This is a genomic window from Streptomyces sp. NBC_01352 (assembly GCF_036237295.1).
GTDB lineage: Bacteria > Actinomycetota > Actinomycetes > Streptomycetales > Streptomycetaceae > Streptomyces > Streptomyces plumbiresistens.
The window spans coordinates 967,257-1,023,979 of sequence record NZ_CP108354.1 but is presented as its reverse complement, the minus strand read 5'-3'; the positions used below and the strand labels follow the sequence as shown (position 1 = coordinate 1,023,979).

The window sequence follows — 56,723 nt, the reverse complement described above, 5'->3', positions numbered from 1 at the left end:
CGTGTCCCCGAGGCAGGCGAGCCCATGCGCTACATCCTCACCGAGTTCGAGCCGGTCTTCGACGCCGCGGACTTCGTACGCGCGGGACGCGACCTGTTCGTCACGCGGAGCAATGTCACCAACCGCATGGGCATCGACTGGTTGCGCCGCCATCTCGGGCCCGGCTATCGCATCCACGAGATCGAGAGCCGCTGCCGCACGCCGATGCACATCGACACGACGTTCGTCCCGCTCGCGCCCGGCAAGGCGCTGGTCAATCCGGAATACATCGACGTCGACCGCCTGCCCGAGGTGCTGAGCTCGTGGGACATCCTGATCGCCCCCGAACCCGATCCGATCGATGAGCGCCTGCTCAAGATCACCTCGCTGTGCGGCAAGTGGCTCAGCATGAACGTGCTGGTGATCGACGAGAGGCAGGTGATCGCGGAGCGGCACCACACCGGCATGCTGCGCGCGCTCGAAGCGTGGGGGTTCGAGCCGATCCCGTGCGACCTGCTGCACTACGCGCCGTTCGGTGGCTCGTTCCACTGCGCGACACTCGACATCCGCCGGCGCGGCACGCTCGAGTCGTACGGTCCCGATTGATGTCGAGGTGACCTGACGTCACCAGTCGAGATCCCTGTACTCCTCCGCGGGTACGCCGATGTCCGAGAAGATGTCCCATGCCTGCTGCCTGGCAGGGCCGGCGGCAGCGTCCTTGGTCCTGTGGAGGGCGCGGCCGAGGACCATCAGCGTGCGGGCTTCGCCGAGCCGGTGGCCGGTCTGACGGTGTATCGCGAGTGTCTCCTGGCCGAGGGCGATGGCTGTCGCGTACGACGACTCCGCCTCCGCTATCCCGCACAGGACGGTCAGGGCCTGCCCCTCCACCACGCGGAACCCGTGATCGCGTGCCAGGGTCAGTGCCTGCGCGGCATGGCTGCGGGCCTCGTTGTGGTGACCCAGTTGCTGGTGTGTCAGGGAGAGGCCCAGGACGCTGTCCGCCTCGGTACGTCTGTATCTCGCCTCGCGGGCCAGGGTGAGAGCCAGCCTTCCGGTCCGCAGCGAGCGGTCGAAGTCCGCCTGCTTTTGATGAGCAGTGGCGACCGTGTTGAGGATGCTGGCCTGAATCCAGCGTCGCCCTCTCTCCTTGACCATGGCAAAGGCACGTTCGGCCTGTTCCAGCGCCTCTTCGTGGCGGCCGAGCTCGATGTTGATCTTCGCGACGGCGTCGAGCATCATGGCGCGGTCGTTGCGGTACCGGCCCCGCGCGTCAGTGCTCACCTCGGGACCGAGAACGTCAAGGCCGTCGGCCAGACGGCCGAGCTCCCAGTACACCCAGCCCAGGTTCTGCAGAGCCAGGCTGTTGTCGTTCCAGCCGATCTCCGCATTCCGGCTGATGGCCAGTTCGAGCTGATCGGCAGCCTCGCGCAGCTGGCCCAGATCCCGACAGGTCACGCCTAGGACGACCAACCCCAACGCTTCAAGATGACGGTTTCCGGTTTCACGTGTGATCCGCAAGCCGGTGGTGACATGCGCGTGGGCACTGGCGAGTCGCGCCATACTCCATTCCGCTTGGCTCGTGCCCCCGAGGGCCGCTGCCTCGCCCGTCGCCCACCCCAGTTCCCGGCTGATGTCCCCTACGCGCGCGTGATGATCCAACGCCTGCTTGACGTGACCCCGGTCGGACCGGAGCAGTCCGAGACTGCTGTGCATGGCTGCCTGACCGAACAGGTCGCCTTCGGCGATGGCCGCGTCCAGTGCCGTCTGTGCGACGGCCTGCCACGTCGCCCGCGGCAGATGCAGCCAGAAGTAGCCGAACAGTGCGTTGGCCAGGTGCCAGGCGCCGGGGCGGGGACCGTGGCGGCCGACATGGTTGATGAGGGCGAGCAGATTCGCCCGCTCCGCCTCCAGCCATTGGTCAGCTCCGGCGGCGGACGGCATGCCCGGCCGGCCGGTGTGGCCGAGGTCGCGGGGGAGTTCAGGGAAGAGCCACGTTCCGGCGGTGGCACGAGTGGCGTTCAGGTACCAGATCAGGACGCGTTTCAACGCGGCGTCACGATCGGCCGCTGTTTCCTCTGCTTGTGCACGCTCCTGCGCGTACTCGCGAAGGAGATCATGGAAGCGGTACCGGCCCACCGTCTCGGGTTCGATGAGGTGGGCGGTGGCCAGGGCGCCGAGCAGGCGGCGGCCCTGGTGCAGCGGTACGTCCATGAGGGCTGCCGCGATCTCGGCGGTGAGCTCTGGTCCGGGGAAGAGGCCGAGAAGGCGGAACAGCCGGCGCGCGGCCGGAGCCAGAGCTCGGTACGACGCCCAAAAGGCCGTGCGCAAGGGGGAGTTCTCGTCCTCGTACGGCTCCAGGGCCTCCAGCCGTTTGCCTTCGGTCATCTCAGTGACCAGCTCGGCCAGGCGCAGGCCCGGATCGCCCGCCAGTCGCGCGGCGGCCACGCGCAGCGCCAGTGGCAGGCTGCCGCACAGCCGGATCAGTTCGTCGACCGCGAGTGGTTCGGCGCAGAGCCGGTCCGCGCCGAGTGCCTCGCTCAGCAGTGCGCGGGCCTCGGCCGGCTGGAGGAGGTCCAAGGGCAGGGCGTGTGCCCCGTCGCGGGCCACGAGATCGCCGAGCCGGTTGCGGCTGGTGACGACGACGCAGCAGGAGGGGGTGCCCGGAAGCAGCGGGCGTACCTGCTCCGCCGAGGCGGCGTTGTCCAGGAGGACCAGCAGTCGTCGGTCGGCCAGCAGAGTGCGGTACACGCGTGCCTGCGCCTCGGCGTCCGCGGGGATCTCGGACGCCGCGAGCCCCAGGCTCCGCAGCAGTAGCTCAAGGGCTTCGCCGGCCTTGAGTGGCTCGCGGTCGTGATCGAATCCGTGCAGGTTCACGTACAGCTGGCCGTCTGGGAAGCGGTCGCGGACCTGGTGTGCCCAGTGCACGGCCAGCGCGGTCTTGCCGATGCCGGCGGCTCCGCCGATGGCGGAGATGACCACCGTGTTCGTCGGCCCCGTGCCGGGCTCGGCCGGGAGCAGCCCGTGCAGTCTGGCGAGTTCCTCGGTGCGGCCGGCGAACCCCGCGGCATCGTGGGGCAGTTCGGCCGGGGCGGGCGGCGCGCTGTCGCGTGGCGGGTGAGCGGATGGCTCCGGCGGCCCTGGTCGCATCGGCGCGGCTGCTGCCGGGTCGTCGCGGAGATCGAGCTGGGAGGGTGTGTGCGCGGGAGGCGTTGCCGGACCGAGGAGGCAGGTGTCGTCCTGGCGCAGCACCGCCTCGTACACCCGGCGGAGCTCCTCACCGGGATCGACTCCGAGTTCGTCGCGCAGGCGTACGCGCACGTCCTGGTAGGCGTTCAGCGCTTCGGCCTGACGTTCGCAGCCGTACAGCGCCCGCATGCGCAGGGCCAACAGCGACTCGTCGTACGGATCGGACGCGGACAGCGCGGCGAGGTCGTCCAGGGCATCGGTGAACCGGCCGAGCAGGACCAGAGACTCGAGCCGTGCGAGCCGGAGCGTTCGCCGGCGCTCCAGCAGCCGCTCCCGCTCGGCCTGCGCGTACGGTCCGGGCAGGTTGGCCAAGGGCACGCCCTGGAACAGTGCGAGCGCTCCGGACAACTGGTTCGTCGCGGCGGCCAGGTCGCCGAACGCTTTGGTGCGCAGTGCTTCGTCGCCCCGCTCGGTCAGGTCCGCCACATCGAGCCGGACGTCGTCGGCGAGGAAGCGGTACCAGCCCTTGCCGCTGCGGATCAGCGACTCCGTGGGCCGGGTGCCTTCGGCGTCGAGTGCCCTGCGCAGCGGGTTGACGTGACTGGCCAGCACCTTGTGGCCGGACCCGGGCGGCTGTGACCCCCACACCGAGTCGAGCAGTTGGTCGTGGCTCACCACGGCCCCCTGCCGGAGCAGCAACGCGGCCAGCACCGCCTGCCGTTTGACAGGCCCCAGATCCAGGGGTGTTCCGCCCTGCCAGGCCCGTAACGGCCCGAGCACCTCGATCCGAAGCCGCCGAGGAGTTCCCCCGTCCACCGTGAAGCCTCCGCTCCCGTACATCACCGGAATTTCATCAGCATTGCAGCACCCTCGCCCATCGTGACGGACACGACATCGCACAACCCGCACAACTGAAGGAGAGCCCCAGTGACCGAAGTGGAGTGGGTGGCCACCGCGTTGGCCGCAGGGTCGGCCCCCGGGCTCACGGACTCCGGGCGCGGAACCGTCCACGATCTCTACGCCGCGCTGAGAGAGGCGGTCCGCCGACGGTTGGCCGGGAGCGGCGGCAACTGCGGGGGCGGCGGCTACGGCCTACGGGTGCTGGACGCGTACGAGACGGACCCCGACGTGTGGCGGACCCGGCTGCTCCAGGTCCTGACGGCCTCCGGGGTGGAGACGGACGAGGAGATCCTCGGGGCGGCCCGCGCCGTGCTGCGCGCGGAGCGCCGGACGGGGTCCGTCACCGCGGACGCCGTCGGGTTCCGGGAGGTGCTGATCGGGGACGGCAGCACACGGCACACGGCGTTCGGCCGATGACGCAGGGGACGACTCGAGCCGGAACACCGAGACGGTTGCCGCTTCCTACGGCGTGACGTGCGTCGGCTGATGGCTTGCCGCGAAGGCGGCTCGCCGGACCAGGGCGTACGAGCGGGTCGTCTGACGCATGGCCAGGGTCTGCAGGGCGAGTTGGAGGCCTCGCCCGACGTCGGCTCCCACCATGAGCCAGAAGTCGGCGGCGTGGTCTGCGTACGCCTCCGGATGGCGCAGCACCAGTTCGTCGTAGCGCTGCGCCGCACGGTCCCGCCACTGCCGGGCCTCCTGGTGCCGGCCCGCGACGCGGAGGGCGAGCGCGAGATGGGAGGCGTACTCGGGGTCGTCGCTCGTCTCCACCAAGGCGCGCAGGCGGGCGACGGCGGCCTCGGGGTCTTCCAGCAGGAGGTCGACCTCGGCGAGGTGACCGGTCGCCGGGGCGTAGCCCGGCACCCGGCGCCGGGCCGCCTCGAACCACGCCCGGGCGGTGGCCAGGTCGCCCTCGCGGTCCATGCCCGGTCCGCCGGCCCGGACGGTCCCGGCCGGCCCGGCGGCGGGGGCCGACCGGCCCAAGCGGACGCCGGCCGCTACGGGCACGCTGGACATGTGGGGTGTCTTCCCCGCACCCGCGGCCCGACCGGACCCTGCGTCGGTGTCACGCGGCAAAAGCGCCAGACCAAGGGAGAACGATCATGAAGGGCTTCGTCTTCCACGGCTCCGGACGATCCGCCTGGGAGGAGGTTCCCGATCCGGGCATCAAGGAGGCCACGGACGCGATCGTGCGCGTCGACGCCGTCACCATCTGCGGTACGGACCTGCACATCCTCAAGGGCGACGTGCCCGAGGTGCGCCCCGGCACGGTGCTGGGGCACGAGGCGGTCGGCGAGATCGTCGAAGTCGGCGGTGACGTGCGTACCGTGCGGCCCGGGGACCGGGTTCTGGTCTCCTGCATCACCGGCTGTGGCCGGTGCCGGTACTGCCGGGAAGGGATGTATGGCCAGTGCCGCGGTGGTGGGGGCTGGATCCTCGGGCACCTGATCGACGGCACCCAGGCCGAGTACGTGCGTGTGCCTTATGCCGACCTGTCCGTACACCCGCTGCCGGGCTCCCTGGACAGTGAGCAGGCCGTTCTGCTGGCCGACATCTTTCCGACCGCCTACGAGGTGGGCGTCCTCAACGGACGCGTGCGGCCGGGAGACACCGTCGCCGTCGTGGGGGCCGGCCCCGTAGGGCTGGCCGCCATCGCCACGGCCCGCCTGTTCGCCCCCGAGCGGGTCGTCGCCGTGGACCTGGCCGCCGGCCGGCTGGAGGCCGCCAAGGCGCTCGGCGCCGACACCGTGGCCGACGCCCGCGAAGCCCCCGAGGACCTGATCGCCGACCTCACCGACGGGCTGGGAGCCGACGTGGTCATCGAGGCGGTCGGCCTGCCGGAGACCTTCGAGGTGTGCACGCGGATGGTCCGGCCCGGCGGGCACGTGGCCAACGTCGGCGTCCACGGCAAGCCCGCGACACTGCACCTCGAAGACCTGTGGATCAAGAACGTGACCATCACGACCGGCTTGGTCGACACCCACTCCACGCCCACACTCCTGCGGATGGCGGCCGCCGGCCGGCTGCCCACGTCGCAGCTGGTCACCCACACCTTCCCGATGGAGCAGATGGAGGAGGCGTACGACGTGTTCGCCCGCGCCACCGACACGGGCGCGCTCAAGGTGGTGCTCGGCGGACAGCGGCACGACGCGCTGGCTGTTCCCGCCGCGTGAGACAACGGCGTGAGAGGACGAGGAGGCGAGAGCCGTGTTCGACCAGGCCTCACCACAGACGAACGCACGGACCGGACGGGCGCGGGGCGACCTCGGGCGCCGTCTCGTCCGGCGCCGGGCGGAACTCGGCCTGACGCTGCGCGCGGCGGCCGACCGGGCGGGTATGGCTCCCAGCTACCTCCGGTACCTGGAGAACACGCCGACCGCTGCGCCGGGGCAGGGCAGCCTCCTCCGGCTTGCGGGTGCCCTGGAAACCAGTGTCACGGAGCTCACCGGTGGCAACCTTGATCTGCCGCCCGGCCTGGGCCAGGCCGCCCGGCACCCGGAGCTCGTGGCGCTCAGCGCCGAGGAATGCCGCAGGCGGCTGGCACGGCACGGGGTGGGCAGACTCGCGGTGATCACCGACGAAGGGCCGACGGTCCTGCCCGTCAACTACGGCGTCGTCGACGGCACGATCGCTTTCAGGACTGCCCCCGGCTCCGCGCACGCCCAAGTCCTCGGCAGCCGGGTCGCGTTCGAGGTCGACCACATCGACGAGGCGCTCAGCCGGGGCTGGAGCGTGCTGGTTCGCGGCCGGGCCCGTGCCGTGACCGATCCGGACACCGTACGCCGACTGGCGGACCAGGTGCACAGCGCGCCCTGGGCAGGCGGTCGACGCGACCTGTGGGTGTGCGTCGACCCTGTTGAGATCACCGGCCGTGAGATCGGCGAAGGCTCCTCGGGCGGCGGCGGGTGAGCGATGCCGGGCCCCATCGGCCGGGGCCTGTGGTGGACTTGGAGGCATGGAAGCGCGAGTGGTCGGAGTCGACATCGGCTCGGTGGCTCTGGGCAGGTTCGCCTGGGCCGCACTCGACGTACCGGAGCTGTCCCTCGCCGGGCAGGGGTCCGACCCCGAGACGGCGGTGCAAGCGCTGAACACATACCTGACGTCCGGCGGCCGGGCCGCACTCGTGCTGGAGGCGCCCATGTCCGTACCGGTTCCTTCGACGGATCGGGCGGACGGGTGGAAGGCGCTGGGCCGGGCGCGGTCCGGCGAGGGGAACCGCCCCTGGTCCGCGGGTGCGGGCGCGGGTGTCCTGGCCACCGGTGTCGCGCAGGCCGCGTGGATGCTGGGGCGCCTGGCAGAGGTGGCTCCCGGCACGACAGCGACCACCCAGCCGGACCGGTGGACGGCCGCGCACGGACCACGGCTGCTTCTCGCCGAAGCGCTGGTGTCCGGCACCGGCAAGCCCGTGCCGACGGCGAGTGGCCCGCACGCGGCCGACGCGGAGGCGGCCGCCCGCGCCCTGGCCGAGCGGCTTGAAAACCTTCCGGCGCTGGCCTCCGACGTACGCTGCGCCCCACACCGACCGTTCAACCTGCTCGCCGCCGGCGCGATGTGGGCGCGGCTGGACATCCGTCCGGACGAACTCCACATGGACGTGTCGGTCCTGCGCGCCCGTCCTCCGCGTCCCTCTGCGGGTCGGGACGACGCTGTGCGCGCCGCGTCCGCGGACGGGCACGTGCAACAGGAGTAGCCGGCGGCGGCGCCGGGCCGTTCTCGGGCGCACCGCGTGTGCGGCCCGAGCCGATCGTCCGCAGATCCGGGGCCGTTCTCCGGCAGGGGCGGGACTGATGGCCTTTCCCCGGCTGGCGTCGACCGGCCGACGATGGGGTGCAACCGCTGCATCACGTGAAAGACGGTTGGCCATGTATCCCAATGACGGTTTCCGCGAACTCGACCGGCAGGAGTGCCTGCGCCTGCTGGCGAAGGTGCCTCTCGGTCGCATCGTCCACACGCGTCAGGCCCTGCCTGCCGTCCTCCCGGTCAACTTCTGCCTGGACAAAGACGGAGCGGTACTGCTGCGATCGTCGGCGGCCTCGGAACTGGTTCGCGCGGTCGACGGCGCGGTCGTCGCCTTCGAGGCCGACGAGGTGGACGCCGTCACGCACTCCGGCTGGAGCGTCGTCGTCACCGGCCGGGCCGCGGTGGTGACCGACCCGGCCGAGTACGAGCGGTTGTCCCGGATGGGCCCGCGCACCTGGGCACCCTCGCCCGAGGAGGTCTTCCTGCGCATCGAACCCGAGCTGGTCACCGGACGCGAGCTCGTCGGCGGCCGCACGCAGTACGGCGTGCACCTGAATTCATGAGGACGTGAGGACCTGACGAGTACCGGCCGTGTCGGCGCCCCCACCGTCCGGCCCCGATCGAGGCCACCCGCGAGGCCGACACCACGGTCGCGGTGCCGACACATCGCCGACACATCGCCGACGGATCGCCGACGGGTCAGGGGACACCTCGGGACCAGGGGTGGGCCGGTTGGCCCTGTCGGTACCCGGTGGACCGGCCGAGGGTGGAAGGCATGGACCGGCTCGTACCTCCGATCGACACCCCGACCCGGAAGGGATCTCCCATGTCCGTCGACACGCAGCAGGCGTACGCCCGGCTCACCGAGGAGGAGCTGAGGGCGCTCGACGCCCACTGGCGCGCCGCGAACTACCTGGCCGTCGGCCAGATCTATCTGATGGCCAATCCGCTGCTGACCGAGCCGCTGCGCGCGGAGCACGTCAAGCCGCGGCTGCTCGGCCACTGGGGCACCTCCCCGGGCCTCAACCTGGTGCACACGCATCTCAACCGTGTCATCAAGGCCCGTGGACTGGACGCCCTGTGCATCTGGGGCCCGGGACACGGAGGACCCGCCGTGCTGGCCAACTCCTGGCTGGAGGGCTCGTACAGCGAGACCTACCCGGACATCACGCGGGACGCCGACGGCATGGCGCGGCTGTTCCGGCAGTTCTCGTTCCCCGGCGGGGTGCCCAGCCATGTGGCGCCCGAGACGCCCGGTTCCATCCACGAGGGCGGCGAACTCGGTTATGCCCTCTCCCACGCCTACGGTGCCGCCTTCGACAACCCGGACCTGCTGGTCGCCTGCGTGATCGGCGACGGCGAGGCGGAGACCGGGCCGCTGGCCGCCTCCTGGCACTCCGACAAGTTCCTCGACCCGGTCCACGACGGCGCGGTCCTGCCGATCCTGCACCTGAACGGCTACAAGATCGCCAACCCGGCGGTGCTCGCCCGGCTCCCCGAGCCGGAACTCGACGAGCTTCTCAGGGGGTACGGCCACGACCCCATCCATGTCACCGGCGACGACCCGGCCGCCGTCCACCGCGGCATGGCCGAGGCCATGGACACCGCCCTCGACCGGATCGCCGCCCTGCAGCGGGCCGCCCGCGAGGAGGGCGCGACGGAGCGTCCCCACTGGCCGGTCATCGTGCTGCGCACACCGAAGGGCTGGACCGGCCCGGCGCAGGTCGACGGGCTGCCGGTGGAGGGCACCTGGCGCTCCCACCAGGTCCCGCTCTCCGCCGTCCGGGACAACCCCGAGCACCTGCGCCAACTGGAGACGTGGCTGCGCTCCTACCGGCCCGAGGAACTGTTCGACGAGGACGGCCGCCCCCGGCCCGAGGTGCTGGCCTGCGTCCCGGAGGGAGTACGCCGGCTGGGAGCGACTCCGCACGCCAACGGCGGACTGCTGCTGCGCGAGCTGCCCCTGCCGCCCCTGGAGCGGTATGCCGTCGAGGTCGACAAACCGGGCGCCACCCTGCACGAACCGACGCGCGTCCTCGGCGAGTTGCTGCGGGACGTCATGCAGGCCACCGCCGAGCGGCGCGACTTCCGCCTGGTCGGCCCCGACGAGACCGCCTCCAACCGGCTCCAGGCCGTGTACGAGGCCAGCGGCAAGGCCTGGCAGGCGCAGACGCTCCAGGTGGACGAAGACCTCGACCGGCACGGCCGGGTGATGGAGATCCTGTCCGAGCACACCTGCCAGGGCTGGCTGGAGGGCTATCTGCTGACCGGCCGGCACGGGCTGTTCTCCTGCTACGAGGCGTTCGTGCACATCGTCGACTCGATGGTCAACCAGCACATCAAATGGCTGCGCACTACGCGTCGCCTGCCCTGGCGCGCCCCCATCGCCTCCCTCAACTACCTGCTGACCTCCCACGTGTGGCGCCAGGACCACAACGGCTTCTCCCACCAGGACCCCGGCTTCGTCGACCACATCCTCAACAAGAGTCCCGAAGCGGTACGGGTCTATCTGCCGCCGGACGCCAACACCCTGCTGTCCGTGGCCGACCACGCCCTGCGCAGCCGCGACTACGTCAACGTCATCGTGGCAGGCAAACAGCCCTGCTTCGACTGGCTGTCCATGGAACAGGCCAAGGCCCACTGCGCGCGCGGCGCCGGCATCTGGGACTGGGCCGGCAGCGAGGACGGTTCCCGGGAACCCGACGTGGTGCTCGCCTGCGCGGGCGACGTCCCCACCCAGGAGATCCTGGCGGCCGCACAACTGCTGCGCGCGCATCTGCCCGAGCTGTCCGTGCGCGTGGTGAACGTCGTCGACATCGCCCGCCTGCTGCCGAGCGAGGAACACCCGCACGGCATGAGCGACTTCGAGTACGACGGCCTGTTCACCGGCGACAAGCCCGTCATCTTCGCCTACCACGGCTACCCGTGGCTGATCCACCGGCTGGCCTACCGGCGCACCGGCCACGCGCACCTGCACGTGCGCGGCTACAAGGAGATCGGCACCACGACCACGCCGTTCGACATGGTCGTCCGCAACGACCTGGACCGCTACCGGCTGGTGATGGACGTCATCGACCGTGTCCCGGGCCTCGCGGTACGCGCCGCCGCCGTACGCCAGCGGATGGAGGACACCCGGCTGCGCCACCACACCTGGATCCGCGAACACGGCACCGACCTGCCGGAGGTCGCCGACTGGACCTGGGACGGCTGAACGGCTCCAACAGGCCCCGGGGGCAGGGACGTTCGGCCCCGCCCCCGGGGCCTCGCAGCCCTTCGATCCCGGTCGCCGCAGCGGGACATTGAAGACGCGACGAGAGTCATCGAGACCCCGCGTCACCCCTTGGAGGGATGAGCATCATGGCAGTCCACGACCACTCCCACCGGCACCCTGGATTCCACCTCCCGTCCCTGCGCAGGACGGGCACGGCTCCCGCGGACGCCGACGCGAGGACCGCGGCGGCGACAGCGACCCAGGCGCACGTCCTCGCCGGGCTGCGTCTGCTGACGGGGTTCGTCTTCCTTTGGGCGTTCCTGGACAAGACGTTCGGCTTCGGTTACGCGACCGGTTCCGGCCGGGGCTGGATCGACGGCGGGTCGCCGACCGAGGGCTTCCTCGGCGGTGTCGCGGTCGGGCCGATGGAGTCCACGTTCCACGACTGGGCCGGGGCCGGCTGGGCCGACTGGCTGTTCATGCTCGGTCTGCTCGGTATCGGCGTCGCCCTGATCGCGGGCATCGGGCTGCGGCTCGCCGCGGTGGCCGGCACCGTGATGATGGCGCTGATGTGGATCGCGGAGTGGCCGCCGGCCAAGCACCTCTCGGACGGTTCGGCGAGCATGTCGACCAACCCGTTCGCCGACTACCACCTCGTCTACGCCGTGGTGCTCATCGCCCTCGCGGCGGCGGGTGCCGGGGCCACCTGGGGACTGGGCCGGGTGTGGGCGCGGCTGCCGTTCGTCAGCCGCAACCGCTGGCTGCTGTGACCCGACCGGTCCCGGACAGGGGCACCGCCGCGACCACGCGGCGGTGCCCCTGTGTGCGTGAGCGCCCGCTCAGGCCGTCACTCACCTGGCCACTCACCGTCGGCCGACAGCGGACTCGTCCGTCGCGGTGAGCAGCACACCGGTGACCAGGTCGGGGCGGATGCGCACCGCGTAGTCCATGCTCCGATGCAGCCAGGGGCGCAGCATCGCCCGGTAGCGAGCCAGCTCGTCCGGATCGGTCACCAGCCGGGCGTACCCGGTGGCGACCACGCTCCAGCCGAGGTGCGTGACGGGGTCGATGTCATCGGCTTCGTAGGCGACGACGACCCCTCGACCGTCGGCCGGGCGGGTGTGCGAGGTGAGAGCCGCGCCCTCGTGGGTGCGGATGACGATGTCGCCGTCGTCCAGCACGTGGTTGACGGGGCGAATCGTCGGCAACGCGTGGCGGGTGAAGACGACCCTGCCCAAGGACACGCTGCCGAGCAGCCGAAGGGCTTCCGAGCCGTCCAGCTCCATGCTGTGACGCGGTTCGGCAGAGGAGGGGTGGGCGTTCCTGTCGGTCATGGCAGTCTTCCGTGCGGATTCGTGGCTCACTGCGTGCTGCCCGCCGATGCCGCCGGCGCGGAGGGACTGCTGCACGGCTCGTCGAGCCGGTGGCTGGCGGGCCGCAATGGCATCTTCGTCCTCGGCCTTCCTCGGCTTCGGCGGTGACCGGCGACTGTCGAACAGCGAGAGGCGCCGGGCGGGTCGACGGACCACGGACAGGGCCCGACACCTCGATGTAACGCCCGGTGATCGCGGACGGCTAGGGCCGTTCGGCCCCCTGTCTCCGTCCGGTGGCCCCCATCGCTGCGAGGAGGCCGAGCCGCCGGGGAACCAGGGCCGACCGGCCCTGGTCTTTCGGCCCATGAGCGAGAAGGATCCAGTGACGAAGGCCGGTTCCCGCCACGAGCGGACACCGGGACGACAGGCAGGGCGAGGAGCATCCGATGGCGGACAGTGAGCGGCCCGGCACCGACAACCCGATTCGGGTCTTCCTGCTGGACGACCACGAGGTGGTACGGCGAGGTGTCCACGACCTGCTCGACGACGAGCCCGACATCACCGTGGTCGGCGAGGCCGGCACGGTCGAACAGGCCCTCGTACGGATTCCCGCCCTGCGTCCCCAGGTGGCGGTGCTCGACGTCCGGCTGCCCGACGGCGACGGGGTGACCGTGTGCCGGGAGCTGCGTTCCCGCATGCCGGAGCTGGCCTGTCTGATGCTGACCTCGTTCGACGACGAGGAGGCCCTGCTGGACTCGATCATGGCCGGGGCGTCCGGGTACGTGCTGAAGCAGATCCAGGGTTCCGACCTGGTCTCGGCGGTCCGTACGGTGGCCGCGGGCCAGTCCCTGCTCGACCCGAGCGCCACCGCCAAGGTGATGGCACGGCTGCGCGGGGAGGACGCCAAGGAGCCGGAGCCGGACGCGCTGCCCGGTCTGACCGAGCGCGAGCGGGAGATCCTCGCCCTGATCGGTGAGGGCCTGACCAACAGGCAGATCGGCCTGCGGCTCTACCTCGCCGAGAAGACCGTCAAGAACCACATCTCCCGTCTGCTGGCCAAACTCGGTGTGGAACGCCGCATCCAGGCCGCGGTGATAGCCACCCAGGCACAGGACCGGCTCAAGAACGAACGGCGCTGAAGCTCCGCGCCGACGAGCGCGCGCCGGGGTGGGCCGGTTTCCGGGAGGCCGTGACGGGCCGCTGCTACACCAAACCGGCTTCTCGACCTCACCGAGTACGTAACGGCTCGGTTCCCGCGGAACCGGCCATCGGCGCGACCGAGGCTCCGGGCTTCCGGCCCGTTCGGCGCCGTTCACTCCTGTGGACCATTAACGTGGCGGGTGGACGGAACACGGATGGGATCTGGAGGGCCACGGGTGGAAAGCTCGGAGGAGTCTCACGCGGCTCGGATACGACTGCCGCAGCTGAGGCTGGACGAGCTGCTGGAGGAGCTGCAGGCCCGCCTCGACGCGGCCCGTGGTACCCGCGACCACGTGCACAGCCTGCTGGAGGCGGTGCTCTCGGTCGGCCGCGAGCTGGATCTCGAGCAGGCGCTGTACAGCATCGTGCAGGCCGCTGCGGTACTGGTGGACGCCGAGTATGCCGCACTGGGGGTCATCGGGCCGGACGGCAAGCGTTTGTCGGAATTCCTCACGGTCGGGGTCACCGAAGAACAGATCACCCAGATCGGCAACTATCCGGAGGGACACGGCATCCTGGGGGAGCTGATCCGGAATCCGGAGTCCCTGCGGCTGACGAAGCTCTCGGAGCATTCCGCCTCGTACGGCTTCCCGCCCCATCACCCGCCGATGAACACCTTCCTGGGTGTCCCGATCCGGGTCCGGGACCAGGTCTTCGGCAACCTGTACCTGACCGAGAAGCGGGGAGGGCTGCAGTTCGACGAGGACGACGAGTCGGTGCTCTCCACGCTGGCCGTGGCGGCCGGCGTCGCGATCGACAACGCCCGCCTGTACGAGGAGTCCCGGCTCCGCGAGCGCTGGCTGCGGGCCAGCGCCGAGATCACCCACAGCCTGATGTCCGGCAGCGAGCGTGGTGACGTACTGGCGCTGATCGCCGAGCGCGCCAGGGAGATCACCGGGGCGGCCCTGGCGGTGGTCGCCGTGCCCATGGAGAACACCGACGCGCTCACGGTGGAACTGGCCATCGGGCAGGAGGCGGAGGCACACCGCGGACTGGTTCTGCCCGTGGACGGCAGCCTGATCGGTGAGGCGTTCACGCATGGGGTGGCTGTCGCCAGCCCGGACGTCTCCGACGACGAACGGATCACGGCCGGTCCGCCGCGCTTCAGCGGTCTGGGCCCGGCGGTGGCCGTCCCGATCGGCTCCGGTGACGGTGTACGCGGTGTCGTCCTGCTGGTCCGAGAAGCGGGCGGCACGGTTTTCTCCGAGCAGGAGACCGAACCGCTGAAGGCCTTCGCCGCCCAGGCCGCGGTCGCGATGGAACTGGCGGAGCACCGCCGGGACGCCGAACAGATCGCCGTACTCCAGGATCGCGACCGGATCGCCCGAGACCTGCACGACCTGGCGATCCAGCGGCTGTTCGCCACCGGCATGACGCTGCAGAGTGCCGGCCGCTTCATCGAGCACACGGAGGCCTCCGAGCGCGTCCTGCGGGCGGTGGACGATCTCGACGAGACCATCAAGATCATCAGGTCGACGATCTTCGGGCTGCGGGAGCGGGAGGGAGCATCCGGCCCCGGTCTGCGGGCCCGGGCGGTACGCGTGGCCGGTGAGGCGGCGCTCGTACTGGGTTTCGCGCCCAGCGTGCGCATCGAGGGGCTCCTGGACACTCACGTGTCGAAGGAGATCGCCGACCAAGTGGTGGCTGTCCTTTCCGAGGCCCTCACGAACATTGCCCGGCACGCCCGTGCGAGCCGCGCCGACGTGGTGCTGGAAACCGACGGACGCGAAGTGCGGGTCACGGTCTCCGACAACGGCGTGGGCATTCCGGCCGACGGCCGCCGCAGCGGCCTGCGCAACATGGCGGAGCGGGCCGAGCAGCTGAGCGGAGCGCTGGAGCTGAGCAGCCCGGCAGGCGGAGGCACCACACTGGTGTGGCGCGTGCCGGTGCAGGAGTCGTAGGAGCGCGACGGAATGGATCGTCCTCGTCAGCTGGACGCTTTCCCTGCTCGGCGGTCTGCTCGTGGATCAGGCGACGGCGCGGTCACGGTGGCTGACAGGGCCGATCGGGTGGTGCGGCGGGCCGGTCGGCTCATGCGCCGCGCGTGGTGTCGGAGTTGGATGACAGCGAGGGAAGCGGTGTCGATCCGAAGGGGGCGAGGGCAGTGGGTACGAGACTCACGGCGGAGGTCGGGGGGCGGTTCGCGGTCCTGCTGGTCGTGGCCACCGGCGTGACGTTCGCCCTCGCGGCGGCGTTCGACGCGATGGCTCTTCGGTTCCTGCGGCGACGCCTTCGCAGGGCGCCGACGCCCATACGAGCGTCCCGGCCGGAGGCAGCAGCCGGCCCGATCGGCACCCACGAACGGAACCTGCTCGGCGCGAGGTAGCCCGCCATGAGCGGGGAGACCGTGTGGTTCGGGGGCCGCAGGGCCCAGGGGCGCGGGCGCACCTTGACGAGCGGGTGAGGGCCACGAGCGGAAGGCGTCCCAGCTGCTCGACACCTTGCCTCATGACGCGATGGCCACCATCCCGGTGAACGGGTACGCCGCACCATGGTTGAAGGACCGGCCCGCGAGGTACTCCGGAACGGTTCGGCCGCCACGGACCTCCCGGCCGTCGAGGCCCTGGACCGGGCCGAGCACTACGGTCTGCGACCGGGCCATGTGCCCGGCGCTGTCGCACGCGTGCTGTGGGATGTCGGGGCCGCGGTGTTCCACACCTTCCTCGACACCCGTGACGACTGCCTGCGGTGGGCCTGAGTGCGGGGGCGGGCCGTAGCGGTGGTTTCACCCTCGTCGTCGGCGTGGACCGCGCCGACGGCCCGGACACGGGGAGAGACTGCTGCGGCACGGTGCCGACGTCGTCGTAGGAGACCTCGCAGAACTGCTCGCGTGAGGAGCGCCGAAGTGACGGACCGGATTTGGGAGTACGAGGGCTACGATCCCGCTCAGGAGCGTCTGCGCGAGTCGCTGTGCACGCTGGGCAACGGCTACTTCGCCACCCGCGGGGCGCTGCCCGAGTGCGTCGCGGACGACGTGCACTACCCGGGCACCTATGCGGCCGGCTGCTACAACAGGCTCACCTCCGAGGTGGCAGGCCGCGAGGTCGAGAACGAGGACATGGTCAACCTGCCGAACTGGCTGCCGCTGCGCTTCCGTGTCGAAGGGCAGCAGTGGCTCACCCCCGACACGGCAGAGGTGCTGGAGCACAGGCAGGTCCTGCACCTGGCCTCGGGGCTGCTGGAGCGCCGGACGCGTTACGGGCTCGGTGAGGGACGCGCCCTGTCCGTCCGCCAGGAGCGGCTCGTGCACATGGCGGAACCCCACCTGGCCGTTCTGCGCACCGAGTTCACCGCCGACGGATTCTCCGGCGACCTCGACGTCGAGTCCGCCCTGGACGGGAGGGTCACCAACTCCGGCGTGCCGCGCTACCGCGAGCTGGACGGGCGTCATCTGACTCATGTGTACACCGGTACCGCCGCTCCGGACGCGGTCTGGCTGCGCTGCCGTACCCGCACCTCCGACATCCGGATCGGTATGGCGTCCCGGCTGACCGCCGACGCGCCGGTCACGGCACAGCACGAGCTGACGCGGGCTGTCCAGCGGGTGTGCCTGCGCCTGGCTCCCGGCCGGACCGCCACCGTCGACAAGACCGTCGCCCTGCACACTTCCCGCGACCTGGCGATCAGCGATCCGCTGCACGCCGCGATCGAACGGGTGGGCCGCGCGCCCGGCTTCGACAAGCTGCTGGAGTCGCACCTGACGGCCTGGGACCAGCTGTGGCGGCGGGCCGAGCTGGACGTGCCGGGCGAGGCGGGCAGCAGCCTGCGGCTGCACCTGTTCCATGTCCTGCAGACGCTCTCCCCGCACACCGCCGATCTCGACGTGGGTGTGCCTGCCCGGGGGCTGCACGGTGAGGCCTACCGTGGGCACGTGTTCTGGGACGAACTGTTCGTTCTGCCCTACCTGAACCTGCACTTCCCCGAGGTCTCCCGCGCCCTGCTGCAATACCGCCACCGACGCCTGGAGCGCGCCCGCTCCGCCGCCCGCGACCTCGGCCGACGCGGAGCCCGGTATCCCTGGCAGAGCGGCAGCGACGGTCGTGAGGAGTCCCAGCAGCTGCACCTCAACCCGCGCTCCGGGCGTTGGCTTCCCGATCACTCCCGGTTGCAGTACCACGTCGGCTCGGCGATCGCGTACAACGTGTGGGAGTACTGCGAGGCCAGCGGAGACACCGAGTTCCTGCACACCAAGGGTGCCGAGATGCTGCTGCAGATCGCCCGTTTCTGGGCGGACTCGGCGGTGTACGACGAGACACTGGGCCGGCATCGCATCCGCGGGGTCGTCGGTCCCGACGAGTACCACGAGGCCTACCCCTGGGCGGCGGAGCCGGGCCTCGACGACAACGCGTACACCAACGTCACGGCCGCCTGGGTGCTGGCCCGCGCCCTGGAACTCCTCGACACCCTGCCCGAACCGCGCCGTCGGGAACTCGTCGAGCGGACCGGACTCGACGTCGGCGAACTCGAACAGTGGGAGGACGTCTCGCGCACGCTCCACGTGCCCTTCCACGACGGGGTCATCAGCCAGTTCGAGGACTACGGCAAGCTGGAGGAACTGGACTGGGCCGGTTACCGCCGGCGGTACGACGACATCCGGCGGCTCGACCGGATCCTGGAGGCGGAGGGCGACACCGCCAACCGCTACCAGGCGTCCAAGCAGGCCGACGTACTGATGCTCGGCTACCTCTTCTCGCCTGACGAACTCCAGGGCCTGTTCCGTCGGCTGGGGTACCGGCTCGACGAGGACACCTGGCGCCGCACCGTCGACTACTACCTGCACCGCACCAGCCACGGCTCCACCCTCAGCGGACTGGTGCACGGCTGGGTCCTCGCCCGGGCCCGCCGCGCCGATGCCTGGACGTTCTGCCAGGAGGCACTGAGGGGTGACATCGCCGACGTCCAGGACGGCACCACGGGCGAGGGCATCCACCTCGGTGCCATGGCCGGCACCCTGGACCTGGTCCAGCGCGGCCTGACCGGCCTGGAGCCCAGGGGCGGCGCTCTGTGGCTGGACCCGGTGCCCCTCCCCGAGCTCTCCTCCTACGGCTTCGAGCTCCGCTACCAGGGCCACTGGGGCGTGCGCCTGCGTCTGGAGCGCGGGTGGCTGGAGATCGCCGTACCGTCGTCCGGCCGCTCCCCGATCGACGTCCACCTTCCCGATCGCTCGGTCGGCGTGCAGCCGGGGGAGATCTGCCGGCTGGAGCTCCCCGACTGAGGTCGCGGTCGGTTCGGCGAGCGCGGCGAGTTCGGGGGGGCGTCCCTACGACGGTGGTTCCGCCTGCGTCTGGGCAGCCTGCAGATCGGCGAGCAGTTCGGCCTGCCCGGCGAGCACCCCGGACAGGATGGTGCGGGCGACCCCGAGCAGCTCGGCGATGTGCGGGCTGGTCAGCGAGTAGTACACGGTGGAGCCCTCCTTGCGGGTCACCACCAGGTTCGCCCTGCGCAGCACCGCGAGCTGCTGTGACAGGTGCGCCGGCTCGATCCCGACCTCGGGCAGCATCTCCGCCACCGCGTGCTCGCGCTCGCTCAGCAGCTCAAGGACCCGGATGCGCGCCGGGTGGCCGAGTGTCTTGAAGAACTCGGCCTTCAGTTGGTACAGCGGCGTGCTCATCGTGCCGTCCCCTCCCCGGCGGAGCAGCACGGCCCTATGGGCCGGTCCTCGGCGCCTCGCATCCACCCACTCGTCACACACATGCGGCTCATCCTCGCGTGCGACGGCGGCCATGCCGAAATCTCGCACGAGAACCGCGCCGCCCGAATCCCACGGTGGTGACATGAAGGCCGCTGGGCGCGGTTCCGCGCCGACCGCCCAGACGACTGCCGCCAAGGCGGATGTCCCCGCCGGCGGGCCCTGCCCGCGTCGTGTCAAGCCGGCCACCCTGTCGTCCGCCACTCGTGGCGGCCCTCCGGTGGCTCGCCGTGCCGCGTGCTGTGTGCCGCGAGTGCGTCGGCCAGGTCGGCGTGCACGGGGATGATCCGGCACTCCCCGTTGGGCACGAGGGAGCCGTCTGCGGGGATCGCGGCCAGTTCCAGGCCGCGGCCCGCCTCGGCGAGACGGTTCGCGGCCTCGATGATCGCCAACTGCCCCTCGGCCGACCAGCCGCGCAGCCCGCTCAGGTCGACGATGACCGGGCCGGTGCCGCGTCCCACCACCCAGCCGACGGCACCGGTGAAGCGGCGGACGGCCTCCGGGCCCAGGTGTCCGGAGACGGACAGGATGCCGAGGTCCTGCTCGACGGTGTAGCGCCACTCGATGGTCATGATCGTCAACTTCCTTGCGCGGTCGGCCTGTTCGGTCAGAAGGGCAGGGTGATCCAGATGCTCTTCCCCCTGCCGTCGGCGTCCTTGCGGACCACCGCGGTGCCGCCCAGGCCGAGGGTGAGCTCCATGACGGTGGCAAGACCGCCCGCCCTCGTTCGGGTGGCCGGTGCGTACAGCGCGGGCTGGTGGGGGTGACGGTCGTGGACGGCGAAAGCCAGGCAGTCCGGGCCGGCCGCGTAGATGACGGTCATCTGCGGGGAGAGCGCCGCGGCGTGCCGGACGCTGTTGGTGACCAGCTCGCTGAGGATCAGCAGGGCCGGGCCGACGGTGGGATGGCGCGGGTTCACGCCCCACTCGGCCAGCACCTGTTCGGCGGTCTCCCGGGCCATGCGGACCGCGGACGGCATCGCGGGCAGGGTGAGCACATGCCGGTGGGGCAGTGCTTCGAGCCGGGCGTTCATCACGCCTCCGCGGGGGTGAGAGGGAGTGCGGTCACGGTGTTGTGACGTGGGCGCGGCAGGGGGCACTCGAAGTCCCCCGTCTGCCGACCGGGCCGTACGACGGTCAGGTCCCGCCGCGTGGACACCGGCCGCCCCGGTGCGCGGCCTTCCGACGGCAACTCCTCGGCGCCAAAGACCTCGGCCTTGCGCAGGGGAAGGGGCGGAGTGCTCATCCGGCGGTTTCCTCTGTTTCCCTGCTGACGGGCCGGGACGTCTGGGCGGGAACAGTCGGCATGACACCGACGCACTCCAGGTAGGTGTGTGCGCCCCGGATCGCCTCCGGCGTGGTGGCGTACTCACGCCCCTCCCGGCGCAGCAGCTCCAACGCGCCCACGGATTCCAGCGCCTGGCGCTGGCCGGGGCGGATCCCGGAGGTCATGACCACGGTGCCGCGCCGATTGAGCTTTTCCACCACGTCCTTGAGGACCAGGGCGCCGGTGGCGTCGATGGTCGTCACCCGGGACATGCGCAGGATGACGACCCGCACGTCGGCGACCTCGGCCAGCTCCAGGAGGAAGCGGTGGGCGGCGGCGAAGAACAGCGGCCCGTCGATGCGGTAGGCGACGATGTGCTCGGCCAGCAGCGCGTGTTCCTCGGCGCTGTGGTCGCCCCGGTCCAGCGGCACCTGGTCCAGGCGGGCCTGCTGGGCGACCGCGCGCAGCGCCAGGGTGCCCGCGACCACCAGGCCGATGATCACGGCGTAGACGAGGTCGAGGGCGAGCGTGGCCACGGCGGTCAGCACGAGGATCAACGCGTCGGAGCGGGTGGCCCTCGCCATCGCCCGGAGCGAGCTGACCTCGACCATGCGGATCGCGGTGGCCAGCAGCACGCCCGCCAGCGCCGCCAGCGGGATCCTGGAGACGAGGGGTGCGGCCGCGAAGACGATCACTGCGAGGACCGCTGCGTGGGTCAGGGCCGCCAGCCGGGACCCCGCCCCGGTACGGACGTTGACCGCGGTCCTGGCGATCGCGCCGGTCGCCGGTACGCCGCCGAACAGCGGCGCGGCGATATTGGCCAGACCCTGACCGAACAGTTCACGGTCCGGGTCGTGCTTCTGGCCGACCGTCATGCCGTCGGCGACCGAGGCCGACAGCAGCGACTCCAGGGCTGCCAGCGCCGCGACCGCGACTGCCGGGGCGAGCAGCGAGCCGAGCGCGCCCGGGTCGAGGAAGGCGAGTGAGGGGGCGGGCAGGCCGGACGGCAGGTCGCCGATCGGCTGCGCCGCGTCCAGGCCGCCTGCCTGTGCCACGAGGGTGGCCGTGATCACCGCGAGGATGGAGAAGGGGATCGTGGGCCGCCGCCGGGCGCCGATCAGCATGACGGCGGCGACCGCCAGGGCGAAGGCGACGGAGGTCCAGTTCGGGTGGGTCGCGAACTCCTCCAGGGCGCGCCAGGTCACCACGAGGACGCGGTCGCCCTCGGGCTTGGGCACCCCGAGGGCGTTGGGGATCTGCTGCAGCCCGATGACGCAGGCGATGCCGAGCGTGAAGCCCTCCACGACGGGCGCGGGCACGTACTGCATGTACTTCCCGGCCTTCAGCAGAGCGAGTGCGACGAGCATGACGCCCGCCATCAGCCCCACGGTCAGCACCCCGGACGCCCCGTGCTCGGCGACGATCGGTACCAGCACGACCGTCATGGCGCCGGTCGGCCCGGACACCTGCAGATTCGACCCGCCGAACACGGCGGCGACCACGCCCGCGATCACCGCGGTCGCCAACCCCGCCGCCGCGCCGAGCCCGGAGGAGACACCGAAGCCGAGTGCGAGCGGCAGTGCGACGATCGCCACGGTGAGGCCGGCCAGCAGGTCCCGGCGTGGGTCACGGCGCATCTCCGCCAGATCCGTGCGGCCGGGCAGCAGTGCGGTGAGCCGGGCCACGGCCCGGCCGGACGGGCTCCTCATCGCGCGGCGACCTCGGTGTCCCGCAGCTCGGCCAGCAGCTCGTTCCGCCCGGCCAGCATCTCGGTCAGAATCCTGCGCGCGGCCCCCATCAGGTCGGCGACGTCCCCGCCGGCGAGCGCGTACACCACGGCCGAGCCCTCGCGCTTGGATGTGACGATGCCCGAGCGGCGCAGGACCGCCAGCTGTTGCGACAGGTTGGAGGGTTCCACCTCGATCGCGGCCAGCAGCTCCCGTACCGGTCTCGGCCCGTCCTGCAGCAGCTCCAGCACCCGTATCCGTACGGGATGCCCCAGCATCCGGAAGAACTCGGCCTTGGCCTGGTAGAGCGGAACGGACATGACCCTCGGCTTCCCGGACAACGCCCCACCCGGGGCCGGCAGGCTGCGCCCACGGCTACCTGCGGACTCAGCCAACACAGCATCCAACCAATTGCGAAATTATGCAATTAAGCATCCTGCTACTGCCGGGCCGCCCGGCGGGCGGGATCAGGCCCTCTTGACCACGCTCGTGTGCATGGTCTCCAGCGCGCTCGCCAGCACATGGGGATCGTGGTGACCCTTGTAGACCGGAGGTGGCTGCTTGGCGAGGTCGAGGAGTCCGGCCACCGCGGTCCAGGCGGTGCGTACGGAGTACTCGACGGTGAAGGCGACGTCGTCGGGCACTTCGGCGAACTGTCCGATGAAGGCGAGGTTCACCGACCCTTCGGGCACGACCTCGGGCCGGTCGTCGCGGCGGCGGACCAGGAACTGGCTGGTGACGTACGGCATCAGGCAGGGCACGACGGTGGAGGTCTCACGGACACGGGCCGCCACCGCCTCGTCGAACCGCAGATGGTGGAGTACTTCGTCGAGGATCTCCCGGCCGGAGCACATCGTCATCGGCTTGGGCGTGTGGTTGCCGGCGCGGCCGGGACGCAGGCTGTAGCCCCACCAGACGGAGACGTCCTCGGGCTGGTCGCGGTAGACGGGCTGGCGCTGGGCGACGATGGTGAGCAGCCAGTTGGAGTCGGTGAAGGTCATCAGGCCGCCCCGGCCGGTCTCGCGGCCACTGAACTCCTCCAGCGCTTTGAGGAAGGCGGGATCCTTCGCCGTGACGGTGAACGATTCCCAGCGGGATTCCTTGACGTGCTTGTCGAACACGGCCGGATCACCGAAGTCGTCGCGCCCTCTGGCCAGTCGGTGCCACAGCAGCCACGCGTCCGAGCGCCTGGGAGCGGGCGCCGGCGCGGCGGTGTGCGAGCCGAGGCTGGAGGCGTCGGTCATGGAACCGTTGGTGACCAGCACGAGGTCCTCGGGTGCCACCTCGATCTGCTCGTCACGGCCGTCGCGGACCAGGTAGAGGCGCTCGACCGTGGTGGACCGGCGTCCCGATGCCAGGCCGAGGTCGGCGACGTGGCATCCAGTGTGGACGGTGACTCCGCGATCGCTGAGCCAGGCGGTCAGGGGCCGCACGACGGAGTCGAACTGGTTGTAGCGGGTGCGGTGCGTGCCCGACAGGGAGGAGAGCTCGGGGAAGAGGTGAACGAACCGCCTGAGGGAGCGGCGGAACTCGATGGCGCTGTGCCAGGGCTGGAAGGCGAACGTGGTGCACCACATGAACCAGAAGGTCGTGGTGAAGAAGTGCTCGCCGAAGGAGTCGGTGATCCGCTTGCCGTCCAGGTGTCCTTCAGGGGTCGCCAGACAACGGGCCAGGTCCAGCCGGTCCCGCTCGGAGAGTCCCCACGAGCGTGTGTCGACGATCTCTCCCTGTCCGTCGACGAGTCGGGCGATGTCGTCCCAGGCGCGGTTCTCGTGTCCGGCCAGGATCTCCTGCGTCACCGACACCGCGGGGTCGTCGAGGGTGGGAATCCCGGACAGCAGGTCGTATGTGCAGCGGTACTCGGCGTCGAACATGTGCCCGCCGCGCATGGTGTAGCCGGCCTCCGGCGTGCCGCCCGCGTCCAGGCTGCCGCCGATCCGCCGCTGCTCCTCGAAGAGGTGGATGTCCGATCCGTCGAAACCGCCGTCGCGGATCAGGAACGTGGCCGCGGCCAGCGCCGCGACACCGCTCCCCACCAGATATGCCTTCGCCATCACACAACTCCTTGTCGTTCCCGGTCGTACGCTCTGGACGCTCAGGCCGAGCGTGGGTCCGCTGCCGCGTCGTTCGCCTCGGCAGGGCGGCCGCCGCGCCACGGCGGTGGGGTCGTCCGGCGACCGTGATCCCGGATGTGGGCGGCCTTGCCCGCCTGGCGGTGCAGCCGGTCCTGGAGTTGGTCGACGACTTCCCGTCCGGTGGCCGCCTCGGCGAGGACGACCACCTCGCGGTCGCCGACGTGCAGAGCGGCCGTCGCCGACCACGGGCGGTCGGCGTGGTGGGTGGCCGCCCTGGTGACCCGTACCTCACCGGTGACGGGAGGCAGTCCCGCCCGGCCGAGGGCGGCGTCGATCTTCGTGCGGGCGTAGACCAGGGTCTCCTCGTCCACCTCGCCGTCGCAGCGCAGTCGCACCGCGGGGGCGGGCTGGGCCTGGGTGTTGTCGCCGGTCATTTCGGACCCCTCTCGCAGGTACAGGAAGTCGGCGTCGTTCAGGCCACAGGTCCGGGCAGCCACAGGTCGGGGCCGAAGACCTCGTAGCGGATGTTCCGTGCCGGAATGCCGGCGGCCAGCAGCTGTCCGCGCACCGCGCGCATGAACGGCAGTGGGCCGCACAGGAACACCATGGCGCCGTCCGGCAGTTCGATCCCGTGGAGGTCCATCAGGCCGACGCGGGCGGCGGGTTCCTCCTCGCCGAGCTGCTCGTACCAGAAGTGGGTGCGGGCGTCCGGCAGTTGCTCCACGAGTTCCCGTGTCTCGGTGCGCAGGGCGTGGTCGGCGGGGGAGTGGTCGGCGTGCAGGACCCGTACGGGACGAGTGGAGCCGACGGTGGCGAGATGGGCCAGCATGCCCGTCATGGGGGTGCAGCCGATGCCCGCCGAGACCAGCACGACCGGGGCCGCGGCGTCGGCCGGGTCGTCGAGGACGACATCGCCGAAGGGGGCGGAGAGCGTCAGCTCGTCTCCGGTCCGGCACTGGCCGTACAGCAGGTTCGAGACCTCGCCGTCCGGCGCGCCGGCATCGCCGCGGACGCGTTTCACGGTGATCCGCCGCACGTTACCGCCGGGGTCCGAGGACAGGCTGTACTGGCGCAACTGGTGGCCCCCGTCGGGCATTTGGGCGCGCGCACTCACGTACTGTCCCGCCCGCGCGGGCGGCACCGGTTCGCCGTCGGCCGGGCGCAGCAGGAACGACACCACATCCCGGGTTTCGGTGCGGCGGTCGACGACCGTCCACCGCCGCCAGATCCGGCCGGGCCCGACGCCCGCGTCCTGGTAGAGGCGGGCCTCCTGGGCGATCAGGGCGCCGGCCATCAGCCAGTACACCTCGTCCCAGGCCGCGGCCACCTCCGGGGTGACCGCGTCGCCGAGGACCTCGGCTATCGCGCCGAAGAGATACTTGTGCACGATCGTGTACTGGTCGTCGGTGACCCCGACGGCGGCGTGCTTGTGCGCGATCCGCGTGAGCAGGGTGTCAGGGCGCGTGTCCGGATCGTCGAGCAGGGCGGTCGCGAAGGCGGCGATCGAGCCGGCCAGGGCGCGGCGCTGGGCGCCGCTGGCCTGGTTTCCGCGGTTGAACATTCCGTCGAGCAGCTCCGGGCGGTCGCGGAACATCGCGCCGTAGAAGCGCGTGGTGATCTCGTCGAGCGCTCCGGCCACCGCGGGCAGGGTGCCACGAACCACGGCGGCGGATTCTGCGGACAGCATGGAGCCTCCCGGACAGGGGGTGGGGTGGGAACGGCGCCGCATCGCGACGGGCGGCGGTTCCCTGTGTAGCAGGCAACGGCCCCTGTTTCGGCGCCGTTTCGTGGCGCTGGGCGAAGAGGGGCCGAACGGCCCCACGGATTCGGGCACATCGGCCCGACTGGCCCGCTCGGGTGAGGGCCCAAGAGGCCCGCACTGTTCGGCCCTCGGCCCTGTACGCCTCCGTCGGACGGGTGCCTACTGCTCGCGGCACCATGTCCGGTACGCGGCCACGGCCGTCGGCAGGGTGGGGAAGATCCGCCCGGTGCCGACGGTCACCACCAGCCCGTAGGCCTCCAGGTCGTCCCGCAGGTCCTGCTTGACCCGGGCGAGGGCGAAGACGACGCCGCGGTCGGTGAGTTCGCGGCGCAGTTCGTCGACCGCGTCCAGGGCGGTGATGTCGACCTCCACGTTGGCCTCGGTGTTGAGGACGAACCAGCGCACGGGATCTTCCTGTTCGTCGACCGCGGCCAGGGCCCGGCGTCGGAAGTTCTCCGCGTTGGCGAAGAACAGGGGGGAGTCGTAGCGGTAGACCAGCAGGCCGGGGATCGTACGGGCCTCGGGGTAGTCGTCGACGTCGTGCATGCCGGCCACGCCGGGCACCAGTCCCTCGACGGCGTCGTGCGGGCGCGCGACCCGGGTCAGCAGCTCCGCCACCGACAGGCCGACGGCGACCAGCACCCCGTACAGGATGTCCAGGACCAGGACCCCGGCCAGGCAGCCGAGTGCCAGCAGGAGTTCCCGGCGGCGGAAGGACGCCAGCTTGCGGAAGCCCGTCAGGTCGATCATGCGGAGGGCGGCGTAGACGACGAGCACGCCCAGCACCGCCGTGGGAGTGCGGGACAGCAGCGGGCTCAGGAACAGCAGGACCGACAGGACTGCCGCCCCGGCGACCAGCGAGTACGCCTGGCTGCGGCCACCCGCCGAGGAGGCCAGCGCGGTACGGCTGGCGCTGCTGCTCACCGGGAAGCCGTGCAGTGCGCCCGCGCCGAGGTTGGCGGCGCCCAGGGCGAGGAACTCCTGATTGGCGTCCAGCGCGTTCGCGTCACGGTCGGCGAAGGCCCGTGCGGTGAGGATGAAGTCCGTGTAGCCGACGAGGAGGACGCCCAGGGCGGGCAGCAGGAGATGCGGCAGGTCGGTCAGGTCAGGCAGGGCGAGTCCGGGCAGGCCCGCCGGGACGTCGCCGATGACCTTGATGCCGTGCCCGTCGTCGAGCCCGAAGACCGCCACAGCAGTCGTACCGAGGACCACGGCCAGCAGCGGGCCGGGCACGGCGCGGACGTACCGGGCGGCGATGAGGAGGAAGGCCAGCACGACGGCGGAGAAGACGACGGTGGCCGGGTGGGCGTTCGGCAGGTTCCGGACGAAGGACCAGAGCTGCGGGAAGAACGCGGAGCCCGTGGTGTCGACGCCGGTGAGCTTGGGCAGCTGGTCGACCATCATGATCAGCGCCACGCCCGTCAGATAGCCGATGAGAACCGGCCGTGACAGCAGATCCGCGACGAAGCCGAGCCGCGCCGCCCACGCCACCACGCACAGCAGGCCGACCACGATCGCGAGCGCGGCCGCCAGTGTGGCGTACCGGGCCGGATCCCCGGCCGCGAGCGGACCGACCACCGTGGCCGTCATCAGCGCGGTCGTCGACTCCGGGCCGACCGACAGCAGGCGGGAGGAGCCGAGCAGGGCGTACAGGGCGAGCGCGGGCAGGATCGCCCACAGCCCGGCGACCGGCGGCAGACCGGCGACGCCCGCGTACGCCATCACCTGGGGCACGAGATAGGCGGCCACCGTCACTCCGGCCAGTACGTCACCCTTCAGCCACGAGCCCCGGTAGCCGAGGAGCGTGGCGAGCCCGGGTGTCAGACGGCGCCACACCGGAACACTGCCGTCCGAGCTCGGGGACATGGTCCTCCTTCTGACGAGGGATCTCAGCATCCACTGGCGAACGGACGCCCGCGAGAGGCCGAACGGTCCGCCACGCCCTGCAGGGCCGGCGGTCGGGAGCACAACAGGCCGTGCGGAAGGGATGGTCCAGTTCCCGTCCTGTCCCTCGCGGTGGTGCGCGGCCGGTCGGCGTCCGTGTCGGCCGGCGGGCCCATGGTGCCACCGCGCCTGCCGCCCGCAGGGCCGATCGGCCCCAGTCGGGGACCTGCGGCCCCTGCACCACGGGCCTCGGCAGCGCGACGCTGGAATCACATCCCCGTTCAGGAGGCAGAACGATGGTCCACAACGTTGTCGCAGGTCTCGATGGCTCGGCCGAGAGCCGGGCCGCAGCCGAATGGGCGGCCCGCGAGGCGAAGCTGCGCGGCCTGCCGCTGAAGCTCGTGCACGTCTGGGAGCCCGTCCCCGAGCCCATGGCCCAGGCACCGCTCCTCGGCGCGGAGACCCAGCAGCACTGGAGCGAGCGGATCCCCCGCGAGGCGGCGGAAGGCCTCAGGCTGCGCCATGCCGGGCTGGACGTGACCGTGGAACAGCTCAGCGGCCGGCCCGGCGACGTACTGACGGGCGCGGCACAGGACGCCGAACTGCTGGTCCTCGGCTCCCGTGGCCTCGGCGGGCTCGGAGGCTTCCTGGTGGGCTCCGTCGGTCAGGCCGTCGTCGCCCACGTCGAAGTGCCCGTGGTCCTGGTTCGCGCCGGGGAGCAGGCCGCGGACGAGCACGCGATGGACCCGGCCGGAATCCCGTCCGCCGCGGCCCCGTTCCGGCCTGTCGTCCTGGGCCTCGACACCGACAGTCCGCACGACACCGTGATCGAGTTCGCCTTCGACGCCGCGGCCCGGCGGGACACGGCCCTGCGGGTCGTCCACGGCTGGAACCTGCCGCCGTACTTCGCCTACGGCCTGCCCGCGGACCTCGAGCTCAACGCCGAGCTGGGCAGGCAGGACACCGCCGTACTGACCGAGATGCTGCGTCCCTGGCGGGAGAAGTTCCCGACGGTCGAGGTCGTCGAGCAGTCCCGTGCCGGCAGCCCGGCCAACCACCTGGTCGACGCTTCCCGTAAGGCTTCCCTGGTCGTCGTGGGCAGGAAGATCCGCCGTAGCCCGATCGGCGCCCACATCGGACCGGTCACGCACGCCGTCCTGCACCACTCCACCGCCCCCGTCGCCGTCGTCGCGCACGGCTGACGCACCATCCCCCCGAGGAGCAGGAACCATGAAGGCAGCGGTCGTACGAGCTCTCGGTGAACCCCTGGTCATCGAGGAGCGCCCCGATCCCGAGCCCGGCCCGGGCCAGGTCCGCGTCCGTGTCGAGGCGTCCGGGTTGTGCCACACCGACATCCATGCCGCCCGCGGCGACTGGCCGGTCAGGCCCAACCCGCCGTTCGTGCCCGGTCACGAGGGCGTCGGCCTGGTCGAGAAGCTCGGTGACGGCGTCACCCACCTGTCCGTCGGGCAGCGGGTCGCCGTGCCGTGGCTGGGCAAGGCCTGCGGGCGGTGCGAGCACTGCCTGTCCGGTTGGGAGACGCTCTGCGAGCAGCAGGTCAACACCGGCTACGGGTGCGACGGCGGGTACGCGGAGAAGATGCTGGCCTGGGCCGACTTCGCGCAGCCCGTGCCCCAGGGCGTCACGGCGTTCGACGCCGCCCCGCTGACCTGCGCCGGCGTCACCACGTACAAGGCGCTGAAGGTGGCCGGTGTCGGGCCCACCCAGCTCGTGGCGATTTCCGGTGTCGGCGGTCTCGGTCATCTGGCGGTGCAGTACGCGAAGATCGCCGGGGCTCGGGTGGTGGCGATCGATGTCACCGACGAGAAGCTCGACCTGGCTGCGGAACTCGGCGCCGACCTCGTCATCGACGCCCGCAAGGACAACGTGGGCGAGGTGCTCCAAAGGTATGGGGGTGCGCACGCGGCGATCGCTCTCGCGGTGAACGAGGATGCCTTCGCGGCGGTCAACTCCGGGCTGCGGCGCGGGGGGAAGCTGGTCATGGTGGCGCTGCCCGCGCACGGCACGGTCCAGGTTCCGATCTTCGACACCGTCCTGAAGGGCACCAGCGTGATCGGTTCGATCGTCGGTACCCGGCAGGACCTCGCCGAGGTCTTCCAGCTGCACGCGGCGGGCCGCACCAGGGTGATCTACGAGACCCGCCCGCTCGCCGCCGTCAACGAGTCCATCAGCGAGGTGCTGAGCGGCCAGGTCAAGGCCCGGATCGTCTTCGACCTCGGTGCGGGAAGGTGAGAACGGTGGACCTTCCGGTGGTCGTGGGCGTCGACGGCTCCGAACCCGGTCTGCGCGCCGTGGACTGGGCGGCGGACGAGGCCGCACTGCGCGGGGTGCCGCTGCGGCTGGTGTACGCCTCGCTGTGGGAGCGCTACGAAGGCGCGGCGCTCGCCCAGGACCTCGGCAGGACGTCCGAGCAGATACTGGCCGACAAGATCGTCGATGCCGCCGTGCGGCGCGCCCACCGCCGTCGACCGGACCTGAAGATCGAGGCCGAGGTGGTGCCCGACGGGCCGGTGCCCGCCCTGGTGACCGAGGCGCGGCGCGCCTCCGTGCTGGTCCTGGGGGCGCGGGGCCGCGGCGGCATCGCCGAGCTGCTGCTCGGCTCGGTCAGCCTCGCGGTCGCCGCCCACGCCCACTGCCCGGTGATCGTGCTGCGCGGCAGCCATGACCTCCGGGCGCAGCCCGGAGCGCAGGGGCGCGTCCTGCTCGGCGTCGGCGAGGAGGCGCGGAGTTCGGCTGCTGTGCGTTTCGCCTTCCAGGAAGCGGAGCGGCGGAGCGCCGTCCTGGAAGCCGTACGGGCCTGGCGATGCCCCCGGCACGAGACCGCCGAACACCCCCTGCTGGCCGGCGGGCCGGCCCGGACGCACGAACAGCGAGCCGCCGAGACGCTGGAGGCCGCGCTGAACGAAGTGGCCGCGGAGCACCCGTCCGTGCAACTCCACCGGCGCACAGCCGAGGGCACCGCCCGCAAGGTACTGCTCGACGCGTCGGCCACCGCCGATCTGCTGGTGGTCGGAGCCCGGCGCCAGAGCGGGTTCTTCGGCCTTCAGCTGGGACGGGTCGCCCACACGGCGCTGCACCACTCCGCCTGCCCGGTCGCCGTCGTACCCCAGCCGGCCTGATGCGCCGACCGGTTCCTTCGAAAGCGACGCAGCCGCATGCCGTGTCGTCTTGAGACGCAGCGGCATCGGGAGTGGCGGGATGGGCCGGGGGCCACGCGCGCCCGCGGCTTCGATGGTGGGCAGGCCGTAGCGTGGACCCGTACATCCGTTCCGCGCAGGTAGGAGGTACCGGTGGCAGGCAAGAAGCGTCCGACGGACAGCGCGCCGCCGCATCGGCTGCCGCGCGCGATGTACGAGCGTGAACTCCTGCGCCTTCAGGTGGAACTGGTGAAGCTCCAGGAGTGGGTGCGCGCCGAGGGAGCGCGGCTCGTGGTGGTCTTCGAGGGGCGCGACGCGGCAGGCAAGGGCAGCACGATCAAGCGCGTCACCGAACATCTCAACCCCCGCGTGGCGCGGATCGTGGCGCTCCCCACGCCGACCGAGCGCGAGCGCACCCAGTGGTACTTCCAGCGGTACGTGGAGCACCTGCCGGCCGCCGGGGAGATCGTGGCGTTCGACCGGAGCTGGTACAACCGGGCCGGCGTCGAGCACGTCATGGGCTTCTGCACCAAGGAGGAGTACTGGCGGTTCCTGCACCAGTGCCCGGTCTTCGAGAGGCTGCTCGTGGAGGACGGCATTCTGCTGCGCAAGTACTGGTTCTCGGTGAGCGACGCCGTGCAGGAACAGCGCTTCCGCACCCGGCTCGACGACCCCACCCGCCGCTGGAAGCTGTCGCCGATGGACCTGGAGTCCATCACGCGCTGGGAGGCGTACTCCCGCGCCAAGGACGAGATGTTCGCGCACACCGACACCCCCGAGGCGCCCTGGTACGTCGTGGAGAGCGACGACAAGCGCAGCGCACGGATCAACATGATCGCCCACCTGCTGTCCACCGTCCCCTACCACGAGGTACAGCCGCCGGCCCTGACGCTGCCCGAACGTCCGCCGTCCACCGGCTACCAGCGACCGCCGCGCACGCTCCAGACGTACGTTCCCGAACATGCCGCGTCATTGGTGGAGGACGGCGGGGGAACCGTGTGACCTGCGGCGGGCGCAGTGAGTTCTCCGGCGACGACGTAGAGGAGGACGACGTACCAGGCGAGCGCCAGCGACGCGGCCCTGGCCGGGGCGCCAGCGACGCGGGCCGCTGGACGATCCGGCCCAGGGGCGCCTTGGCCGGCAGCTGAAGGCACTCCTTGCGGGTGAGTTCGCGGAAACGTCGTTCGCGTACATCGGTGGCTCCGCGCCCTCGTACCGCTTCGGGGGCGTACTCCATGCTCGGGATGCACTCCATGCTCCGTGGCGGAAAGGGCGGGGCGTGGGCCGACCGGTCCAGGTCCGCCAGGAATGCGCCCCGTGTGGGGCGGCAGGTTCGCGGAAAGGACGGGCCGCTCGGCGTCGGCATGGGGCCGAGCGGCCCTTCTGCGCGCTCGGGCCGTACCGGTTCGCTGTGGTCATGAACGAGACCCGGATCCCTGCGCCGCACTGTCTGCGCGAACGCGTGGTCGGCCGGACCACTGTCGTCGAGCTGTACGGCGAGATCGACATCCTGACCGCGCCGGTCGTCTCGGCCCGCCTCGACGCGCTGACCTGCGCCCCGTACCCCCAACTGGTGGTGGATCTCCGCCGCGTGACCTTCATCGACTGCAGGGGACTGTCCGCCCTGTGCAGGGCCCGCAACCGCGCCCTGCGGTGCGGCGGCCGCGTACGGCTCGTGATCGGCAGTCCGCGCGTTCTGCGCATGCTGCGCGCCGTCGGGCTGACCGACGTGTTCGAGGTGCTCCCCGTACTCCCCGACGTCACGTCTCCCGTCGGCCCCGCCTGACCGGCACGCCTCGGAATCGGGGCCGAACGGCCCTGCTCCCGGCCCCGGACAGGCCCTGTGGCGCTGGCCCGGGGTCCTGGACCGTGGAAGGAGAACCCAGGACCAGGGAGAGGAAGGCGTCATGACGCAGACCGCACGCCGCGCGCGGGAGACCCACGCGCTTCTGGCCGACGGCAGCACGGTCGCGATCCGGTCCGCGCGACCGGAGGACCACGACCAGGTGCTGCGGCTGTACGACGCCATGTCGGCGGAGAACCTGCGGCTGCGGTTCTTCGGCGCCAGTCGGCTCGCCGGACGACAGGCCGCCGACCGGCTCTGCGCCGATCCGGAACCCGGATACCAGGGACTCGTGGCGCTGCTCGAAGGGCAGGTCGTCGGAGCCGCCGAGTACCACGTCAACGCCGACCGGGTCGCCGCCGAGATCGCCGTGGCGGTGGCCGACGGTCTCCACCACCGCGGCGTGGGCACCCTGCTCCTCGAACACCTGGTGACCGCCGCCCGCATGGCGGGCCTCACCGCGTTCACCGCCGCCACACTCGCCGACAACCACGAGATGATGCGGGTCTTCACCGACCTCGGACTGCGGACCGAGCGCCGCCGGGACCGCGACGAGGTCTACAGCCTCGTACGGCTGGACCAGGACGAGACCTACCTGGCGGCCCTCGACGAACGGGGCCGCGTCGCCGACACCGCGAGTCTGCGGCCGCTGCTGCGCCCCCGCTCCATCGCGGTCGTCGGGGCGGGCACCAGGCCGGGCTCGGTGGGGCGGGCCGTGCTCAGGAACATTCGGCGGGCGGGATTCACCGGCCGCCTGATGGCGGTCAACCCGCACGCCGACACCGTCGAGGACACCCCCTGTCACCCGTCGGTCGCCTCGCTGCCCCAGCCTCCCGAACTCGCCGTTCTCGCGGTGCCCGCGGGCGCGGTCGCCGAGGTGGCCGAACAGTGCGGCAAGACCGGAGTGGCGGCCCTGGTGGTACTGACCGCCGGGCTCGACGTCGAACAGGCCGCGGCGCTGCTCGCGACCGTACGCCGCTACGGGATGCGGCTGGTCGGCCCGAACTGCCTGGGCATCGCCACCACCGAGGAGGCGGTACGCCTCGACGCCACCTTCGCCGCGCACCGGCCGTTGCCCGGCACCGCAGGTGTCGCCGTGCAGTCCGGCGGTGTCGGCATCGCGCTCCTCGGAGGTCTGACCCGGCTGGGTATCGGCGTGTCGAGCTTCGTATCGCTGGGCGACAAGTACGACGTCAGCGGCAACGACCTGCTCCAGTGGTGGGAGAGCGACGGCACGACCGACCTGGCCCTGCTGCACCTGGAGTCCTTCGGCAGCCCGCGCGCCTTCTCCCGTACCGCCCGCCGGGTCGCCCGGCGGATGCCGGTGCTGACGGTGGACGCGGGCCGTTCCGACGCCGGGCGCCGGGCAGCGGCCTCCCACACCGCCGCGGCCGCGACGCCCACCGTGACCAGGCAGGCCCTGTTCACGCAGGCCGGCGTCATCGCCACCCGAAGTATCGGCGAACTCCTCGACACCGCAGCCCTGTTGCACTCCCAGCCGCTGCCGACCGGCTCGCGGGTGGCCGTGGTCTCGAACGCGGGCGGGGCCGGTGTACTGGCCGCGGACGCGTGCACCGAGGCCGGGCTGACCGTGCCCGAACTGCCCGCGGACCTCCTGCGTGAACTCCTCGGACTGCTGCCGGCCGGGGCGAGCGCCGGCAATCCGATCGACACGACCGCCGCGGCCGACGGCCGGGCGCTGCGCGCCTGTGTGGACCGCCTGGCCGCCCACGACGCCGTCGACGCGGTCCTGGTGGTGCTCGTGCCGACCGCCCTGATGGCGGCGACCGGGGACGATCCGGTCCGCGCGCTCGTCGGGCCGGTCCCCGCGCACTGGACGCGCCCGGTCGCGGTGGCCCTGCTCGACCAGGCCGAGTCCGTCCTGCTGCTGCACACCGGACAGGGCGCCCTGCCCGCGTACGCCGATCCGCAGGCCGCCGCACGCGCCCTGGCACACGCCGCCGCCCGGTCCCGCTGGCTCGCCCGGCCGCCCGGTAAGGTCCCGGAACTGCCCGGCGTCGACACCACGGGCGCCCGCGCCCAGGCGGACGCCTTCCTCGCCGAGAACCCCGCGGGCGGCTGGCTCGACCCGCGAGGCTGCGCCGAACTCCTCGACCGCTACGGCATCCCGCAGCTGCCCTGGGCCTGGGCCGAGGACGAACAGGCCGTCGTGGACGCCGCCGCCCGGCTCGCGGGGCCCGAGGGACGGGTCGTGCTCAAGGCGTACTGGCCGGGCCTGGTGCACAAGACCGACCAGGGCGCGGTGCTCCTCGACCTGGAAGGGGAGGAGCAGCTGCGGGCCGCGTACCGCGGTCTCGTCGCGCGCTTCGGCGAGGTGATGACCGGGGTTCTCGTGCAGCCGATGGCCGGACGCGGCACCGAACTGGTCGCGGGAATGGTGCAGGACGAGGTGTTCGGGCCGCTGGTGCTGTTCGGCCTCGGCGGTACGGCGACCGAGGTGCTCGCGGACCACGCGGCCCGGCTCGCCCCGCTCACCGACCGCGATGTGCACGACCTGATCACCGCGCCGCGCTGCGCCCCGCTGCTGCTCGGTCACCGGGGCAGCGGCCCCGTCGATCTGGCCGGCCTGGAGCAGCTGCTGCTCCGCCTGTCGCGGCTGGCCTGCGACCTGCCGCAGCTCGCCGAGGCCGACCTGAACCCGGTCGTGGCCCGCCCGGACGGGGTCACCGCCCTCGACGTACGGATCCGCCTGCTGCCGCGCACCCCGCACGACCCGTATCTGCGCCGACTGCGCTGAGCCGCGGGTTCCGGAGAAGGAGACGACGATGAAGCACCGCAAGGTCAGCAAAGTGATGACGAGCGAAGTCGTACGGGTGCCCGCGACGACCCCGTTCAAGGAGGTCGCGGCACTGCTGGCGGAGCACCGCATCAGCGGACTGCCCGTGGTGGACAAGGACGAGAAGGTCATCGGGGTCATCTCCGAGACCGATCTGATGCTCCGGCAGGCGCAACAGGAGGAGCCCGGACACCAGCGCCCCAAGTGGCGCCCGCGGCTGACCCCCGCCGCCCGCAGGACCGACGCCAAGGCCCGGGCCCGCCTGGCGGAACAGCTGATGAGCAGCCCGGCGATCGCCGTCCGCGCCGACGACACCATCGCCTGGGCCGCCCGCACCATGGCCGGACACCGCGTCGAGCGGCTGCCGGTACTGGACGAGGAGGACCGGCTGGCAGGCATCGTCACCCGGCGCGATCTGCTCCAGGTGTTCCTGCGTCCGGACGAGGACATCCGCGCCGAGATCGTCGACGAGGTGCTGGTACGCGCCCTGTGGCTGGCGCCGCAGACGATCGGTGTGACGGTCACCGAGGGGGTGGTCACGCTGGACGGCCAACTCGAGCGTGCCAGCGAGGTTCCGATCGCCGTGAGCATGAGCGGCCAGGTGGACGGCGTGGTGGCCGTCGTCGACCACCTCACCCACCGGTACGACGACACGCACCTGCGGCCGGACGAGCCGGCCGTGCACGGGATCGGCGAGAGCTGGCTGCGCAGGCCGTGACAAGAAGGAGGTGAGGACATGAACTGGTACGACCACCATACGAGCGGCTGGGACTACACCCTCATGACACTCATGATGCTCGCCCTCGGCGCGGTGCTGATCGCCGCCCTGGTGCTGCTGCTGCGCCACCCGTCGACAGGTACCCGCGGTGCGGACGCGTCGCCCGAGCGACTGCTCGGCGAGCGGTTCGCGCGCGGCGAGATCGACGACGACGAGTACTTCCGGCGGCTCTCCGTGCTCGAGCACGGACACGGAAAGCCGCCATCGAAGAAAGCGAGGTGAACCCCGATGACCACCACCCCACGCGTGCTGATCGCCTACGGCACGAAGAACGGCTCCACCGCCGAGATCGCCGAGTGGATCGCCGAGGCCCTGCGTGACCGGCAGGTCGACGCGGACGTCCGGTCCGCGGCCGAGGTGCAGGACCTCACCGCCTACGACGCCGTACTCATCGGCGGCGGGCTGTACGCCGGACGCTGGCAGCGCGACGCGACCCGTTTCGCCCGCCGGCACCGCAAGGCGCTCGGCCGGCTTCCGGTCTGGCTGTTCAGCAGCGGACCGCTCGACCCGTCGGCGAGCGAGCGGGACATCCCGCCGGTCCCCGGCGTGGCCCGTCTCGTCACCCGGCTGGACGCACGCGGCCACGCCACCTTCGGCGGCCGGCTCACCGAGGGCGCCCGGGGCTTCATCGCCCGTCAGATCATCCAGCAGGGCAAGGGAGGTGACTTCCGCGACCGCGCACAGATCGAGGCGTGGGGTCACGGGATCGCCGCAGAGCTCGCCGGTTCCACGATGGAACACCACTGACCGCGGTCGGCCGGCCGCTCGGCGGACAGACCCAGCCGAGCGGCCGTGTCCTCGGGTGGACATGGACGCCGGTCGGGGCGTGTCGCTGTGCCGACGTGCCCACCGGTCACGGGTGGTAGCTGGGCCACGGGCCCGACGTGGCGGGAGGGACCGCCGTGGGCTGCCGCTCCACGGCGCACTGGTCCGGATCCGAGGGCGGGAGCAGCTTGTACGCACTGATCCGGTCGGTGCTGAACTCCACGTCCGCCGTCGGCGCGGACGTCGGCTGGGCGATGTCCGCGGGCAGTTCGGCCTCGGCCAGGCGCGCGCCCGGGTACGCCGCCATGAGAACGCCGGTGCAGGCGCCGCGTTCTGTGGCGGAAAGGCCCGGTGGGAAGCCGATGGCCCGTTTCTCGGTTCCGTCGGTGGCCAGCTGGTAGCGCTGCACGGACGTCAGGTCCGTGCCCGTTGGGGTGGCGGTGAGCTCCCAGAACTCGACCTGCACGGTGACCGGTTCGCACAGCGGCCCCCCGTCCTCGCTGTCGCGCGGGCGGATCACGACGGCCGCGGCCTCGTCCGACGCGCTCTCGTCACGGCCCTCGTCGGCCGTGGGCTCGGGGAACGACACACTGGGGCGCAGCCACTGCGCTCGCTCCTTCGCCGACCAGCGGTCGCTCTCGCGGCAGCCGGCGGCTTCCGCGCCGTCGGCCGTCCCCGAGCAGCCGGCCGTCAGCAGTGCGAGAGCTGCCACCAGTGACGTCAGCGACCCGTGTGCGAGTGGGGTCCTGGACATGGTCTCCCTCGATCGGAGCGGGCGAGGCGCGGACACCTCGCGAACTGTGCCGGTGCAGTCTTCGCGGGCGGTGCCGACAGCCGGTGTGCGGGAAAGGGCCATGTCGCCGACTTGTGATCAGCGAGGGCAGCCGTTGTCCGGTAACTGGCGAGCAGTCCGTCTCGTGGCGGGAACCTGCGGACGCGGACGATGAGACGGATTGCTGCGCCGGGGGCAGGGATTCCGCGATCAGTCGCCGAATTCTGCAAACAGTTGAGCATTTGTCATTCGCTGCTCACGATTTCCCTGTCAAGAGCCCGGAGACACGGCCTCGGGCCCAGCGCTTCAGAAGTGAGTCGAGCATGGTGCGTGTCCGTTCGTCTTCGACGCAGTTGCCCGCCTACGTCCCGGGCCGCAAGCTGCCCGGGGTCGCCGACAGGCTCACGGAGCTGGCCGGCGGCGTGTCGCGGTATCCCGACATGGGCGCCGGCTCCTCCGAGGTCTGCGGCCGGCTGCTGCACTCGGTCGTCGGTCCCGGCGACGAGGTCGTCGTCGGCCGGCGGTCCTTCGAGGCGTATCCGATCCTCACGGCGGTCGCGGGCGGTACGGCGGTACGCGTCCCGCTGCGTGACCACGCGCTGAACCTCGACGCCATGGCCGCGGCCATCACCGGCCGGACTCGCCTCGTCTTCGTCCGCAACCCCAACGACCCCACCTCCACCGCGGTCGGCGAGCGCGCACTCGGCGAGTTCGCGGACCGCGTTCCGGACGACTTGGCGGGGCTGCGGGTCGGCTACTGCGTGGCGCCGCCCGAGCTCGCCGCCCAGGTGCGCAAGACCCAGGTGCCGTTCAGCGTCAGCGCCCTCGCCCAGGAGGTCGCCGTCGTCGCCCTCGGGGAGCGCGCGGAGGTCGTCCGACGCTCGGCGCTCACGGTCGCCGAACGGGAGCGCGTGACCCTGCGGTTGCGTGCGCTCGGCTTCGAAGTCCCTGACTCCCAGGCCGACTTCGTCTGGCTCCCGCTCGCCGAGGAGAGCGCGGACTTCGCCGTGCACTGCCTCGACGGGAAGGTGGTGGTCCGCCCGTTCCCCGGCGAGGGCGTCCGGGTGACGATCGGTCTGCCGGAGGAGAACGACGCCCTGCTCGCGCTCGCCGCTGCCTGGAGAGGCTGAAAGCCGTGCGCCCCAGTGCCTATGAGCGGCATCGCGCGCTGCTCCAGGAGGTCGTCCGGGCCCTCGCGGCCGGTGAATGCCGTCGGCCCTTCACGGAGGCGACCGGACAGGACGCCGCCGACGCGGGCATGAGATCCACGCGAACGGCGGCGAAGGTCTTCGGCTCCCTGCTGGGACGGCCCTTCGACCTCGACCAGCCCGGAGAAACCGGCCGGGTGGCCACCGAGTCCTCCCCGTACGGCATCGGCATGGGAATCGGCTACCCGAGCTGCGACCCGGCGGCGCTGGTCGCGGCGGCCGAACGGGCCACGGCAGGATGGCGCGCCGCCGGGCCGTACCAGCGCGCCGGGCTGGCCGTGGAGATCCTGCGCCGGCTCAACACCCGCAGCCATGAGCTGGCCCTCGCGGTGCACCACACCACCGGCCAGCCTCTCGAGGCGGCGCTCCGGGCCGCCGGGCCGCCCGCCCAGGACCGCGCGCTGGAGGCCGTGGCCCAGGCCTTCGCCGAGTCGGAACGCGTTCCCGCGGACCTGCTCTGGGGAGGCACCCGGGGGAGCGGGGAGCCGGTGGAGATGCGCGGCACCTGCACCCTGGTGCCGCGCGGGGTGTCGCTGCTCATCGGCTGCCCCGACTTTCCGCTGTGGAACGGCTACCCGGGACTCTTCGCCAGCCTGGTGACCGGCAACCCCGTGATCGTGGCCCCGCACCCGAGGGTCGTGCTGCCGCTGGCGATCACCGTGCGCGTCGCCCGCCAGGTGCTCGCGGAGGCCGGTCACTCGCCCGACATCGTGGCCCTGGCGGTGGCGGAACCGGAGCAACGGCTGCACCGGCGGCTGGCCACGGACCCGGCCGTGCGCATCGTCGACTTCACCGGCTCGGCGCGGTTCGCCGACTGGCTGGAGCAGAACGCCCGCCAGGCCGTCGTGTTCGCCCACCGCACCGGCCTGAACGCCGTGATCGTCGACTCCACCGACGACTACCGGGGTCTCGTACGCGGCCTCGCGCACGCCCTGTGCCGGTGCAGCGGCATGGTCCGCACCACGCCGCAGAACATCCTGGTGCCGACCGGGGGCATCGCGACCGACGAGGGGCCAAGGAGCCTGAGGGACTTCGGAGCCGACCTCGGCGAGGCCATGGACCGGCTGCTCGGACACCCGGCACGGGTGGCGAGGCTGTTGGGCGCGATCGTCGGCGACGAGGTGCGGGCGGGTCTCGCCCAGGCCGCACGGCAGGGCACCGTGGTGCACGCCTCCGGGGCGCTGCGCCATCCGGACCATCCGGGCGCCGATGTGCGCAGCCCGCTGCTCGTCCGGCTGGGGGCGCGGGACGAGCGGATCTACGCCCGGGAGTGGCCGGGACCGGTTTCCTTCCTGGTGGGCACGGACTCGACCGCGCACAGTCTGGCGCTGTTCCGCGGCACGGTGGGCCGCCACGGCGCGCTGTACGCCGCGGTGCACTCGACCGACCCGCTGGTCCTGGCGGTCGCCGAGGCGGCCGCGTTGGACGCCGGAGTGCATCTCGTGCAGAACCTCGCGGAGGACTTCCCGGCCGACCCCTCCTCGGCCGGCGCGGATCTTCCCACCGCGGGCGCCCACTTCGTCACGGGGCGGTTCCGGGTGGTGCGGTCCCGGCGGCAGGTCGCGGCGGTCGCTACTCCGGCCGCGGGGTCGGAACAGGTGCTGGTGCCGGACGTGGGCTCCGCCGTCGCGCTGGTCGACGTCTGAGCAGGGCGGGCCACAGCGCCGGTGCCCGTGGCCGAACCGCGTCCCCGGGCACCGGCCGGGCGGTCACGCGGTCCAGTCGGCGCCGCGTCCCCGCACCTCGTCGAAGACCAGCCAGGTGCGGGTCGAGCGCACCCCCGGCACGGCCTGGATGTTCTCCAGCACGACCCGGCGCAGCGCCAGGTTGTCCGGTGCGCGGACGAGCACCAGGACGTCGAAGTCGCCCGTGACGAGGACGACATGCTCGACGTACGGCATGTCGCGCAGTTCACGCGAGATGTCGCGCCAGGCGTTCTGCTCGATGGTCAGCGTCACATAGGCGCTCGTGCCGAGGCCGGCCCGCTGCGGATTGAGCTGCGCGGTGAAGCCCGTGATGACCTCCTCGGCCACCAGCCTGCCGATGCGCGTGTACGCGTTGGCCCGCGAGATGTGCACGTCCTCCGCGAGCGCCCGGACCGACACCCTGCCGTCCTTGAGGAGCCGGCTCAGGATCTGGCGGTCGATGTCGTCGAGCGGAACGGCAGTTCGTCCGGGCACCGACCCCGGGGTGGAGGTTTCCTCGGACACATTGCCCTCCCTGGGCGCTCAGCTCGGCAGTTCATCGCCGGTTCAGCCGAAACATTGAACACATATTCCGTAGTGGCGACCATTCTCCTGTCAAGTGTCCAGAGAAAGTGAGTGCCCTCCATATCCGTGAAGAGCCTCCGACAGACGGTCCACGGCCTCCCCCGGTCGAGGCCAGGGGCGGCTCGCGGTCTACCCGTCCAGCCGGGGCCCAGGAAGCCTGCCAAGTCGGTGCCGTGCTCGCGCTGCGCCCGGACGACTGGCTCGAGGTGTCACGGCGGCCCAATGGGCCCCGAGGAGAGGGCCGTTGGACCTCGCCGCGCCTGCCTGCACCCAGGGCCCATCGGCCCCGTTCCAGGACCTGCGGCCCCTGCCCCACCGGCCCCCGCACCACCACGCTGGAGTCACATCCCCGTTGAGGAGGCAGAAGCCATGCTTCGCAGTGTTGTCGTAGGTTTCGACGGCTCGGCCGAGAGCCGTGCCGCCGCGGAGTGGGCGGCCCGCGAGGCGGAGCGTCGCTTCCTCCCGCTCAAGCTGGTCCACGCCTGGGAGGCGGTGCCCGAGCCCATCGCTCTGGCGTCGCTCCTTGGTGGCGAGACACAGCAGCAGTGGGGAGAGCGGATCCCGCGCGAGGCGGCGGAGGGACTTCGGCTGCGGCACTCGGGACTGAACGTGACCGTGGAGCAGGTCCCCGGCCGGCCCGCCGAGGTGCTGACGCAGGCAGCGAAGGACGCCGAACTGCTGGTCCTCGGATCCCGGGGGATGAGCGGCATCGGAGGATTCCTCGTCGGATCGGTGGGCCAGGCCGTCGTGGCGCGTGCCGAGCAGCCGGTGATCCTGGTGCGGGCGGGGGAGCGGGCCGCGGATGGGCATGCGACGGATCCGTCCGCAATCCCGGCCGCCGCGGCCCTGTCCGGGCCCGTCGTCCTCGGGCTGGACACCGACAGCCCCGACGACACGCTGCTCGCCTTCGCCTTCGAGGCGGCTGCCCGCCATGTCACACCCCTGCGGGTCGTCCACGTCTGGAACCTGCCGCCCTACTTCGCCTACGGCATGCCCGCCGACCCCGAACTCGACGCCGTGCTGGGCAAGCAGGACGCTGCCACGCTGGCCGAGGTGCTGCACCGCTGGAAGGAGAAGTACCCGGCCGTCGAGGTCGTCGCGGAGTCTCGCTCCGGCAGTCCCGCCATCGAGTTGGCCGACGCCTCCCGCGAGGCCTCCCTCGTGGTCGTGGGCCGGCGCGTCCGTCGCAGCCCGCTCGGCGCGCACATCGGCCCCGTCACGCACGCCGTGCTGCACCACGCCGCCGCCCCCGTCGCCGTCATCTCGCACGACTGACGCAACACCCTGAAGGAGCAGTAATCATGAAGGCAGCGATCGTGCAAGCCTTTGACGAGCCGCTGGTGGTGGGCGTCGACGGTTCCGAGCCGAGTCTGCGGGCCGTGGACTGGGCGGCCGACGAGGCCGCGCTGCGCGGGGTCCCGCTCCGAGTGGTGTACGCCTCCCTGTGGGAGCGCTACGAGGGCGCCGCGCTCGCGCAGGGCCTTGGCAAGCCGTCCGAGCGGGTGCGGGCCGAGGACATCACCGAGGGCGCGGCGCGCCGTGCGCAGGCCCGTCACCCCGACCTCAAGGTGTCCGCCGACGTGCTGCCCGAGGAGCCGGAGTACGCACTGGTACGGGAGGGCCGGCACGCCGGCGCCCTGGTCCTGGGCACCCGCGGCCGCAGCGGAATCACCGAACTGCTGCTCGGCTCGGTGAGTCTGACCGTGGCCGCCCACGCACCCTGCCCGGTGATCGTGCTGCGCGGCAGCCACGACAACCAGGTGACGCCCGCGGTCCGCGGACGCGTCGTCGTGGGCGTCGGCGGGCACCCGGAGCCGTCGGCGGCCGTGCGCTTCGCCTTCGAGGAGGCGCGGCGCCGTGGGGTGCCCCTGGAGGTGATACGGGCCTGGCGGTGCCCCGCGCACGAGACCACCGACCCCCCTCCCCCAGACTTCGTCCGGGGGTGCCCCCAGTCGGCCGGCGATCCCGCCCGCCTGCACGAGGAACAGGCCGCCGAGACGCTGGAAACCGCGTTGCGCGACGCCCCCGAGGATGTGGCCGTGCGTCGGCGCACCGTCGAAGGCCACGCCCGCAAGGTGCTCCTGGACGCCTCGCACGAGGCCGACCTGCTCGTCGTCGGCGCCCGCCGCCGCGAGGGGCATCTCGGGCTCCAGCTCGGCCGGGTCGCGCACACGGCCCTGCACCATTCCGCCTGCCCGGTCGCCGTAGTGCCGGAACCGATGTGAGTCGCGTACCAGCGCCGGGCTTGAATGATGTGAGCAGCTGTCGTCGCCCCGCGCACGCTGGTGGCCGCGGGAAGGGCGTCGCCGGATCACCTGACCCGGGCTGTTCGGAGGAGATGGCGAGGACGACGATCACCGCCCGTCGCCATCGCCGCACCAGGGCCGACCGGCCCTTCCGGCGCCCCGGAACGCGCCCTGACCGGCCCTCCCATCAGGGACTGGTGGGTACCTCCCGTCGCGATCGCGTCGGTGAGACCTTCTTCGCAGTTCTCGACTGGGCTGAACTCCATTGTTCCGGTGAGGGGGTGTGACCGATGCGGAAAACCACACGCAGGAAGGTCCTGGGGTGGCGGTGGCGGCACAACGCATTGCGGCGCCGCAGCGATGTGCGGGAGGCGAGGGTCATCCTGGCGGCCTGGGCGCTGGCAGCGGCCGGCGGAGCCGTCGCCGGTGCCGTCTCCGCGCACGCCATGGAGACCGGGATGGCACGGGACCAAGCGGAACGCCGGCAGGTCTCCGCGGTGTTCCTCGAAACGGCGCCGGCCGGTGCGCGCGACCTGAGCACCGGCGCGACATACGACCGCGTGTGGGCGAAGGTGCGCTGGACCGACGACGACGGAACCGTTCGCATCGACAACGCGAGTGTGAAGGCCGGCTCCAAGGCCGGGACCACGGTGTCGGTGTGGACGGACGGACAGGGAGAACTGGTGTCCGCCCCGATGGGCTCGGCGGCGGTGGCGGCGCGCGTGGTACTGACCGGCACGGGTGCCGCCATGGCGGGCGGTCTGGTGATCCTCGCGGGCGGACGCGTGATCCGTCTGCGGATCGAGCGCGGGGCCACCGAACTGTGGGACGAGGAGTGGGACCGGGTCGGGCCGCAGTGGGCGCGCGAGACCAGCTGAGGGTTCGGCCGCAGGTGTGCATCACGCGTGCCTGCGGCCCTGCCTCGCGTGGCCGCCTCGGGTTCGGCTGTTCTCCTGCCGTGATTCTGGTCGTCGCTCGTCGTGACTCTGGTTGTCTCTGGAGGCGATCTCCTGCGGCTCGTTCACTCGCGGTGGGTCATGACGGCGACGCGTTCTCGCTCTCGCTGTGACCTGAGGGGGCAGGGATCGACTCGGCGGAACCGCTGTGCTCGGAGAGGTCGAACTCCACGTTCACGACGCCCTCGACGGCCCGGACCAGACGTGCGGCCACGGGCACGAGGGAGGTGTCCCGGATGCGGCCGCTGAGCTGCACGACTCCGTCCCGGACGGCGACGCGTACGGCCGACGCCGGGGTGGGGAAGAGGTACGACACCACCTCCCGGCGCACCTCCTCGGCGATCTCCTCGTCGTCGCGCAGGAACACCTTGAGCAGGTCGGCGCGGCTGACGATGCCCTGCAGCATGCCGTGCTCGTCCACGACCGGGAGTCGCTTCACCCGGGCGTGGGCCATGGTGCGCGCGGCCTGGGCCAGTGTCGCGTCGGCCTGGACGGTGAGTGCCGGAGAGGTCATCAGCTCCCCGGCGGTCCCCGCGCCGGCCTTGGCCAGGTCGGCCAGCCGTCGCAACTGGGTGTACCGGTCGGGGTCGCTGTCGCGGAACTCCTCCTTCGGCAGCAGGTCGGCCTCGGAGACGACCCCGACGACACGGCCCTCGCCCTCCAGGACGGGCAGGGCACTGACCTTCCAGTCGTGCATCGTCCGCACGATCTCCTTGAAGGCGGCCTCGCGGCCGATGGCGGCGACGGTCTGACTCATGACGTCGCTGACGATGTGCGGCCTGCCGTGCATCATGTCTCCTTGGTCGCTGTCGCTGTGACTCGTGGGTGGGTCACAGGAGGCTGCCGCTGCCGTAAGGGGCGTACAGGTCCAGCAGCCGGGTGCGGGCCGAGCGCAGGCGGTGGGCGAGGATGTCACCCACCCACTGGGCGACGGTCTGGCCGAGCGCCGGGTCGTCCTTGCACATCGAGCGGACCGCGGTGGCGTCGAACTCGTACGCCCGCACGGGGCTGGTCGCCTCGGCCCCCAGGTGCCAGGCGTGCGGGGCGAACAGCCAGGACCAGCCGATGAGTTCGTTGTGTCCGAGGGTCTCGATGACGGCCGCGCGGCGGCCGGGCACGTGCATGTCGAGGGCGACGGTGCCGGTGCGGATGATCCAGAACCGGTCGGCGCGGGCCCCTTCCTCGAACAGGCGGGCGCCCTGGGGGAACGACACCTCGCGGGCGAAACGCATCAGACGCTGCCGGTGCTCGGCGGGCAGCGCCCGCAGCATGCTGGCGGTGGCGGGAGTGTTCATGATGTGCCTCCGATCCGGGCGTACGTACTTGCCACGTCCAGCGTGCGCCCGTGCCCAGCGCCAGGCCATGGGCCACCCGGCCCTCTGACCGGGCCGCCCGGCACCCCGCGAGAGCCCTTCGGCCCCGGGGGAGGCTGTTCGTGATTCTCCTGGGGATCGCCATGTCGGTCACTGAGCCGTCGCGGGGCTGGAGTGGGGCCGAAAGGTTCCGCGAAAGGGCTGTACGGCCCCTTCGTACGAAGCCCTTCCATGACCACGCTCGAACCGGACGGGCACACAGGCTCGGACGGAGGAGGTAAGCAGCATGCTTCGGCACGTCACCACAGGGGTCGACAGTTCCACCGAGAGTCTCGCGGCCGCGCACTGGGCGGCCCGGGAGGCTCTGCGGCGCGGAGCCTCGTTGAGGCTGGTACACGCGTGGAAGCGGCACCCTCGCCCGGCCTCCTCCGTACCGGCGGACGCGAGAGAGCGGGAGTGGGCCCGGCAGACCCTGGATCGAGCGGTCGGCAGCGTCCGTGCCGCGCACCCCGGGCTGCGGATCGTCGACCAACCGGTGGCCGACTCCGCGGTCGACGCCCTCCTCGCGGCGGCCGAGAAGTCGGAACTGCTGGTGCTCGGCTCCCGCGGGCTCAGCGGTGTCGCGGGGTTCATGGTCGGTTCGGTGTCCCAGCGGGTCGTCGCCAGGTCTCCGCGCCCCGTGGTGCTCGTCCGCGCGGGCGAGACCTTCGCCGACGAGCACCTTCCGGCAACCGACGGTGTCTCGCCGGAGGAGATCGCCGAGATCCCGTACCGCGATGTCGTCCTCGGGCTGGACACCCGACGACCCTGTGACGAACTGATCGAGTTCGCCTTCGAGGCCGCCCGCCGCTACGGCGCCGCACTCCACGTGATCCACGCTTTCAGCGTTCCGTCGGGCGACGGCGCCGACCTCCACGCGATCACCGGGTCCGGGCCGGAGCTTCTCGCGGCACGGGAACGCGTGGTCGTCGCGACGCTGCGTCCGTGGTGCGAGAAGTACCCCGGGATCTCCGTGACCGAGACGGTCCAGGAGGGCAGGGCGGCCACCGCACTGGTGCGCGCGTCGTCCGGAGCGTCCCTCGTCGTGGTGGGGCGCCGAACGCGGGACGGCCACCTCGGCACGCACATCGGCCCCGTGACGCACGCGGCGCTGCACCATGCCGGCTGCCCCGTCGCAGTCGTACCGCATGCCTGAACCGGCTCCCGCCCACCGACACCGTCGTCGACCAGGCGGAGACACGGTGGCACACCATCACGTCCGAGCTGGTCGGCACCCTGGAGGACCGAACCGTGCGTATCGTCATAGCCCTCGGCGGCAACGCCCTGCTGCGTCGGGGTGATCGCCCCGACGCGGGCGTGCAGCAGACGAACATCGACCGGGTGGCCACCGCCGTCGCCGGCCTCGCCCTGGAACACGAGGTCGTCATCACGCATGGCAACGAGCCGCAGATCGGACTGCTCGCCATGGAGAGCGCGGCCGCCCCGGTGCTGACCGCCCCCTGTCCGCTGGACCTGCTCGGCGCCCAGACCGAGGGCCTGATCGGCTCGCTGCTGGTCCGGGCCCTGTACGACACGCTGCCCGGCCGCAAGATCGCCGCATTGGTCACCCACACCCTGGTCCGGGCCGATGATCCGGCTTTCGCGCGGCCCACGAAGCGCGTCGGCCCGGTGTACCCCCGGGACGTCGCCCGCACCCTCGCGCGAAGGCGCGGCTGGCACATCGCCAAGGACGCCACCGGATGGCGCCAGGTCGTCGCCTCACCCGCGCCCCAGGGGATCGTCGAGACCGAGACCATCCACGACCTGCTCACCTGCGGTGCCCTGGTCATCTGCGCCGGCGGCGGAGGCGTTCCCGTCACCGCGGACACCGACACCGGCGCGTTGACCGGCGTCGAGGCGGTCGTCGACAAGGACCTCACCGCGGCCCTGCTCGCCGAGGAACTCAAGGCCGACTTCCTGCTCATCCTCACCGACGTGCCGAACGTCTACACCGACTACGGCACCCCTCACCAGCACCCCGTCCTGGACGCCACCCCGGACGCCCTGCGCCGCGGCGACTTCCCCGACGGCTCGATGGGACCCAAGACGGAGGCCGCGGCCCGGTTCGTGGAACGCACCGGCGGCCTGGCCGCGATCGGTTGCCTGGACGCGGCGCACGAGATCGTCCACGGCAGGTCGGGGACGCTGGTCCGCCCCGAGATCTCCATCGGCTGAGGTCCGTCAGGACGGGGCGGGTGGGCCGAACGGCCCTGGGGCCCGGGACGGACGGCACAGTTCACGGGTCTGTCCGGCACTGCCCGTAAGTACGCCGCAAGACGAGCATCGGCAGTGAGAGACGCACGAACGCGCTCAGGGAGAGGACATCCGGCGATGACCACCACGGTGACAGCGGGCAGCCGAAGGGCCGAGGCATGGCGAGGCTTCGCCGGGACGAGCTGGCGCGACCGCATCGACGTACGCGACTTCATCCAGGCCAACTACACGCCGTACGAGGGCGACTCGGCGTTCCTGGCCGGCCCGACCGAGCGCACCCTCACGGTCTGGCGCAAGGTCAGCGCGCACTTCCCCGACGAGCGGCGCAAGGGGATCTTCGACGTCGACCCGGGCACTCCGTCCACCATCACCTCGCACCGGCCGGGCTTCATCGACCGCGACCGGGAGCTGATCGTGGGCCTGCAGACCGATGCCCCGCTGCGGCGGGCCATCATGCCCAACGGCGGGCTGCGGATGGTCGAGAACAGTCTGAAGGCGTACGGCTACAAGGCCGACCCCTTCGTGACACGCGTCTTCGGCACCTACCGCAAGACCCACAACGACGGCGTGTTCGACGCGTACACACCCGAGATGCGCGCCGCCCGCAAGGCGGGCATCATCACCGGCCTGCCGGACGCGTACGGCCGTGGCCGGATCATCGGCGACTACCGGCGGGTCGCCCTGTACGGCACCGACCGGCTCACCGAGTCCAAGCGGGCCGAGCGCGCGCTGCTGGACGCGCGGCCCTCGAGCCCGGATGTCATCCGTGACCGTGAGGAACTGGCCGAGCAGATACGGGCGCTGGGTGAACTGGCGCAGATGGCGGCCTCGTACGGCTGTGACGTCTCCCGCCCCGCTGCCACCGCCCACGAGGCCGTGCAGTGGCTCTACCTCGGCTTCCTGGCTGCCGTGAAGGAGCAGAACGGCGCGGCGATGTCGCTGGGCCGGACCTCTACGTTCCTGGACGTCTACGTGCAGCGGGACCTGGAGGAGGGCCTGATCGACGAGACCCGGGCCCAGGAGCTGATCGACGACTTCGTGATCAAGCTGCGGATCGTACGGTTCCTGCGCACCCCGGAGTACGACGCGCTGTTCTCCGGCGACCCGACGTGGGTGACGGAGTCCATCGGCGGTATCGGCGGCGACGGACGCACGCTGGTCACCCGCACCTCCTTCCGCTTCCTGCAAACGCTGTACAACCTCGGCCCGGCCCCGGAGCCCAACCTGACCGTGCTGTGGTCACCTGAACTGCCGCCCGGGTTCAAGGAGTTCTGCGCCCGCGTGTCCATCGACACCAGCGCCGTGCAGTACGAGTCCGACGACCTGATGCGCCCGCGCACCGGCGACGACACCGCGATCGCCTGCTGCGTGTCGGCGATGGCGGTGGGCCGGCAGATGCAGTTCTTCGGCGCACGCGTCAACCTCGCCAAGGCGCTGCTGTACGCGATCAACGGCGGCCGGGACGAGATGACCGGCGAGCAGATCGCGCCCGAGGCGCCCGCGCTGACCAGCGAGTACCTGGAGTACGGGGAGCTGTCGGCCGCGTACGACCGCATGCTGGACTGGCTGGCGGCCACGTACGTCAACACGCTCAACGTCATCCACTACATGCACGACAAGTACGCCTACGAGCGCATCGAGATGGCCCTGCACAACCACCCGGTGTACCGCTACATGGCCTGCGGGATCGCCGGCCTGTCGGTGGCCGCCGACAGCCTCTCCGCGGTCAGGTTCGCCCGGGTGAAGGTGATCCGGGACGACACCGGACTGGCCGTCGACTACGAGATCCAGGGCGAGTTCCCGGCGTACGGCAACAACGACGACCGGGTCGACTCCATCGCCGTCGGCCTCGTGAAGTCCTTCATGGCCAAGGTCAGCCGCCACCCCACCTACCGGGACGCCGAGCACACCCAGTCGGTGCTGACCATCACCTCGAACGTGGTCTACGGCAAGCACACCGGCAACACCCCCGACGGCCGCCGTGCCGGAGAGCCCTTCGCCCCGGGTGCCAACCCGATGAACGGACGGGACCGGCACGGTGTGGCCGCCTCTGCCCTCTCGGTGGCCAAGCTCCCCTACGAGGAGGCCCGTGACGGCATCTCACTGACCACGACGATCACCCCCGAGGGCCTCGGTCACGCCCCGGACGAGCGGCCGGGACACCTGGTCGGCATCCTCGACGCGTACATGGCCTCCGGCGGCTTCCACATGAACGTGAACGTCCTGGACCGGGCGACGCTGGAGGACGCCATGGAACACCCTCAGAAGTACCCGGAGCTGACGATCCGGGTCTCCGGGTACGCCGTCAACTTCGTCCGCCTGACGCGCGAGCAGCAGCTCGACGTGATCAGCCGCACCTTCCACGGATCGCTGTGAGCGTCATGGCCGAGCCGCTCACGGGCCGGATCCACTCCTGGGACCTGTCCACGGGAGTGGACGGCCCCGGGACCCGGTTCGTGCTCTTCGTCAGCGGCTGCCCGCTGCGCTGCCTGTACTGCGCCAACCCCGACACCTGGCACATGCGCGACGGCAAGGAGACCACGGTCGACGAGGTGATGGCCGAGGTCGACAAGTACCGGGCCTTCCTCACCACGGCTGGCGGCGGGGTGACCATCACAGGTGGCGAGCCGCTGCTCCAGTCCGCCTTCACCGGCGAGGTGCTGCGGCGCTGCAAGGAGGCCGGCCTGCACACCGCGCTCGACACGTCCGGCTTCCTCGGCGCCCGCGCCACCGACGACCTCCTCGCCGACACCGACCTGGTGCTGCTGGACATCAAGTCCTTCGACGTCACGACCTACCGCGAACTGACGGGCGGCGAACTCACACCCACCCTGAACTTCGCCACCCGCCTGGACCGTCTCGGCAGGCCGATGTGGATCCGCTACGTCCTGGTTCCCGGCTGGACCGACGCCCCGGAAGCCGTCGACGGCCTCGCCCGCTTCCTGGCCGGCCTCGGCTACGTCGACCGGGTGGACGTCCTGCCGTTCCACAAACTCGGCGCCCAGAAGTACGAGGCGCTGGGGGTCCCCTTCGCCCTGCGGGACACACCCACGCCGGACCGGGACCTCACGGAGCGGGTGCGCCGGCAGTTCCAGGAGCACGGCCTGCGGGCGCTCTGACCGACCCAGGTCGCGGAGCGGGTCTGCCAGTCGTCCCAGCAGCCCGGCGCGGTCGGCTGACGCCGTGCGGGACGAGCTGTCCTCACCTGCGCTGGGACGAGTGACAGCAGGTGGCCCTGAAGAGCCGACGGCGAGGCCCGGTGACCATCGCCACCGGGCCGTCCGCAACTGGTCCGCGACAAGTGCGGGAGGAGGTTCAGGACTTCTCCGCCGCCGCGGCCATCTCCTTCTCGTCCTCCGCCGCGGCGGCGACGGGCTCCGCCGCCTCCGCGCTCCCGGCGTCGGCGTCTTCCGGGGCTTCGGCGTCCATGGTGGTGAGCGCCTCCTCGAACTCGTCGTTCTCCGCCTTCACCTGCCAGACGTGGAAGCCGATCCAGGTCAGCAAGGCGACGACCACGAGGACGTACTCCGAGCCCGGGAAGGGGTGGAGCGTGTCGATGGAGTCGAGGTCCTTCCAGGAATCGATTCCTGTGCTCATGTCATGCCTTCCTGTCTTCGCGTGCGATGGATCCGACCAGCTGCTCGAACTCCTCGTCGGTGGTGTCCTCGGGCTCGCCGTCCGCGGGCGCCGCGTACTCGGGGTAGGCGTCGCCGTAGCTGTGGGTGTCCAGACCGGCCAGCTCGACCTTGCGCGGCACGCGCAGCAGGCCGAACTTGTCGAGGAGCTTGCCGAGTCCGTAGGCGGGCAGGAAGCCCAGCACCCAGAACATGATCACGGCGCCGATCAGCTGGCCGAGCGGGTTGATCTCCGCCCACCCGTCGGAGTTGGTGCCGAACCAGGCGGTCACGCCGTCGACCGGTGCGGCGGCCGGATAACCCCAGAGCATGAAGCCGGCGATCACCAGGGCGAGGAAGCCGCAGTAGCCGTGGACCGCGACCGCGCCCACCGCGTCGTCGATCTTGAAGCGGCGCTCGACCCAGCGGTGCAACCTGTAGGCGACGACTACGCCCACCGCTCCGATCACCAGGGCCTGCAGCGGGTGGTAGAAGTCGTTGCCGGAGGACGCGGTGATGATGCCGCCGAGGCCTCCGGAGAAGGTCCAGAGAATGTCGCCCTTGCTGACCACGAATCCCGCGATCATTCCGCCGACGAGCGCCATCAGCAGGTTGAAGGTGCTCGCGGACAGGGTGGTCGGGGTGCCGTAGATGGTGGTCGCCGTGAAGAACGGCTTGTCCTCGTCGCCCAGGTTGATGATCGGGATGTTGCAGGCGGCGTAGAAGCCCCAGAAGCCGACGAGGACGATGAACAGTCCGATCGCCGTCATCCAGATGTTGTGCGGCTTGATCTCGCGGGGCTCGCCCTTCGGGCCGAACTTCCCGATCCTGGGGCCGAGCACGATGATCATCCCGAGTGCGGCTCCGCCGGCGACCGCGTGGATCACGCCGGAGCCGTACGAGTCGTGGTAGCCCATCTTCTGGACCATCCAGCCGGTCGCGCTCCATCCCCACGCGCCACCGATGGTCCAGGTGACCGTTCCCACCAGGACGGCGGCCATGAGGAACGCCCCGGTGCGGGTCCGTTCGATGATGGCGCCGGAGACGATGGAGGCGGCGGTCCAGGAGAACAGCAGGAACGCCGCCCAGAAGACGCCCGTGATGTTGTCGTCGAGGTTGGGGGCCATCAGGTTGGACCACGGATAGGCGTTCTTGGCGGCCTCCGGGATTCCTCCCGTGATGCCGGGGCCGTTGCCCAGTCCGAAGTACAGCCACCAGCCGAAGAGGAAGAACGTCAGGGTGACGACCGGGATCAGCATCACGTTCTTCATCAGCGTGTGCTGGAGGTTCTTGCGCCGGGTCATGCCCACCTCGTAAAGGGTGAACCCGACGTGGATCAAGAACATGAAGACGATGGTCAACCAGTAGTAGAACTCCGTGAACATCGTGCTGAGGGCAGTGAGTTCATTGTCCACAGGCCCCGTCTCCTTGCTTGAGCGGAAGTCGCGGCGGGGTGTTTCCTGATGAGATACTTATGCGAACGACAGTAGACTCGCGCGATGTTACGGAGGGACGTGCGTCACGTAAGAGCTGCATTGCCGCGCGTTCGTGCGGTGATCGCCGATACCCGCCTGGCCCTTCGAACTTTGGATGGCGATCTATGAGCGACGCACAGCGGCAGCCGGCCGAGGATGGTGTGCCCGGGCATGGTCCCGCGGCGCGGGAGATCGACCAACCGGCTCCCGCCGAGGGTGTGCTGGAGCGGGCGATCGCGGTGCAGGTGCGCCGGTACCGGCAGGCGACCGGACTCACCGTGGGGGAGATGGCGGTCCGGGCGGGCATCTCGAAGGCCATGCTGTCGAAGATCGAGAACGCCCAGACGTCGTGCAGCCTCACCACGCTGGCCCGCCTGGCTGCCGCGCTGGACGTGCCGGTGACCGCTCTCTTCCGCGGTGCCGACACCACGCGGGAGGCGGTGTTCACCCCGGCGGGGGCGGGAGCGCGCATCGTGCAGCGCGGGACGCGCGTGGGGCACGACTACGTCCTGCTCGGCGCGCTGCGAGGGCCGCACAAGCGGATGGAAGCCCATCTGGTCACCCTGACCGAGCAGAGCGAGGTGTTCCCGCTGTTCCAGCACCCGGGCACCGAGTTGCTCTACATGCTCGAAGGGGAGATGGTCTACGGCCACGGAGAGGCCGGCTACCGGATGGCGCCGGGCGATGCTCTGCAGCTCGACGGTGAGGGCGTGCACGGTCCGCAGGAGCTGGTGAAGCTTCCCATCCGGTTCCTCTCCGTCGTCGCCTACGGCGACCTGGACACCTGACCTGCCGTCAAGACGGGCAGGCACGCGCCTTTCGTAACAGGCCTTAACGGCCGGGAAACCCACCGTGACGTTTCCTCTGGTGATACTGAATTTCACTAGAGGACACATGGTGCGCCGCCCGGAAGGTTGGCCGTTATGACGCTGTCGCCGCCGTCCCCCGAGACGTTCAGGGTCCGCCCCGGTGCCGTGACCGGGGTACGGCTGAGTGCCGGCGACCGGATCGACGTAGTGGACCGGCACGGTCGCCAACCCGCCGAGCTGACCGTCCTCGACGGAGGCGGAGAGGGAAACGGAGCGCGACGCCGCACCGGTGAGGCTCTCGGCACGCGAGCGGACGGCCCGGCCACCGTGTTGCGCGGCCTCGCCACGGTCGCCGCCGCCCGTGACCCGCACGGCCAACTCGACGACGTGGCCTCCGCGTTGGCGGTTCTGGCCGCGCACGGCGTCGACCCGGTGCGCGCCACCGCGGCGCGGCTGTTCGGAGTGTGGTCGCCGGCCGGGGCGAGGGAGGGGTTCATGGCCGTCCGTGAGGCCGTCGTGCTGGTCGCGGCTCCCGCCGTGCCGATGGGCATCGAGGACGAGTGGGCCAACCCGCCCTCCGATCTGCTCGTCGAGGTCCGCCGGGCCACTCCCCGGCCGGCGTTCGAGCCCCAGTTGCCGGAGCCGTTGGCGGAACCGGTTCTCGACCTGCGGATAGACGCGGCCACCGCCCTCGACTACGAGGTGCGCGCGGGCCAGTACATCCAGGTGATCGACATCGAGGGCCGGCAGTGCTCGGACTTCCTCGCCTTCGGCGCCCGCCAGTTGCAGGACGGTCTGGAGCGCGGCCTCGACTCGACGACGACCCGGTATCTCACCGGCCGGGCGTTTCCGCAGCCCGGACTGCACGGCAAGTTCTACGACCAGAGCGCCCAGCCGCTCGTGGAGATCGTCCGCGACACCGTCGGCCGGCACGACACCTTCGGTCCCGCGTGCAACGCCAAGTACTACGAGGACATGGGCTATCCGGGCCACCCCAACTGCACGGACAACTTCAACGCGCGGCTCGCCCGTTACGGCGTCGCCGCCCGGTCGGCCTGGCCCGCGCTGAACCTCTTCTACAACACGGTGTTCGACGACGACAACCTGCTGGTCTTCGACGAACCGTGGTCGCGTCCCGGCGACTACGTCCTCATGCGGGCGATGACGGACCTCGTCTGCGCCTCCTCGGCCTGCCCCGACGACATCGACCCGTCGAACGCCTGGATGCCCACGGACATCCACGTGCGCGTCTACGACTCGAAGAGGACCTTCTCCATGGCCGTCGCCCACCGGGTCACTCCGGACTCCGAGCCGACTCTCACCCGGCAGACCGCCTTCGCGCCGCGTACCGAGGCGCTGACCGGGCAGTTCACCGAGTACCGCGGCTTCTGGCTCCCGGAACGCTTCGACAACCACGGCCCGCAGGAGGAGTACTGGGCCTGCCGGGAGCGCGCCGCCGTGATGGACCTGTCCGCGCTGCGCAAGTTCGAGGTGCTGGGGCCGGACGCGGAGGCTCTCCTCCAGGCCACCCTCACCCGCAACATCCGCAAGCTCTCGCAGGGCCAGGTCGTGTACTCGGCCCTGTGCAACGAGACCGGCGGGATGATCGACGACTGCACCCTCTTCCGGCTCGGCGACACCAACTTCCGACTCGTCGGCGGGGACGACTACGACGGCGTCTGGCTGCGCGAGCAGGCCGAACGGCTCGGCCTCGAACGGGTCTGGGTCAAGCCCTCCACCGACGAACTGCACAACATCGCCGTACAGGGCCCCGCCAGCCGCGACCTGCTCGCCGGGATCATCTGGACCCCGCCCACCCAGCCGGAGTTCACCGACCTCGGCTGGTTCCGCTTCGCCATCGGCCGGCTCGGCGATCACAACGGCATCCCGCTGCTGGTCTCCCGTACCGGCTACTCGGGCGAACTCGGCTACGAGATATGGGTCCACCCGCGGCACTCCCCGGCTCTGTGGGACGCGGTGTGGGAGGCCGGCCGGCCGCACGGTCTGACCCCGCTGGGCCTCGAGGCCCTGGACATGCTGCGCATCGAGGCCGGTCTCGCCTTCGCCGGATACGAGTTCTGCGACCAGACCGACCCCTTCGAGGCGGGCATCGGGTTCACGGTGCCGCTGAAGACGAAGGAGGACGACTTCGTCGGCCGCGAGGCGCTGCTCGCCCGCAAGGCCGCCCCTCAGCGGACCCTCGTCGGCCTGGAGCTGGAGGGCAACGAGCCCGCCCGGCACGGCGACTGCGTCCACGTCGGACGCTCGCAGGTCGGCGTGGTCACCAGCGCCACGCGCTCGCCCCTGCTGCGCAAGAACATCGCGCTGTGCCGGATCGCCGTGCAGTACGCCGAACCCGGTACGGCCGTGGAGATCGGCAAGCTCGACGGCCACAGCAAGCGCATCCCGGCCCAGGTCGTGCGCTTCCCGTTCTACGACCCCGACAAGACCCGGCCCCGCTCGTAAGGGTCCCCCCCCCCACGCAAATCGCCCCTGCTCTACGGAGGTTCAGCATGCCCCGCGTTGCCATCAT

Annotated in this window: 52 protein-coding genes and 2 pseudogenes (2 of these 54 cut by a window edge); 35 read left to right on the top strand and 19 right to left on the bottom strand. The window is 71.4% G+C overall.

Annotation, left to right across the window (positions count from 1 at the left end):
* Positions 1-585 (top strand): annotated as a pseudogene (locus OG252_RS05020) (amidinotransferase) (it extends 550 nt beyond the left edge of the window).
* An 18-nt stretch (positions 586-603) separates the two neighbouring features.
* Here the strand turns inward: OG252_RS05020 and OG252_RS05015 are convergent.
* Positions 604-4,005 carry an AfsR/SARP family transcriptional regulator gene (locus OG252_RS05015; protein ID WP_329334024.1) on the bottom strand — a complete coding sequence of 1,134 codons (3,402 nt, stop codon included), beginning with the start codon at positions 4,003-4,005 and terminating at the stop codon, positions 604-606.
* Positions 4,006-4,092: 87 nt separating this feature from the next.
* On the opposite strand from OG252_RS05015, the gene OG252_RS05010 reads away from it, so the two are divergent.
* Complete coding sequence (locus OG252_RS05010) at positions 4,093-4,482, top strand: hypothetical protein (RefSeq protein ID WP_266451682.1); 390 nt, start codon at positions 4,093-4,095, stop codon at positions 4,480-4,482.
* A gap of 45 nt (positions 4,483-4,527) precedes the next feature.
* Here the strand turns inward: OG252_RS05010 and OG252_RS05005 are convergent, their stop codons facing one another.
* The gene (locus OG252_RS05005; RefSeq protein WP_329334022.1) at positions 4,528-5,082 is read right to left on the bottom strand and encodes a tetratricopeptide repeat protein; all 555 of its coding nucleotides are present in this window, start codon (positions 5,080-5,082) and stop codon (positions 4,528-4,530) included.
* Positions 5,083-5,168: 86 nt separating this feature from the next.
* Between OG252_RS05005 and OG252_RS05000 the strand changes: the two genes are divergently transcribed.
* The 6 genes from OG252_RS05000 to OG252_RS04975 all read left to right on the top strand — a co-directional run bounded on the left by OG252_RS05000 (position 5,169) and on the right by OG252_RS04975 (position 11,787).
* Complete coding sequence (locus OG252_RS05000; RefSeq protein WP_329334020.1) at positions 5,169-6,239, top strand: zinc-dependent alcohol dehydrogenase family protein; 1,071 nt, start codon at positions 5,169-5,171, stop codon at positions 6,237-6,239.
* A gap of 34 nt (positions 6,240-6,273) precedes the next feature.
* Positions 6,274-6,975, top strand: a complete 702-nt coding sequence (locus OG252_RS04995; protein ID WP_266451685.1) for a helix-turn-helix domain-containing protein — start codon at positions 6,274-6,276, stop codon at positions 6,973-6,975.
* A gap of 46 nt (positions 6,976-7,021) precedes the next feature.
* Complete coding sequence (locus OG252_RS04990) at positions 7,022-7,756, top strand: hypothetical protein (protein ID WP_329334018.1); 735 nt, start codon at positions 7,022-7,024, stop codon at positions 7,754-7,756.
* 172 nt (positions 7,757-7,928) lie between these two features.
* Positions 7,929-8,369, top strand: a complete 441-nt coding sequence (locus tag OG252_RS04985; protein WP_329334016.1) for a pyridoxamine 5'-phosphate oxidase family protein — start codon at positions 7,929-7,931, stop codon at positions 8,367-8,369.
* Between the two features lie 263 nt (positions 8,370-8,632).
* Entirely contained in the window at positions 8,633-11,017 is a 2,385-nt protein-coding gene (locus tag OG252_RS04980) for a phosphoketolase family protein (protein ID WP_266451688.1), read from the top strand.
* 146 nt (positions 11,018-11,163) lie between these two features.
* On the top strand, positions 11,164-11,787 hold the full coding sequence (locus tag OG252_RS04975; protein WP_266453160.1) for a DoxX family membrane protein: 624 nt from the start codon (positions 11,164-11,166) through the stop codon (positions 11,785-11,787).
* A gap of 93 nt (positions 11,788-11,880) precedes the next feature.
* Here OG252_RS04975 and OG252_RS04970 read toward each other — a convergent pair whose 3' ends face one another.
* Positions 11,881-12,351, bottom strand: a complete 471-nt coding sequence (locus tag OG252_RS04970; protein WP_329334012.1) for a pyridoxamine 5'-phosphate oxidase family protein — start codon at positions 12,349-12,351, stop codon at positions 11,881-11,883.
* Between the two features lie 425 nt (positions 12,352-12,776).
* Between OG252_RS04970 and OG252_RS04965 the strand changes: the two genes are divergently transcribed.
* From OG252_RS04965 to OG252_RS04940, 6 genes and pseudogenes are all read left to right on the top strand, one after another.
* Positions 12,777-13,469, top strand: coding sequence for a response regulator (locus OG252_RS04965; protein ID WP_266451690.1), 693 nt, complete (start codon positions 12,777-12,779; stop codon positions 13,467-13,469).
* Between the two features lie 216 nt (positions 13,470-13,685).
* On the top strand, positions 13,686-15,431 hold the full coding sequence (locus tag OG252_RS04960; protein ID WP_443068383.1) for a GAF domain-containing protein: 1,746 nt from the start codon (positions 13,686-13,688) through the stop codon (positions 15,429-15,431).
* Between the two features lie 203 nt (positions 15,432-15,634).
* Positions 15,635-15,856 (top strand): hypothetical protein, encoded by a 222-nt coding sequence (locus OG252_RS04955; RefSeq protein WP_329334009.1) that lies wholly within the window; start codon positions 15,635-15,637, stop codon positions 15,854-15,856.
* Between the two features lie 165 nt (positions 15,857-16,021).
* Positions 16,022-16,228 (top strand): hypothetical protein, encoded by a 207-nt coding sequence (locus OG252_RS04950; RefSeq protein WP_266451692.1) that lies wholly within the window; start codon positions 16,022-16,024, stop codon positions 16,226-16,228.
* An 8-nt stretch (positions 16,229-16,236) separates the two neighbouring features.
* Positions 16,237-16,364, top strand: a pseudogene (locus OG252_RS04945) (hydrolase); the annotation flags it as partial.
* Between the two features lie 11 nt (positions 16,365-16,375).
* Positions 16,376-18,745: a glycoside hydrolase family 65 protein gene (locus OG252_RS04940; RefSeq protein WP_329334007.1), complete on the top strand. Its 2,370-nt coding sequence runs from the start codon at positions 16,376-16,378 to the stop codon at positions 18,743-18,745.
* Positions 18,746-18,790: 45 nt separating this feature from the next.
* Here OG252_RS04940 and OG252_RS04935 read toward each other — a convergent pair whose 3' ends face one another.
* The 10 genes from OG252_RS04935 to OG252_RS04890 all read right to left on the bottom strand — a co-directional run bounded on the left by OG252_RS04935 (position 18,791) and on the right by OG252_RS04890 (position 27,915).
* Complete coding sequence (locus OG252_RS04935) at positions 18,791-19,141, bottom strand: ArsR/SmtB family transcription factor (RefSeq protein WP_307679313.1); 351 nt, start codon at positions 19,139-19,141, stop codon at positions 18,791-18,793.
* Positions 19,142-19,395: 254 nt separating this feature from the next.
* Complete coding sequence (locus OG252_RS04930) at positions 19,396-19,791, bottom strand: anti-sigma factor antagonist (RefSeq protein ID WP_266451695.1); 396 nt, start codon at positions 19,789-19,791, stop codon at positions 19,396-19,398.
* A gap of 35 nt (positions 19,792-19,826) precedes the next feature.
* Entirely contained in the window at positions 19,827-20,252 is a 426-nt protein-coding gene (locus tag OG252_RS04925) for an ATP-binding protein (protein ID WP_329334002.1), read from the bottom strand.
* Positions 20,252-20,464: a hypothetical protein gene (locus OG252_RS04920; RefSeq protein ID WP_329334000.1), complete on the bottom strand. Its 213-nt coding sequence runs from the start codon at positions 20,462-20,464 to the stop codon at positions 20,252-20,254. Before OG252_RS04920 ends, OG252_RS04925 begins: the two co-directional genes overlap by 1 nt.
* Positions 20,461-22,194 carry a SulP family inorganic anion transporter gene (locus OG252_RS04915; protein ID WP_266451698.1) on the bottom strand — a complete coding sequence of 578 codons (1,734 nt, stop codon included), beginning with the start codon at positions 22,192-22,194 and terminating at the stop codon, positions 20,461-20,463. Before OG252_RS04915 ends, OG252_RS04920 begins: the two co-directional genes overlap by 4 nt.
* A complete protein-coding gene (locus tag OG252_RS04910; protein ID WP_266451699.1) occupies positions 22,191-22,532 on the bottom strand; it encodes an ArsR/SmtB family transcription factor in 342 nt (113 codons plus the stop codon). The genes OG252_RS04915 and OG252_RS04910 overlap by 4 nt, the downstream gene beginning before the upstream one ends.
* 147 nt (positions 22,533-22,679) lie before the next feature.
* Positions 22,680-24,311 carry an oleate hydratase gene (locus OG252_RS04905; RefSeq protein WP_329345076.1) on the bottom strand — a complete coding sequence of 544 codons (1,632 nt, stop codon included), beginning with the start codon at positions 24,309-24,311 and terminating at the stop codon, positions 22,680-22,682.
* Entirely contained in the window at positions 24,308-24,721 is a 414-nt protein-coding gene (locus tag OG252_RS04900) for a hypothetical protein (RefSeq protein ID WP_329333997.1), read from the bottom strand. The genes OG252_RS04905 and OG252_RS04900 overlap by 4 nt, the downstream gene beginning before the upstream one ends.
* A gap of 38 nt (positions 24,722-24,759) precedes the next feature.
* Complete coding sequence (locus OG252_RS04895) at positions 24,760-25,974, bottom strand: globin domain-containing protein (protein WP_329333995.1); 1,215 nt, start codon at positions 25,972-25,974, stop codon at positions 24,760-24,762.
* 234 nt (positions 25,975-26,208) lie between these two features.
* Positions 26,209-27,915: a SulP family inorganic anion transporter gene (locus tag OG252_RS04890; protein WP_329333992.1), complete on the bottom strand. Its 1,707-nt coding sequence runs from the start codon at positions 27,913-27,915 to the stop codon at positions 26,209-26,211.
* 314 nt (positions 27,916-28,229) lie between these two features.
* On the opposite strand from OG252_RS04890, the gene OG252_RS04885 reads away from it, so the two are divergent.
* From OG252_RS04885 to OG252_RS04845, 9 genes are all read left to right on the top strand, one after another.
* Positions 28,230-29,135: a universal stress protein gene (locus tag OG252_RS04885; protein WP_329333990.1), complete on the top strand. Its 906-nt coding sequence runs from the start codon at positions 28,230-28,232 to the stop codon at positions 29,133-29,135.
* A 28-nt stretch (positions 29,136-29,163) separates the two neighbouring features.
* Positions 29,164-30,186 carry a zinc-dependent alcohol dehydrogenase gene (locus OG252_RS04880; protein WP_329333988.1) on the top strand — a complete coding sequence of 341 codons (1,023 nt, stop codon included), beginning with the start codon at positions 29,164-29,166 and terminating at the stop codon, positions 30,184-30,186.
* Between the two features lie 5 nt (positions 30,187-30,191).
* A complete protein-coding gene (locus OG252_RS04875) occupies positions 30,192-31,073 on the top strand; it encodes a universal stress protein (RefSeq protein ID WP_329333986.1) in 882 nt (293 codons plus the stop codon).
* A 228-nt stretch (positions 31,074-31,301) separates the two neighbouring features.
* On the top strand, positions 31,302-32,093 hold the full coding sequence (gene ppk2 / locus OG252_RS04870; RefSeq protein ID WP_266453161.1) for a polyphosphate kinase 2: 792 nt from the start codon (positions 31,302-31,304) through the stop codon (positions 32,091-32,093).
* Between the two features lie 415 nt (positions 32,094-32,508).
* Positions 32,509-32,877, top strand: coding sequence for an STAS domain-containing protein (locus OG252_RS04865; protein WP_329333984.1), 369 nt, complete (start codon positions 32,509-32,511; stop codon positions 32,875-32,877).
* A gap of 121 nt (positions 32,878-32,998) precedes the next feature.
* Entirely contained in the window at positions 32,999-35,692 is a 2,694-nt protein-coding gene (locus OG252_RS04860) for a bifunctional acetate--CoA ligase family protein/GNAT family N-acetyltransferase (protein WP_329333982.1), read from the top strand.
* A gap of 28 nt (positions 35,693-35,720) precedes the next feature.
* Positions 35,721-36,449 (top strand): CBS domain-containing protein, encoded by a 729-nt coding sequence (locus OG252_RS04855; protein ID WP_329333979.1) that lies wholly within the window; start codon positions 35,721-35,723, stop codon positions 36,447-36,449.
* A gap of 18 nt (positions 36,450-36,467) precedes the next feature.
* Positions 36,468-36,731: an SHOCT domain-containing protein gene (locus tag OG252_RS04850; protein ID WP_266451710.1), complete on the top strand. Its 264-nt coding sequence runs from the start codon at positions 36,468-36,470 to the stop codon at positions 36,729-36,731.
* A gap of 6 nt (positions 36,732-36,737) precedes the next feature.
* On the top strand, positions 36,738-37,256 hold the full coding sequence (locus OG252_RS04845; protein WP_266451711.1) for a flavodoxin domain-containing protein: 519 nt from the start codon (positions 36,738-36,740) through the stop codon (positions 37,254-37,256).
* A 106-nt stretch (positions 37,257-37,362) separates the two neighbouring features.
* On the opposite strand, the gene OG252_RS04840 is transcribed toward OG252_RS04845, so the two are convergent.
* Complete coding sequence (locus OG252_RS04840) at positions 37,363-38,028, bottom strand: hypothetical protein (RefSeq protein WP_329333977.1); 666 nt, start codon at positions 38,026-38,028, stop codon at positions 37,363-37,365.
* 341 nt (positions 38,029-38,369) lie between these two features.
* On the opposite strand from OG252_RS04840, the gene OG252_RS04835 reads away from it, so the two are divergent.
* On the top strand, positions 38,370-39,176 hold the full coding sequence (locus OG252_RS04835) for an aminotransferase class I/II-fold pyridoxal phosphate-dependent enzyme (protein WP_329333975.1): 807 nt from the start codon (positions 38,370-38,372) through the stop codon (positions 39,174-39,176).
* On the top strand, positions 39,164-40,900 hold the full coding sequence (locus tag OG252_RS04830; protein ID WP_443068481.1) for an aldehyde dehydrogenase family protein: 1,737 nt from the start codon (positions 39,164-39,166) through the stop codon (positions 40,898-40,900). Before OG252_RS04835 ends, OG252_RS04830 begins: the two co-directional genes overlap by 13 nt.
* Positions 40,901-40,963: 63 nt before the next feature.
* Here the strand turns inward: OG252_RS04830 and OG252_RS04825 are convergent, their stop codons facing one another.
* A complete protein-coding gene (locus OG252_RS04825) occupies positions 40,964-41,464 on the bottom strand; it encodes an Lrp/AsnC family transcriptional regulator (RefSeq protein WP_266451715.1) in 501 nt (166 codons plus the stop codon).
* Positions 41,465-41,893: 429 nt separating this feature from the next.
* Between OG252_RS04825 and OG252_RS04820 the strand changes: the two genes are divergently transcribed.
* From OG252_RS04820 to OG252_RS04810, 3 genes are all read left to right on the top strand, one after another.
* Entirely contained in the window at positions 41,894-42,799 is a 906-nt protein-coding gene (locus OG252_RS04820) for a universal stress protein (protein ID WP_329333971.1), read from the top strand.
* Positions 42,800-42,825: 26 nt separating this feature from the next.
* The gene (locus tag OG252_RS04815; protein WP_329333969.1) at positions 42,826-43,749 is read left to right on the top strand and encodes a universal stress protein; all 924 of its coding nucleotides are present in this window, start codon (positions 42,826-42,828) and stop codon (positions 43,747-43,749) included.
* Between the two features lie 311 nt (positions 43,750-44,060).
* Positions 44,061-44,648 (top strand): Rv1733c family protein, encoded by a 588-nt coding sequence (locus OG252_RS04810; protein WP_329333967.1) that lies wholly within the window; start codon positions 44,061-44,063, stop codon positions 44,646-44,648.
* Between the two features lie 157 nt (positions 44,649-44,805).
* On the opposite strand, the gene OG252_RS04805 is transcribed toward OG252_RS04810, so the two are convergent.
* On the bottom strand, positions 44,806-45,516 hold the full coding sequence (locus tag OG252_RS04805) for a CBS domain-containing protein (RefSeq protein ID WP_329345075.1): 711 nt from the start codon (positions 45,514-45,516) through the stop codon (positions 44,806-44,808).
* A 40-nt stretch (positions 45,517-45,556) separates the two neighbouring features.
* The gene (locus OG252_RS04800; RefSeq protein ID WP_329333965.1) at positions 45,557-46,021 is read right to left on the bottom strand and encodes a Crp/Fnr family transcriptional regulator; all 465 of its coding nucleotides are present in this window, start codon (positions 46,019-46,021) and stop codon (positions 45,557-45,559) included.
* A 304-nt stretch (positions 46,022-46,325) separates the two neighbouring features.
* Between OG252_RS04800 and OG252_RS04795 the strand changes: the two genes are divergently transcribed.
* The 4 genes from OG252_RS04795 (at position 46,326) to pflA (ending at position 51,411) form a co-directional block, all read left to right on the top strand.
* Positions 46,326-47,234, top strand: a complete 909-nt coding sequence (locus OG252_RS04795) for a universal stress protein (protein WP_329333963.1) — start codon at positions 46,326-46,328, stop codon at positions 47,232-47,234.
* Between the two features lie 95 nt (positions 47,235-47,329).
* Positions 47,330-48,253 (top strand): carbamate kinase, encoded by a 924-nt coding sequence (locus tag OG252_RS04790; protein WP_329333961.1) that lies wholly within the window; start codon positions 47,330-47,332, stop codon positions 48,251-48,253.
* A gap of 156 nt (positions 48,254-48,409) precedes the next feature.
* Positions 48,410-50,668: a formate C-acetyltransferase gene (gene pflB, locus OG252_RS04785; RefSeq protein ID WP_266451722.1), complete on the top strand. Its 2,259-nt coding sequence runs from the start codon at positions 48,410-48,412 to the stop codon at positions 50,666-50,668.
* A gap of 5 nt (positions 50,669-50,673) precedes the next feature.
* Positions 50,674-51,411: a pyruvate formate-lyase-activating protein gene (gene pflA, locus OG252_RS04780; protein ID WP_329333959.1), complete on the top strand. Its 738-nt coding sequence runs from the start codon at positions 50,674-50,676 to the stop codon at positions 51,409-51,411.
* 196 nt (positions 51,412-51,607) lie between these two features.
* Here pflA and OG252_RS04775 read toward each other — a convergent pair whose 3' ends face one another.
* Positions 51,608-51,889: a hypothetical protein gene (locus OG252_RS04775; protein WP_266451724.1), complete on the bottom strand. Its 282-nt coding sequence runs from the start codon at positions 51,887-51,889 to the stop codon at positions 51,608-51,610.
* Between the two features lies 1 nt (position 51,890).
* A complete protein-coding gene (locus OG252_RS04770) occupies positions 51,891-53,321 on the bottom strand; it encodes an ammonium transporter (protein WP_329333956.1) in 1,431 nt (476 codons plus the stop codon).
* Between the two features lie 185 nt (positions 53,322-53,506).
* Between OG252_RS04770 and OG252_RS04765 the strand changes: the two genes are divergently transcribed.
* The 3 genes from OG252_RS04765 to OG252_RS04755 form a co-directional block, all read left to right on the top strand.
* Complete coding sequence (locus tag OG252_RS04765) at positions 53,507-54,169, top strand: helix-turn-helix domain-containing protein (protein ID WP_266451726.1); 663 nt, start codon at positions 53,507-53,509, stop codon at positions 54,167-54,169.
* A gap of 135 nt (positions 54,170-54,304) precedes the next feature.
* On the top strand, positions 54,305-56,656 hold the full coding sequence (locus tag OG252_RS04760) for a DUF1989 domain-containing protein (RefSeq protein WP_329333953.1): 2,352 nt from the start codon (positions 54,305-54,307) through the stop codon (positions 56,654-56,656).
* A gap of 47 nt (positions 56,657-56,703) precedes the next feature.
* Positions 56,704-56,723 carry the 5' end (the start) of an NAD(P)/FAD-dependent oxidoreductase gene (locus tag OG252_RS04755; protein ID WP_329333951.1) on the top strand. 1,315 nt of this gene lie beyond the right edge of the window, so only the first 20 of its 1,335 coding nucleotides appear in the window; its start codon is at positions 56,704-56,706; its stop codon lies off the right edge, out of view.

What these genes read in the sequence shown, in the direction of transcription:
- OG252_RS04895 (WP_329333995.1), bottom strand. Translation starts at nt 25,974, where the DNA reads ATGCTGTCCGCAGAATCCGCCGCCGTGGTTCGTGGCACCCTGCCCGCG.
- OG252_RS04915 (WP_266451698.1), bottom strand. Translation starts at nt 22,194, where the DNA reads ATGAGGAGCCCGTCCGGCCGGGCCGTGGCCCGGCTCACCGCACTGCTG.
- OG252_RS04865 (WP_329333984.1), top strand. Translation starts at nt 32,509, where the DNA reads ATGAACGAGACCCGGATCCCTGCGCCGCACTGTCTGCGCGAACGCGTG.
- OG252_RS04815 (WP_329333969.1), top strand. Translation starts at nt 42,826, where the DNA reads ATGAAGGCAGCGATCGTGCAAGCCTTTGACGAGCCGCTGGTGGTGGGC.
- pflB (WP_266451722.1), top strand. Translation starts at nt 48,410, where the DNA reads ATGACCACCACGGTGACAGCGGGCAGCCGAAGGGCCGAGGCATGGCGA.
- pflA (WP_329333959.1), top strand. Translation starts at nt 50,674, where the DNA reads ATGGCCGAGCCGCTCACGGGCCGGATCCACTCCTGGGACCTGTCCACG.
- OG252_RS04925 (WP_329334002.1), bottom strand. Translation starts at nt 20,252, where the DNA reads ATGAACGCCCGGCTCGAAGCACTGCCCCACCGGCATGTGCTCACCCTG.
- OG252_RS04920 (WP_329334000.1), bottom strand. Translation starts at nt 20,464, where the DNA reads ATGAGCACTCCGCCCCTTCCCCTGCGCAAGGCCGAGGTCTTTGGCGCC.
- OG252_RS04965 (WP_266451690.1), top strand. Translation starts at nt 12,777, where the DNA reads ATGGCGGACAGTGAGCGGCCCGGCACCGACAACCCGATTCGGGTCTTC.
- OG252_RS04765 (WP_266451726.1), top strand. Translation starts at nt 53,507, where the DNA reads ATGAGCGACGCACAGCGGCAGCCGGCCGAGGATGGTGTGCCCGGGCAT.
- OG252_RS04930 (WP_266451695.1), bottom strand. Translation starts at nt 19,791, where the DNA reads ATGACCATCGAGTGGCGCTACACCGTCGAGCAGGACCTCGGCATCCTG.
- ppk2 (WP_266453161.1), top strand. Translation starts at nt 31,302, where the DNA reads ATGTACGAGCGTGAACTCCTGCGCCTTCAGGTGGAACTGGTGAAGCTC.
- OG252_RS04860 (WP_329333982.1), top strand. Translation starts at nt 32,999, where the DNA reads ATGACGCAGACCGCACGCCGCGCGCGGGAGACCCACGCGCTTCTGGCC.
- OG252_RS04950 (WP_266451692.1), top strand. Translation starts at nt 16,022, where the DNA reads ATGGTTGAAGGACCGGCCCGCGAGGTACTCCGGAACGGTTCGGCCGCC.
- OG252_RS04970 (WP_329334012.1), bottom strand. Translation starts at nt 12,351, where the DNA reads ATGACCGACAGGAACGCCCACCCCTCCTCTGCCGAACCGCGTCACAGC.
- OG252_RS04850 (WP_266451710.1), top strand. Translation starts at nt 36,468, where the DNA reads ATGAACTGGTACGACCACCATACGAGCGGCTGGGACTACACCCTCATG.
- OG252_RS04835 (WP_329333975.1), top strand. Translation starts at nt 38,370, where the DNA reads ATGGTGCGTGTCCGTTCGTCTTCGACGCAGTTGCCCGCCTACGTCCCG.
- OG252_RS04910 (WP_266451699.1), bottom strand. Translation starts at nt 22,532, where the DNA reads ATGTCCGTTCCGCTCTACCAGGCCAAGGCCGAGTTCTTCCGGATGCTG.
- OG252_RS04810 (WP_329333967.1), top strand. Translation starts at nt 44,061, where the DNA reads ATGCGGAAAACCACACGCAGGAAGGTCCTGGGGTGGCGGTGGCGGCAC.
- OG252_RS04795 (WP_329333963.1), top strand. Translation starts at nt 46,326, where the DNA reads ATGCTTCGGCACGTCACCACAGGGGTCGACAGTTCCACCGAGAGTCTC.
- OG252_RS04760 (WP_329333953.1), top strand. Translation starts at nt 54,305, where the DNA reads ATGACGCTGTCGCCGCCGTCCCCCGAGACGTTCAGGGTCCGCCCCGGT.
- OG252_RS04775 (WP_266451724.1), bottom strand. Translation starts at nt 51,889, where the DNA reads ATGAGCACAGGAATCGATTCCTGGAAGGACCTCGACTCCATCGACACG.
- OG252_RS05000 (WP_329334020.1), top strand. Translation starts at nt 5,169, where the DNA reads ATGAAGGGCTTCGTCTTCCACGGCTCCGGACGATCCGCCTGGGAGGAG.
- OG252_RS04960 (WP_443068383.1), top strand. Translation starts at nt 13,686, where the DNA reads ATGGGATCTGGAGGGCCACGGGTGGAAAGCTCGGAGGAGTCTCACGCG.
- OG252_RS04805 (WP_329345075.1), bottom strand. Translation starts at nt 45,516, where the DNA reads ATGCACGGCAGGCCGCACATCGTCAGCGACGTCATGAGTCAGACCGTC.
- OG252_RS04890 (WP_329333992.1), bottom strand. Translation starts at nt 27,915, where the DNA reads ATGTCCCCGAGCTCGGACGGCAGTGTTCCGGTGTGGCGCCGTCTGACA.
- OG252_RS04845 (WP_266451711.1), top strand. Translation starts at nt 36,738, where the DNA reads ATGACCACCACCCCACGCGTGCTGATCGCCTACGGCACGAAGAACGGC.
- OG252_RS04840 (WP_329333977.1), bottom strand. Translation starts at nt 38,028, where the DNA reads ATGTCCAGGACCCCACTCGCACACGGGTCGCTGACGTCACTGGTGGCA.
- OG252_RS04935 (WP_307679313.1), bottom strand. Translation starts at nt 19,141, where the DNA reads ATGAGCACGCCGCTGTACCAACTGAAGGCCGAGTTCTTCAAGACACTC.
- OG252_RS04885 (WP_329333990.1), top strand. Translation starts at nt 28,230, where the DNA reads ATGGTCCACAACGTTGTCGCAGGTCTCGATGGCTCGGCCGAGAGCCGG.
- OG252_RS05005 (WP_329334022.1), bottom strand. Translation starts at nt 5,082, where the DNA reads ATGTCCAGCGTGCCCGTAGCGGCCGGCGTCCGCTTGGGCCGGTCGGCC.
- OG252_RS04855 (WP_329333979.1), top strand. Translation starts at nt 35,721, where the DNA reads ATGAAGCACCGCAAGGTCAGCAAAGTGATGACGAGCGAAGTCGTACGG.
- OG252_RS04980 (WP_266451688.1), top strand. Translation starts at nt 8,633, where the DNA reads ATGTCCGTCGACACGCAGCAGGCGTACGCCCGGCTCACCGAGGAGGAG.
- OG252_RS04820 (WP_329333971.1), top strand. Translation starts at nt 41,894, where the DNA reads ATGCTTCGCAGTGTTGTCGTAGGTTTCGACGGCTCGGCCGAGAGCCGT.
- OG252_RS04900 (WP_329333997.1), bottom strand. Translation starts at nt 24,721, where the DNA reads ATGACCGGCGACAACACCCAGGCCCAGCCCGCCCCCGCGGTGCGACTG.
- OG252_RS04985 (WP_329334016.1), top strand. Translation starts at nt 7,929, where the DNA reads ATGTATCCCAATGACGGTTTCCGCGAACTCGACCGGCAGGAGTGCCTG.
- OG252_RS04990 (WP_329334018.1), top strand. Translation starts at nt 7,022, where the DNA reads ATGGAAGCGCGAGTGGTCGGAGTCGACATCGGCTCGGTGGCTCTGGGC.
- OG252_RS04975 (WP_266453160.1), top strand. Translation starts at nt 11,164, where the DNA reads ATGGCAGTCCACGACCACTCCCACCGGCACCCTGGATTCCACCTCCCG.
- OG252_RS04800 (WP_329333965.1), bottom strand. Translation starts at nt 46,021, where the DNA reads ATGAACACTCCCGCCACCGCCAGCATGCTGCGGGCGCTGCCCGCCGAG.
- OG252_RS05015 (WP_329334024.1), bottom strand. Translation starts at nt 4,005, where the DNA reads ATGTACGGGAGCGGAGGCTTCACGGTGGACGGGGGAACTCCTCGGCGG.
- OG252_RS04880 (WP_329333988.1), top strand. Translation starts at nt 29,164, where the DNA reads ATGAAGGCAGCGGTCGTACGAGCTCTCGGTGAACCCCTGGTCATCGAG.